Consider the following 57,671-nt stretch of genomic DNA (forward strand, 5'->3'; position numbering starts at 1 on the left):
GTGTCATCTTCGCTTTGGTTGCAATGCTTGCAACAGCTTCAAGAAGAGTTACCAGCTACAGAATTCAGTATGTGGGTACGTCCGTTACAAGCGGAGCTCAATGGTAATACTCTGACTCTATTTGCACCAAACCGATTTGTACTCGATTGGGTGCGTGATAAGTACCTAAATAGCATCAATCGTTTGCTACAAGAATATTGTGGTAATGATATTCCACATCTTCATTTTGAAATTGGCAGTAAACGAACCATTGCGCCAAAATCAGAGGCTGTTGCCCCTGCGCGTACCGCCGCAGATGTTGCAGCTGAATCATCAGCCCCTGCGCAGTTACAAGCTCGCAAGCCTGTTCATAATATCTGGCGTGATGAAGAGCCTGTCGCGGTTGACTTGAATCATCGCTCAAACGTGAACCCAAAACATAAGTTCAATAACTTTGTTGAAGGTAAGTCGAACCAACTGGGTTTGGCGGCGGCACGTCAAGTTTCAGATAACCCAGGAACCGCTTATAATCCGTTGTTCTTATACGGTGGTACGGGGTTAGGTAAAACGCACTTGTTGCATGCGGTGGGTAACGCCATTGTTGATAATAAGCCGAATGCAAAAGTGGTTTACATGCACTCAGAGCGTTTTGTTCAGGATATGGTAAAGGCGCTGCAAAATAACGCGATCGAAGAATTTAAACGCTACTACCGCAGCGTTGATGCCTTGCTTATCGATGACATTCAATTCTTTGCTAATAAAGAGCGTTCTCAAGAAGAGTTCTTCCATACTTTTAACGCGCTACTTGAAGGCAACCAACAGATCATCCTAACGTCTGACCGTTATCCAAAAGAGATCAACGGAGTCGAGGATCGTCTTAAATCTCGCTTCGGCTGGGGTTTGACGGTAGCGATTGAGCCACCAGAGCTTGAGACGCGCGTTGCGATCTTGATGAAGAAAGCAGAAGACCACCAAATTCACCTTGCCGATGAAGTCGCTTTCTTTATTGCTAAGCGTTTACGCTCTAACGTTCGTGAGCTAGAAGGCGCATTGAACCGTGTTATTGCGAATGCAAACTTCACAGGCCGTCCGATTACAATCGACTTCGTACGTGAAGCTCTGCGCGACTTGTTGGCCTTGCAAGAAAAGCTGGTCACTATTGATAACATTCAAAAGACAGTGGCTGAATACTACAAAATCAAAGTTGCTGATCTATTATCTAAACGTCGCTCTCGTTCTGTTGCTCGTCCACGTCAATTGGCGATGGCATTGGCTAAAGAGCTGACGAACCATAGCTTACCTGAGATTGGCGATGCATTTGGGGGGCGTGACCATACGACCGTGCTGCATGCATGTCGTAAGATTGCTCAGCTGCGTGAAGAGAGCCACGACATTAAAGAAGACTATTCGAACTTGATTCGTACCCTTTCTTCTTAATACACAGTATTCTTAACCTTAATAAGCCGAATATTGGCACGTACGATGACGCAGTGCCATTTAGACCGTAGAGCAAGATATGAAATTTACCATTGAACGTAGTCACCTGATTAAGCCATTACAACAAGTGTCTGGTGCACTCGGTGGCAGGCCAACGCTTCCAATTCTAGGAAACCTACTGATTAAAGTAGAAGATAACGTGTTGTCGATGACAGCGACGGATCTAGAAGTTGAACTGATCAGCCGTGTAACGCTTGAAGGTGATTTCGAAGCGGGCAGCATTACCGTACCTTCACGCAAATTCCTCGATATCTGTCGTGGATTACCAGACAGCTCGGTGATTACTGTGGTTTTAGATGGCGACCGTGTTCAGGTTCGCTCAGGTCGTAGCCGTTTCTCATTGGCAACATTACCTGCGGCAGATTTTCCCAACATTGAAGACTGGAACAGCGAAGTTGAAGTGTCTGTAACCCAAGCAGAATTGCGCGGTCTTATCGAGAAAACACAATTCTCAATGGCGAACCAAGATGTTCGTTATTACCTCAACGGTATGTTGTTTGAGATTGAAGGTTCTATCTTGCGCAGCGTGGCAACCGATGGTCACCGTATGGCGGTATCACAAGCACAACTGGGTGCGGATTTTGCTCAGAAGCAGATCATTGTTCCTCGTAAAGGGGTGCAAGAGCTCGTCAAATTATTGGATGCGCCTGAACAGCCCGTGACATTGCAGATTGGTCACTCTAATGTGCGAGCTGAAGTGAACAACTATGTCTTCACGTCTAAGCTTGTTGATGGTCGTTTTCCTGATTATCGCCGCGTAATGCCGCAAAATACCACTAAAACACTCGAAGCCGGTTGCGATGAGTTACGTTCCGCATTTTCTCGAGCTGCGATTCTTTCGAATGAAAAATTCCGTGGTGTTCGCGTAAACCTTGTGGATAGTGAGATGCGTATTACCGCGAATAACCCAGAGCAAGAAGAAGCGGAAGAAGTGCTAGATGTAAGCTTTGACGGTGATGCGTTAGAGATTGGTTTCAACGTAAGTTATGTATTGGATGTGTTGAATACACTGCGTTGTGAGCAGGTTCGTATCTCAATGTCAGATGCGAATGCGAGTGCTTTGATTGAAAATGCACAAGATGACAGCGCTATGTACGTTGTTATGCCGATTCGTTTATAAGTGTTGTGTGTTAAGAAACCATGATCTACCCCGTTTACCTATCGAGTCGTGATTGAAGATTACTATGAAAACGTTATGCCTTTATCGCGCTTAATCGTTAAGCAATTTAGAAATATTGAAGCCTGTGACATTCAACCGTCATCAGGCTTTAACTTTCTTATAGGGGCTAACGGAAGTGGCAAAACCAGTGTCCTTGAAGCGATATATCTGCTTGGACACGGTCGTTCATTCAAGAGCTCATTAACCGGTCGCATCATACAAAATGAGTGTAGCGAGCTGTTTGTACATGGCCGTTTTATGACCTCGGATCAATTTGAGCTGCCCATTGGCATTAATAAGCAGCGTGATGGCACAACAGAGGTTAAAATAAGCGGTCAAACAGGGCAAAAACTGGCTCAGTTAGCTCAAGTTTTGCCATTGCAGTTGATTCATCCTGAAGGGTTTGATTTACTGACGGATGGGCCGAAGCATCGCCGTGCATTCATTGATTGGGGAGTGTTCCACAGTGAGCCGGGCTTTTATGATGCTTGGGGAAGAGTGAAGCGGCTCAATAAACAGCGTAATGCACTATTAAAAACGGCGACAGGCTATCGAGAGCTAAGCTATTGGGATCAAGAACTGGCCCGTTTAGCAGAAAGTATCAGTCAATGGCGTGCTACTTACGTCGAACAGTTAAAAGAAGTGGCAGAGGAAATCTGTGCGACCTTCCTTCCTGAGTTTGAGATAAAGATTAACTATTATCGAGGTTGGGATAAAGACACCCCATACGCCGAGATATTAGAGAAGAATTTTGAGAGGGATCAGCTGCTTGGTTATACCTTTAGTGGGCCAAACAAAGCGGATCTAAAGATAAAAGTGAACGGCACTCCAGTGGAAGATGTCTTGTCACGAGGTCAATTGAAGTTGATGGTGTGCGCGCTACGAGTAGCACAAGGGCAGCACCTCACTCAAATGACAGGTAAGCAGTGTATCTATTTAATAGATGACTTCGCTTCCGAATTGGATAGCCAACGCCGCGCTCGTCTTGCTGAGTGTTTAAAGGCGACCGAGGCTCAAGTTTTTGTAAGCTCTATTACCGCTGATCAGATTGCAGATATGCATGATGAAAATAGCAGGATGTTTCATGTGGAACATGGCAAAATAGAGCAAGGATAATTAGTCAGAGAGTAACTATGTCAGATAATTACGATTCATCGAGTATTAAAGTACTGAAGGGTCTGGATGCGGTACGTAAGCGTCCTGGAATGTACATTGGCGACACGGATGATGGTACCGGTCTGCACCACATGGTTTTTGAGGTGGTCGATAACTCTATTGATGAAGCGCTAGCTGGTCACTGTAATGACATCATTGTTACTATCCATGAAGATAGCTCTGTATCAGTAAGCGATGATGGCCGTGGTATTCCAACGGAATTGCACCAAGAAGAAAACGTATCGGCGGCGGAAGTCATCATGACGGTTCTTCACGCTGGTGGTAAGTTCGATGATAACTCGTACAAAGTCTCTGGTGGTTTGCACGGTGTGGGTGTTTCAGTTGTGAACGCACTGTCTAAGCAAGTTACTCTTACTATCCATCGTGGCGGCAAAATCCACACTCAAACCTACAGCCACGGTGAGCCACAAGCGCCACTAGCGGTGATCGGTGATACAGACAAAACTGGTACAGAGATTCGTTTCTGGCCAAGTGAAGAAACGTTCACCAACATTGAGTTCCATTACGACATTCTAGCTAAGCGTTTACGCGAGCTATCATTCTTGAACTCTGGTGTATCCATCAAGCTCATTGATGAGCGCGAAGAAGACAAAATGGACCACTTCGAATACGAAGGCGGTATCCAAGCGTTTGTTGAACACCTTAATACCAATAAAACGCCAATCATCCAAAAAATCTTCCACTTTAACTCAGAACGTGATGATGGCATTACCGTTGAAGTTGCGATGCAGTGGAATGACGGCTACCAAGAAAACATCTACTGTTTCACGAATAACATCCCTCAACGCGATGGCGGTGCTCACTTAGCGGGTTTCCGTGCGGCATTGACACGTACATTGAACAGCTTCATGGACAAGGAAGGCTTCTCGAAGAAAGCGAAGACTTCAACATCAGGCGATGATGCTCGTGAAGGTTTGACGGCGATTGTTTCGGTAAAAGTGCCAGATCCTAAGTTCTCAAGCCAAACTAAAGACAAGCTGGTTTCTTCAGAAGTGAAGTCTGCTGTTGAGTCGACAATGGGTGAGAAACTGTCTGAGTTCCTGATTGAGAACCCAGGTGAAGCGAAAATCGTTTGTTCTAAAATCATTGATGCAGCACGTGCTCGTGATGCAGCGCGTAAAGCTCGAGAAATGACTCGTCGTAAAGGCGCATTAGATTTAGCGGGTCTTCCAGGTAAGCTTGCTGACTGTCAGGAAAAAGATCCTGCACTGTCTGAACTGTATATTGTGGAAGGAGACTCTGCTGGTGGATCCGCTAAGCAGGGGCGTAACCGTAAGAACCAAGCCATTCTACCGCTGAAAGGTAAAATCCTTAACGTAGAGAAAGCTCGCTTCGATAAAATGCTGTCTTCTCAAGAAGTAGCAACGCTAATTACAGCGCTTGGTTGTGGTATTGGCCGTGACGAATACAACCCAGATAAACTGCGTTACCACAACATCATCATCATGACCGATGCCGATGTTGATGGTTCTCACATCCGTACTCTGCTACTGACGTTCTTCTACCGTCAAATGCCAGAGCTGATTGAACGCGGTTACATTTACATTGCTCAACCGCCACTTTACAAAGTGAAGAAAGGTAAGCAAGAGCAGTACATTAAAGATGAAGATGCGATGAATCAGTATCAAGTATCTTTGGCTTTAGACAATGCAGAACTGCACGTAAACCCTGAAGCGCCAGCATTTGCCGGTGAAGGTTTAGAGAAGCTTGTTTATCAATATAATGCGGCTATTAAGCTGGTTGATCGTATGAGTCGCCGTTACCCACGCGCACTGATTCACGAACTGATTTACGTTCCTCGCCTAACGGCTGAGCAGTGTCATGATGACGCGGCAGTTGAAGCTTGGGGTAAGCAGCTTGTTGAGCAGCTAAACGCAAAAGAAGTGGGTGCGAGCCAATACAGCCTTGAAGTTGAAAAACACGAAGAGCTAGGCTTAAGCGTTCCTAAGATTGTGGTTCGTACTCATGGTGTGACTCATGAACACCTACTGAGCATTGATCTGATTAACTCGAAAGAGTTTGGTAAGCTAGCGGATCTTTCTGAAGCACTTGATGGCTTGATTGAAGAAGGCGCTTACATTAAGCGTGGTGAGCGGACTCAAGTTGTTTCTAGCTTTGTTGAAGCTCTGAACTGGTTAGTGAAAGAGTCTCGTCGTGGTCTAAGCCTTCAGCGATACAAAGGTCTGGGTGAGATGAACCCTGATCAACTTTGGGAAACGACAATGGATCCTGAAACACGCCGTATGATGCAGGTAACAATTGATGATGCCGTTGGTGCTGATTTGTTGTTTACTACGCTGATGGGCGATCAAGTAGAACCGCGTCGTAACTTCATCGAAGAGAACGCACTTAAAGTTGCTAACCTAGACGTTTAGTCTCTTTGATACTTCGCTCTTTCGCTTAATTTCTGTGTCAGAGGTGCTCACATACATTCGTATGCTCCGCGTCTCTTCCTTGAACTAAAACGAAATAGCGTCGTCTCAAAAAACTAAATATATTATTGAAAAGACTGCCCGAAATGGCGGTCTTTTTGTTTTTTAAGTATTTGAAAAATAATAATTTTGGAAAATAATTGAAAATTATCCCTTGAAACTATTTTGCTCAATCCATATATCTAGTTGTGAAGAGGATGACTGTCTTGCTCAAAGAGAAGAAACAGAACCTTCATTACCGCTAACAAAATATCGCTCAATAGAGGATAACTTTGGCAGCACACAACTTAGAAATTGATTCATTGCTATGTCCCAGCGTTGTCGCCAATAGAGGTGAAACCCGAGGAATGCGAATTGAATCTCTTAGCTGTTTACTGGGTCATACACCGGTTAGATCCAAGTAAAATTCGCAGCTAAGACTATTGCTTACTAAAAGGATAGCATTATGAGAACTGTAGATTTCACTCCACTTTACCGCAACGCAATCGGCTTCGATCGTCTATTCAACATGATGGAAGCGAACACGTCGAAAAATTCTTCTGGCGGTTACCCTCCGTATAACATCGAGCAAAAAGACGAGAACAACTACCGTATTACGATGGCTGTTGCAGGTTTTGCTGATGACCAATTAGACCTGACTCAAAAAGAGAATATGCTAATTGTGAAAGGTGAGCGTAAAGCAGAAGTAGAGAAAACCTTCGTATATCAAGGTATTGCAGAACGCGATTTCGAGCGTAAATTCCAACTGGCAGACTACGTAAAAGTGGTAGGCGCAAGCATGGAAAATGGTCTTCTTCACATCGACCTAGAACGCGAGATCCCAGAAGCGATGCAACCGCGTAAGATTGCTATCAATGGTAATAGCCTACTAGAAGGTTAATTACCGTTAGCTCCTTAGAGCTAAAAAAATATCGGGAAGTAGAAGTGAAAGAGCACCTCATGAGGTGCTCTTTTTTGTTTATCCTATTATCGTCATTCCATAGAGAGAGGAACGACCGAGTAGGGAGTCTCTATTTGCTTTCGCTGTAAGCCTTTTTCACTTCTTCAGCAATGATCGCAATGCCTTTCTGCATTGCCTCATCATCTTGTACGTAGTTCATTCGTAAGCACTGGTGAGCATGATCCCACTCGTCTTCTTGACCGATAAAGAAGTATTCACCCGGAACTATCAATACGCCGCGAGCTTTAAGGCGGTCGTACAGTTCCATTGTGGTGATTGGCAGCTCATCAAACCATAGCCATAAGAAGATAGCGCCTTCAGGTTTGTGGATTCGGAAGCGTGGGTCATCGATAGCTTGTTGCAGCAGTTCAACCGCGCGTAAAGACTTCTCTTTGTAGAAAGGTTTAATCACCTCTCCGCTTAAGCGCAGTAAATCGCCTTTTTCAATCATGTGGTTAGCGATTGCAGGGCCAACGCTGCTTGGCGCTAGGCTGATAATGCCATTCATGTTGGTTAGTGCTTGTGTTACCTCTTCGCTAGCAATCACGATTCCACAACGCACACCCGGCAAACCAAGCTTAGACAGGCTCATACACAGGATCGTGTTTTCATTCCAGAACGGTTTTACATCTTCAAAGATGATGTTTGGAAATGGTAGGCCATAAGCGTTATCGATCAGCAGTGGGATATTGTTTTCACGCGCCAGTTTATCCAGTTTATGTACTTCTTCGTCAGTGAGTACGTTACCGGTTGGGTTGGTTGGACGAGAAGCACAGATAGCCGCGACCGAGTCATCAATCTTAAGCTGTTCAAAATCGACGTGGTATTTGAATTGGCGGTTTTCTAGCAGCTCTATTTCTGGATGGTAAGAGATAAAGATATCGTCATCAATACCGGCGTCGCCATAGCCGATGTATTCTGGTGCAATCGGCAACAAAATTTTCTTGTGTGAACCGTCAGGCTGTTGACCGGCTAGCAGGTTGAATAAGTAAAAGAAGCCACTCTGACTGCCGTTCGTCAGGCTAATGTTCTTCTCGCTGATCTCCCAACCATAGGTCTCTTTCAGCATTGCCGCTAACGACTTGATGAAGCTGTCTTTGCCCTGCGGGCCATCGTAGTTGGCGAGGGCAGCGATGAGCTCTCCATTGGCGAGCATATCGGCACTGGCTTGGTTAAAGTAATCGAGCATCGCTGGGATGGCGGCTGGGTTACCCCCACCGAGCATGATTGCGCCTGGAGTGCGCAGGCCATCATTTAAATCATCCATTAAACGAGTAATTCCAGAGTATCGATTAAATTTTTCACCAAACTGAGAGAACTGCATTACTTATTTTACCTAATTCATTGTGATTGCTTGTTGTGCGTTATTAAGGCAGACCTTGTGTCTACCATCTTTGTTATCTCAAACATACCGGAATGTTTTTGCGACGCATAGCAGCAAATGCTCTCATACGAAAAAAAGTCGATAAAGGCTTAACTAATGAGTGTTGGTTTTCTTATCGAACGTGTGTTTTGTGATCAAAAAGGAGAAGTCGAAGCTTCTCCTTTTCATTTCTGCGGGTTATTTCAATCAGCGCTTACTTTGAGCCAGTATAAACGACCAAGACTTTATCATCTTGATACTGGCGTTCGAACGCATAGTAGCCCTTACTGTTACGGATGATGTGCTTACCTTGGGCTACCGCTGGGTGGCGTTGACGGAATTGGCCAAGCGCTTGCCAGTGTTCCAACAATCTTGCTCGTTCACCAGTGATTTTCTCCCAAGGCATGTCAGAGCGAGTGCCTTGCATAGGGTCAGAACCTGTTGGGCCGAAATCACGTGCGATTTCATCACCATAATAGATCTGGACGGCGCCTGGGGTCAGCATCAACGCGTTTGCAGCTTTGGTTTGCTTGGCGAAGTCACTGCCGTGTTGCGCCCAGAATAGCGAGGTGTCGTGAGACGATAGGTAACTCAACACGTTGAACTCACTGTCACTGTTGATCTTCTCTGCATAGCGAAGGTAATCAGCATCGAGATCGGAAAGGCATTTTAGCGCTTTGGGTGCGATATCACTCTGAAATTCAAAATTGATGATTGAGTCAAAGCCATTGGCGAAATAGTCTGATTTCACCACGCTGTGTGCCCATACTTCACCAGTCATCCAGAAGGGGAGGTCATCTAAGGCTTTGTCTGGGTTGTTCTGTTTCCACTCGGCAAGTGCTTGGTTGGTGCTCTCTTTAAGCTCTGCCCAGGCTTCGAGTTCTACGTGTTTAGCGGTATCGATTCTGAAACCATCGACGCCGTATTCGCGCACCCAATCCGATAACCAAGTGATTAAATGGTCACGAGGTGTTTTGAGTTCATCGGTCGCGCTGGTGGACTTATTGCGATAGAAATTAGGCAGCCCGGTTGTCTCTGTCGATTCTGTTTTGATATCGGGCAGGTGTGCCAAAGACATGGTGAGGTTGTTGTAACCCGGTGAGTCATAGGCGCCGATATCGCTGCGCAGCCAAGCTTTGCCCCACCATTTATCCCATGCTTCTTTGTCGCTGTATGAAATGTAGTTATTGAAGTAGTGCCAGTTCTGGCCTTTAGCGGGTTGCCAGTCTGTCCACTTTTCACCAAGTGTTTGTTTGGCTTGTTCATCAGTTAGATTGAGCTTACCAAAATCTAACTCTTGCATGTCGGCAAGCGTTGCATAGCCTGTGTGGTTCATTACCACATCCCAAACAACGCGAATGCCTTTGCTGTGCGCGGTATCGATGAAGGTTTTCAGTTCGTCTTCGGTACCCATGTTGTCATCAAGTTTGGTCCAGTCTTGATGGTAGTAGCCGTGGTAGCCGTAGTGTTTGAAGTCACCACGATCACCACCGCCGACCCAGCCGTGGATCTGCTCTAACGGAGAAGTAATCCAGATCGCATTAGCGCCGAGTGATGCTATGTAGTCGAGCTTTTCGGTTAAGCCTGCTAAGTCACCACCGTGGAAGGTGCCGATTTCATCTTGTCCGTCTTGGCTGCGACCGTAACTGTTGTCGTTATTAGGATTACCATTATAGAAACGGTCGGTCATGACGAAGTAAACCGTGGCATTGTCCCAACTAAAATCAGCTTTGGTTTCTGGTTCTACTTTCTCTAGTAGCAAAACACCTTGGCTGTTTTCGGCTGGCTGCATAGTGACGCTGCCGTTGATTACAGTCGCTTGGGCACCTGAAAGGGCATCTCTTATCAAGGTACCATCATCAAAGGTTTGAGCAACGTTGATGGTGGTTGGCTGATCACTGGGTACAGGACAGGCAAAGCTTTGAACTTGTTGTGGCTTCGGCTTTATCTGAACCGTGAGTTCATTGGTCTGTGGGTTGAGCGTGAATTGATAAGTGTTAGCGCGAAAGACTTTTATGGCGATCTCAGATTTCTCGGCACAGTCGTCAAGGCGAAGGGGGGTATTGAACTTGATGCGACTCTCTTCGGCCAGCGCATAGTTAGTGCCACAGGTATTTTGAGTATCGCTGATAGAGAAGGTATAGCTACCTTTGGCGAGTTCCTGTTCTGCAATCACGGTGCCTTTGCCGGATGATTCGAATACGACAGTGTCGTTATCAATTGTCAGCAGTAGGTTGTTGTCACTGGTTTGGCTGCATGCGCTGAGTGCGAGTATTGAAAGCGCGAGTACGGTTTTTTTCATTGTTCCCTTCCCCTGAATAAACAGGTCAGTTATAGCAAACAATGCCCTCTACAGTCTGAGTGCTGTTTCATTCAGTTAATCAATAACACCTCTACAAACAAATGCTTGGTTCACAAAAACAAAAAGGGAAGCTTTCGCTTCCCTTTGGGGGTTTACCGTTAATTACTCAGAGTAACTGTCTCACTTGTGCTTATTTTTGCAGAAGAGAGATGTCTGCAATCTGTAGGAACAGGTTACGTAGGTTGTTCAGTAGCGTTAGACGGTTCTTCTTAAGCGCTTCGTCATCCGCCATCACCATGACGTTATCGAAGAATGCATCAACAGGCTCACGTAGGTCAGCAAGCTTGCTTAGGGCTTCTTGGTAGTTGCCTGTTGCGAATGCTGGTTCTAGTGCTTCTGTCATAACTTCAACGTTTTCAGCCAGTGCTTTCTCTGCGTCTTCTTGAAGAAGCGTGAGATCGATTTCAGCGGGTAGCTCGCCATCGAATTTCGCAAGGATGTTACCTACACGCTTGTTCGCTGCGGCTAGTGCTTCTGCGGCTTCCAGTTCGCGGAAGTGAGAAACCGCTTTAACACGTTGGTCAAAGTCAGCAGGCTTAGTTGGACGACGTGCAAGTACCGCTTGGATGATATCAACACTGAAACCAGCATCTTGGTACCATGCGCGGAAACGACCTAGCATGAAGTCGATAACGTCAGCTTCTACATTGTCGTTGGTAAGCTTGTCGCCTAGTAGCTCTTTCGCTTTACCGATAAGGTCTGTTAGGTCTAGGTTGTAGCCGTTTTCAACGATGATACGTAGCACACCGAGTGATGCACGACGTAGCGCGAATGGGTCAGAACCTTTTGGAGCTTGGCCAATACCGAAGATACCGACGATAGTGTCTAGCTTGTCTGCCATTGCGACTGCTGAAGAGATACCAGTGCTTGGTAGATCGTCACCCGCGAAACGAGGCATGTATTGCTCGTAAAGTGCCAGTGCAACTTGCTCGTCTTCACCGTCGTGCGTCGCGTAGTGCATGCCCATCACACCTTGAGTATCGGTAAATTCGAATACCATTGATGTCATTAGGTCACACTTAGCCAGTAGGCCAGCACGCTTAGATTTCTCAACGTCAGCATCGATTTGCTCAGCAATGTAGCCTGCAAGCTCTGTGATGCGGTCTGTTTTGTCTTTGATCGTACCCAATTGCTTCTGGAAGATAGCTTGGTCTAGTTCAGCAAGACGGTCGATAAGCGGACGCTTACGGTCTGTGTTGAAGAAGAATTCAGCATCAGCAAGACGTGGGCGTACCACTTTCTCGTTACCTTCGATAACGTGACGAGGCTCTTTAGACTCGATGTTTGATACGAAAATGAAGTTCGGTAGTAGCTTCTTGTTGTCATCGCCTTCTCCGTATGAATAGACGGGGAAGTACTTTTGGTCACCTTTCATGGTGTAAACCAAAGCTTCAGAAGGGACTTTTAGGAACTCTTCTTCGAACTTCGCTGTCAGTACTACTGGCCATTCAACCAGAGACGTGACTTCTTCAACAAGATCATCTTCTAGGTCAGCTGTACCGCCAACCGCAGCAGCCGCTTTTTGCGAATCAGCAAGGATGATCGCTTTACGCGCTTCGTAATCTGCCATGACTTTACCGCGCTCTTCTAGGATCGCAGGGTATTGGTCAGCAGAGTCGATGGTGAACTCTTGTTCGCCCATGAAACGGTGGCCACGGATAGTACGAGCAGAGGCTACGCCTAGGATTTCGCCTTCAACAAGCTCATCACCGAGCAGTACTGTCAGTGTTTTCACTGGACGGATAAATTGAATGTCTGAGTTACCCCAGCGCATTGCTTTAGGAATGGGTAGGCCAGCCAGTGCTTTCGCAGCGATGTCCATCACCAATTCTTGAACGGGTTTGCCAGCGACTTCTTGTTTGAAAAGAAGCCACTCGCCTTTGTCTGTTTTCAGACGGTCAGCTTGTTCAACAGTAATACCGTTACCACGAGCCCAACCTTGTGCCGCTTTGGTCGCGTTGCCTTCCGCATCGAATGCCACAGAAACAGCTGGGCCACGCTTCTCAACCACTTTGTCTGCTTGGCCTTCAGCCAGTGCCGTGACTTTAAGTGCTAGACGACGAGGTGCTGCGTACCACTTGATGCCTTCGTGAGAAAGCTCAGCCGTTTTAAGACCTGCTTCAAAGTTAGAAGCAAATGCTTCTGCTAGAGAACGAAGTGCTGTTGGTGGAAGCTCTTCCGTACCCAGTTCAATTAGAAAATTCTTCGCCATGATTATTTACCTTCCTTCTTACACATTGGGAAGCCAAGCGCTTCACGTGACGCGTAGTACGCTTCTGCAACCGCTTTAGTTAGGTTGCGGATACGAAGGATGTAACGTTGACGCTCTGTTACAGAGATAGCTTTGCGCGCATCAAGTAGGTTGAATGCGTGACCGGCTTTAAGAATGCGCTCGTACGCTGGTAGAGGGAGTGGCTTTTCAAGCTCAAGTAGCTCTTTACACTCTTTCTCACACTGCTCAAAGAAACCGAATAGGAAATCGACGTCTGCGTGCTCGAAGTTGTACGTTGATTGCTCAACTTCGTTTTGGTGGAAGATGTCACCGTAAGTCACGTTAGAACCATCGGGTGCGACGTTCCATACTAGGTCGTAAACAGAATCTACTTCCTGGATGTACATAGCTAGACGCTCGATACCGTAAGTGATCTCGCCAGTGACAGGCTTACACTCAAGGCCGCCAACCTGTTGGAAGTAAGTAAACTGAGTGACTTCCATGCCGTTTAGCCATACTTCCCAACCAAGGCCCCATGCGCCTAGTGTTGGGTTTTCCCAGTTATCTTCAACGAAGCGAATGTCGTGAACCAGTGGGTCAACACCAAGAACCTCTAGGGAGCCTAGGTACAACTCTTGGATATTGTCTGGCGATGGTTTTAGCGCTACTTGGAATTGGTAGTAGTGCTGCAGACGGTTAGGGTTTTCACCGTAACGGCCATCAGTAGGACGACGTGAAGGTTGTACGTAAGCTGTAGACATTGGCTCTGGGCCAAGTGCTCGTAGACATGTCATTGGGTGAGAGGTGCCTGCACCTACTTCCATATCTAGAGGTTGAACAATGGTACAACCGTTTTGAGCCCAGTAATCCTGCAGCGCGAGGATCATTCCCTGGAAGGTTTTGATATCGTATTTTTGCATAGTCAGGTTCGCGCGATTCTTTTAAATGAATGATAAAAATAACCTCTGAGTATACCGAGATATTCGTAAAGCGAGTAGGGGTAATCTTGTTTAATTAGTGGTCTAAAATGTCGTTTAGTGGATTTTTTTGCCTTTAATGTTTGTTTTTTTACACAAGTGGATATTTTGATAAGTTTGACACTTGTGTTTGAAAGCGTAGGTGATTAAAATCTCGCGGTCTTTGGGGAGTAGCTTACTTATTCATATCCTATTGAATGAGTTCGTTCGTCAACATAATTGATGCAAAATCATCATGGCGTTCGAGGCAACCACCACCTTGGTGGCGCTTAGCAAGACCTTAGACAAGCATCGTGAACCGGGATGGGGCGCGAGGTTTGTCTTTGGTTAAATATAATAATCTCCATCCCAAATGAGTATGCTGTGAGTGTTTTAGTCATTTCTATGACAACTGTTGCTTTAGCCGAGATCGGTGATAAGACCCAGTTGCTATCCCTTTTATTAGCCAGTCGATATCGCAAACCGATACCTATTATCGCGGCTATTTTCTTTGCCACTATTGCCAATCATGCTCTCGCTGCATGGCTTGGGGTTGTGGTCGCCGATTATCTTTCACCTGAAGTCTTAAAGTGGGTGCTGGTGGTCAGCTTCATCGCGATGGCGGGTTGGATTCTGATTCCAGATAAGTTGGATGACGATGAGCAGATCTCGAATCGAGGCCCGTTTGTCGCGAGCTTTATCGCTTTCTTTATTGCTGAAGTTGGCGATAAGACTCAGATTGCGACCTCCATTTTAGGCGCTCAATATTCGGATGCTCTCGCGTGGGTGATCTTGGGGACTACGATCGGTATGTTGCTGGCGAATGTGCCCGTGGTGATCATCGGTAAGTTGTCTGCAGATAAGATGCCTCTTGATCTGATTCGTAAGATCACCGCCTTGTTATTCGTCGGTTTGGCTATTGCAGCGGCTTTCTATTAACAGCTAGTATTGAGTCTTATTATACTCAATCAATAGAGTAATGTGTGGTAGGTCATACTCTTGCAGTATTGTGGCGTTTATCGAGCGAATGAGCATATAACTGTCATACTTGTCATGATATTTTAATTTTGTGAGTTAAGAACACGAGGGCATGATTATGTTGACGCGTTATATGGGTATTACTCCACAAAGCCAAAGCTATCTATTTACCTTTGGTCTTGCACTGACACTATTAGGCATGGTGTTGACAGATATGTGGCTACCGATGGTCGCGGGTGCCATTATTATGACTGCGCTTGCGGTAGAGGCTTGGATTCGGGTCGCGCATATTATTCCGATGCGCAAAGAGATTCGAGCCATTCAGCATCAGCTTGAACATCTGCAAAACAAATCTAGACACGAATAAATAAAAAGCCGCTGGTACTTTGAGTTCTGTTTGAGAACATAAGGTACCAGCGGCTTTTTCTGTTTGATATTTAAGTGAGGCGTTATGCCTCCAATCCTTTTTTGATTAAATACTGGTACGGTAAATTTTCTGTCGCTTGGCCTACCAACTGGTGATCCATAAATCGACAAAAGCTTGGGATGTCTCGCGTGGTCGAGGGATCGTCCGCTTTTACCAGTAACACATCGCCATCCTGCATGTTTCGAATTGTCTTCCTGACCATCATTACTGGTTCTGGGCAACGTAGGCCTTCAGCTTCTAAAGTATGGGTTGCCAACTCAGGTTTGAATGTCATGGTTTGTATCTCTATATCTATCTAACGAGTGAATAATACGGCTGCAGAAAAAATATGCAATAAGCGCTTGGCAAACAGAATCATTTCCTATAAATTAATTAACAATCTGGTAACAATTAAAATCAAAGGCAACGAGCTAAGGAGAGGCGATGTTGACAGGACTTGATCGATTAACCATTTATTCGGTTCTCTGTTTTATTTCTTTTTGTGCGCTAGTGCTGCGCTCATCGACAGAGACCTCTCTCATGCCAATCTTTGGCATCGTCGCAACGATCCTCGGTATTTGGATAGAGATGCGTCGTTGGCAAGGTATAGCCGAGGAGCAAGAGCACTAACCCGAATACAGCAAGCGAATTCCGACACTATCCCAAAGTTTTCTTGGGCTTCCCCGCGTAATTGCGGGATTTTTTTTATCTAAAGCATGCTATAAACAACGTAGTGACTAATGGCAATTGCATTCAGTTAGGTAAGTAGCTTGGAATTAGAAGACATCTATCGTAGAGACCTTAATTTATTGGTCGCTTTAAAGGTATTAATTGAAGAAGGCAGTGTCAGCCAGGCTGCGCTTCGTCTGAACCTAAGTCAATCGGCAACCAGTCGAGTGTTAGGGCGCTTAAGGGATCTGCTCAACGATCCTCTGTTTACCCGTCAGGGTCAACATCTTATCCCTACCAAGAAAGCACTCGAAATCAGCCAGCGAATTGATCAGCCTTTAGAATCATTCCGGCAACTGCTTAGCCCGAGTCATTTCGACCCTTATTATTGCAGCGAGCGTTTTTTGATCGCGACCACTGATTACGCGATGCAAACGATATTGCCGTACGCACTCCCTAAAATTTACGAACAGGCGCCTAATATCTCTCTGGAGTTTGCGCCGCTGCAGCATGAACATTTATTTAAGCAGCTGAGTACGGAACGTGTCGATATGGCGATTTGTCGTCCGATTGGCAGCATTACACCACTTCATCAACAGGTATTAGGGCCGGTAGGTGTGTCATGCCTGTTATCCAAAAAACATCCTTTGGCGGATCGTGCGCTAAGCCTTGAAGATTATGTTGCGTTACCTCATGCGATGATTGCGATCAGTGATGGTGTTAAGGCTTTACTCGATAATGCCTTAGCTCATCAAAAACCTCGCAAAATGGTGTTGCGTGCTTATCACCTTGAAGCGGCACTGGCGATTGTCGATAGAATGCCGTTGGTGATCACAGTACCCGCTGACTTGGCATACTTGGTGGCAGAGCGCTATGACCTAGTTATTAAGCCACTACCATTCGAATTTATGCCGTTTGATTACTCACTGATCTGGCATTCACGTTGCGATTCTTCGGCTTCACAACAGTGGTTAAGAAGAGTGGTAAAAGAGGAGTGTGGTGAGCTGATTCAAAAACGGATTGCGGATGTCGGTTTGGGTTAACTAGGACAGAGTCTGGCTTCACTCGACTCAAATGACAAAAATGCAAAAGGGCTGATAAGAATCAGCCCTTTGTTGTTTTGAGTTATTCAAGCCCAAAGTTGTTGCTTAAGGTTGGATCACGGTATGTTTGAGAATCTATAGTTTAATGACTACGCGACCAGTGATTTGACCGTTAGTGATGTCTTCTGCGGCTTGAATTGCACCGTCTAAAGATACTTCTTTGGTTGCTTGAGCGTAGAAAGATTCTGGTAATAGCTCAGCCAGTTGTTCCCACGCTTTAATGCGTTTTTCACGAGGGCACATTACCGAGTCAACACCTTGTAGGCGAACGTTACGCAGAATGAATGGCATGACCGTCGTTGGTAAGTCAAAACCGCCTGCTAGACCACACATCGCAACCGCACCGTTGTAATCAATTTGCGCCAATACTTTCGCAAGCACTTTGCTGCCTACGGTATCGATAGCGCCAGCCCACAGTTGTTTCTCTAGTGGTTTGGCTGGTTCTTCCAGTTCTGCACGCTCTACAATGCGTGTCGCGCCTAGTGATTTAAGTAATTCACCGTTTGCAGAAGCACGACCCGTTACTGCTGCCACTTTGTAGCCCAGTTGGCTTAGGAGAGTGATAGATACGCTACCTACACCGCCACTTGCACCAGTGACTAGGATTTCACCGTCTTCTGGTTTGATGCCGGCATCGACGATAGCTTGCACACAAAGCATTGCTGTGAAACCTGCTGTACCGATCGCCATGACTTTCTTGGCGTCTAGACCGGCTGGCATTGGCACTAACCAATCACCGTTTAGGCTCGCTTTCTCAGCCATGCCACCCCAGTGACCTTCACCAACACCCCAACCGGTTAGAACAACTTCGTCGCCGGCTTTGTAGCGAGGGTCATCAGATTGTGAAACCACGCCAGAAAGGTCGATACCAGGAACCATAGGGAAGTTACGAACAATGCGCCCTTTACCTGTAATGGCCAAACCATCTTTGTAGTTCAAAGAAGAGTAGCTCACATCAATCTTCACGTTACCTTCTGGTAATTGAGACTCTTCAATTTGAGAAATTGACGCGATAGTTTTTTTGTCTTCTTGGTTTAGTACAAGTGCTTTAAACATGATCTGCTCCGTGGAGGAATATTAGGAAACTGAAGTAACTTTAGTTGAATCATCCGAGAAAAAATAATGAAACATCAACATTGAATCTATGCGTTTTGTGCATAGATGTCAGCATTCGTTTTTCTCTCGTTGAGTTCACCGAACGAATCGATACATTATTGGACGCCGAGCAATAAAAAGTGCAGCTATATAAATACAGCTGCACAAAAGATTACCCTTCGAGTCTTACAGTCAGTAAACGCTATGGACGTTCAAATACCGTTGCAATACCTTGGCCTAAACCAATACACATGGTCGCTAAGCCGTATTTCACGTCTTGTGCTTCCATCAGGTTGATTAGGGTTGTTGAGATACGAGCACCAGAACAGCCCAGTGGGTGACCAAGAGCAATCGCACCGCCGTTAAGGTTTACTTTCTCGTCAACCACATCCAATAGGCCTAGGTCTTTCGCACATGGAAGAGATTGAGCTGCAAACGCTTCGTTTAACTCGATGACACCCATGTCTGCAATGGTTAGACCTGCACGTTTGAGTGCTTTTTGGGTTGCTGGTACAGGGCCGTAACCCATGATTGAAGGATCGCAGCCAGCGATGGCCATAGACTTCACGCGAGCACGAATCTTAAGGCCAAGTGCGTTGGCTTTCTCTTCGCTCATGATAAGCATGGCAGAAGCGCCATCAGACAGAGCTGATGAAGTCCCTGCTGTTACCGTGCCGTTTGCTGGGTCAAATACCGGGCGCAATTGAGATAGCCCCTCAACGGTTGTTTCTGGGCGAATCACTTCGTCGTAATCCAGAGTGAACAGTGAACCGTCTGCCGCGTGAGCCTCGGTTGGTAGGATTTCGTTCTTGAAACGACCTTCAACTGTTGCTGCTTGAGCACGAGCATGTGAACGTGCTGCAAATGCATCTTGGTCTTCACGGCTAATACCGTGCATTTTACCTAGCATCTCTGCGGTTAGCCCCATCATGCCGGCCGCTTTCGCTACGTGCTTGGACATGCCGGGGTGAAAATCAACACCGTGGTTCATTGGTACGTGGCCCATGTGCTCGACACCACCAATCAGGCAGATTTCAGCATCACCAACCATGATAGAGCGGGTTGCATCATGCAGAGCTTGCATAGATGACCCACATAAACGGTTGACCGTCACCGCACCAATCTCAATCGGTAGACCAGCAAGCAAAGCAGCGTTACGGGCAACGTTGAAGCCTTGCTCGAGTGTTTGTTGTACACAACCCCAGTAAATGTCTTCAATTTCGACCGGGTTTACTTCTGGGTTGCGCTCCAAAATGCCTTTCATCAAATGTGCAGACAGATCTTCAGCACGAGTGTGACGGAAAGCTCCACCTTTGGAACGTCCCATTGGGGTACGAAGGCAATCAACAACAACTACATTTTTCATTTTGCTATTCCTTTTCCAAATGTGGGTTACAGAGAACTGGCTTGTTGGCTGTCGTAAAAGCTTTCGCCCTTCGCTGCCATATCAAGCAATAACTGAGGCACTTGGTACATTGCACCTAAGTCTTGGTAGCCTTTCGCCATTTCAACGAAGTTACCAATGCCCACACTGTCTAAGTAGCGGAATACGCCGCCTCGGAATGGAGGGAAGCCTAAACCGTAAACCAGTGCCATATCCGCTTCTTGCGGTGTCGCGATAATGCCTTCTTCTAAACAAAGCACCACTTCGTTGATCATTGGAATCATCACACGCTGGATAATGGTCTGGTCATCAAAGTCTTGTGGCTGTTGGCATACGTCAGCCAAGATAGGAAGAATGTCTTCAGAGAAGGTCTTCTTAGGACGACCGCGTTTGTCTACGCTGTATGCGTAGAAACCGCTGCCGTTCTTCTGGCCGTATTTTTCAGCGACATAAAGCGCGTCGATCGCATCACGACCTTCTTTACCCATACGCTCTGGGAAACCTTGTGCCATCACGGCTTGTGCGTGGTGTGCTGTATCTAGGCCCACAACGTCTAGCAAGTATGCTGGGCCCATCGGCCAACCGAACTTACGCTCCATCACTTTATCGATTTTAGTGAAATCAGCGCCGTCACGTAGCAACATGCTGAAACCGCCAAAGTAAGGGAAAAGTACACGGTTAACGAAGAAGCCTGGGCAGTCGTTAACAACGATAGGGGATTTGCCCATCTTCGCGGCGTAAGCGACTACGCGATTAATGGTTTCTTCTGAAGTCTGTTCGCCACGGATGATTTCAACCAAAGGCATGCGGTGTACAGGGTTAAAGAAGTGCATGCCACAGAAGTTTTCTGGGCGTTTTAGAGATTTCGCTAACAGGTTGATCGGAATCGTTGAGGTGTTTGAGGTAAGAACCGTGTCTTCACCCACGAGACCTTCAACTTCACTCAGTACCGCTGCTTTTACTTTAGGATTCTCTACAACGGCTTCCACAATCACATCTGATTGTTCAACACCGGCATAATGCAGACTTGGAGTAATAGAAGACAGAATACCTGCCATCTTGAATCCATCTAGACGACCGCGCGATAAGCGTTTATTCAACAGCTTAGAAGCTTCGTTCATACCAAGATCAAGGGATGCTCGTGCGATGTCTTTCATCATCACTGGCACGCCTTTCAATGCTGACTGATAAGCAATACCGCCACCCATGATGCCAGCACCAAGTACCGCTGCGCGTTCAGTTGCTTTGTTGGCAGACTTGCCAGCCTGTTTCGCTAGGCCTTTGATGTATTGGTCATTCAAGAATAGGCCAACCAGTGCTTTCGCTTCTTCAGATTTTGCTAGCTTAACGAAGTGTTTACGTTCGATGTCGAGTGCTGCATCGCGATCGCTACGTGCTGCTTCTTCAATCGCAATCACAGAAGTGATTGGCGCTGGGTAGTGAGGCCCTGCTTTTTGAGCAACTAAGCCCTTAGCCATGGTAAAACTCATCATCGCTTCGAGTTTGCTAAGCGATAATGCTGATGTTTTTTGTTTACGGCGTAATTGCCAATCTAGCTTTTCATTGGCAGCCAGAGAAACGGTATTGATTGCCGACTCTAGCAGTTGGTCTGTTTCAACAATCGCATCTAACAAGCCCACTTTAAGCGCTTCATCTGCACGGCATGCTTTGCCTTGTGTGATGATTTCCATTGCGCTGTCAGCACCGATAACGCGAGGTAATCGCACACAGCCACCAAAGCCAGGCATGATGCCGAGTTTGGTTTCAGGTAGGCCTATGCTGGTGGTCTTGTCACCGATACGGAAATCAGTCGCGAGTACACATTCACAGCCGCCGCCAAGGGCATGACCACGCATCATTGAAAGAGTTGGGACAGGAAGGTCTTCTAGCTTGCTGAAGATGGAATTCGCGAATCTTAACCATTCATCAAGTTCTGCTTCTGGCTTTGCAAATAGGCCCAGAAATTCAGTGATGTCGGCGCCTACAATGAACGCGTCTTTGTTTGAAGTTAAGATTAAACCACGTAATCCTGCGTGAGCATTAAGAGCATCTAACGCTTTGTCTAGCGATTCTAAAGTCGCAAGGTCGAGCTTGTTTACAGAAGCTGGTGCACAGAAGCTTAATTCTGCAATACCATCTTGTAATTCCTTTACCTGTAGGGTGTTAGCTTGGTAAATCATTGTCTATCTCCATGACATACAATCCACGATTGTTTGAGAGAATCTTGTTATCTTTCTATTATTGTAGAATACCTGGTAAGACCAGTTACCTTAGTCTGTACCGCGGTTTGATTAATTTCAATACATTTTTTAAACAATCGTTTAACATTGTGCGGTAATGCAGATCCTCTAACCCTTATTATTCACGCGTGATACACTTCGTCGCTCTTATTAATTAAGTTAACGATATGAATGAACAGCCCTATTTAATACCTTCTGCGTCAGCTCTGTTTGAAGAAGAGATCAAAAAGAGCGTCTTTATTACTCAGCTTGCTCATACACCAAGTGTAGAAGCTGCAAAACAGTTCGTAGAACAGGTGAAAAAAGAGCATTCTTCAGCACGACATAACTGTTGGGGTTTTGTGGCAGGCCGACCTGAAGACTCAATGCTTTGGGGCTTCAGTGATGATGGTGAACCCTCAGGTACGGCGGGTAAGCCTATCTTGGCGCAACTGTCGGGTTCTGGTGTTGGCGAATTAACGGCTGTGGTCACGCGATATTCTGGCGGAATCAAGCTTGGTACCGGTGGTTTGGTTAAGGCTTATGGTGGTGGAGTACAACAAGCTCTCAAGCTGCTTCAAACTATCGAGAAAAAAATAACCACAAAATTACGGCTAGAGTTAGACTATGGCTTTGTGCCGATTGCACAATCTATCATGGCTCAGCATCAGGCTGTTGAGGTCCAAGCGGATTATGGTGTTCAAGTTGAGCTTATTATTGAAATCGAGCTCCTTCAGGTAGATGCGTTTACCCAAACCATGATCAATAAAAGCGGTGCTAAGGCACTGGTAACGAAAGTCAAAGACAACTAGGAAGTGTGAAGCATTTTGCTTCGTTCAATAGCTCATGCAATTTCGCTCAATTATTCGAATCGTCGGATTATTATTAGCACTTTTTAGTGTATCAATGCTTGCTCCTGCGCTCGTCGCACTGATCTATCGAGATGGTGCGGGTGTGCCATTTGTGACGACCTTCTTTGTTCTCTTATTCTGTGGAGCAACTTGCTGGTTTCCAAACCGACGTCATAAACACGAGTTGAAAGCGCGTGATGGCTTTTTGATTGTTGTTTTATTCTGGACGGTAATCGGTAGTGCGGGTGCGCTGCCGTTTTTGATTGCTGATAACCCGAATGTTTCAGTCACGAATGCCTTTTTCGAATCCTTCTCTGCATTAACCACTACGGGTGCGACGGTGATTGTCGGTCTCGATGATCTGCCTAAGGCGATTCTGTTTTACCGCCAGTTCCTGCAATGGTTTGGTGGTATGGGTATCATCGTATTGGCAGTCGCCATTCTTCCGGTTCTGGGTATCGGTGGGATGCAGCTATATCGTGCTGAAATTCCGGGCCCAGTAAAAGACAGTAAGATGACCCCGCGTATTGCTGAAACGGCAAAAGCGCTTTGGTACATTTATCTGAGTCTAACGATTGCTTGTGCAGTCGCTTTTTGGCTCGCAGGTATGAGCTTCTTTGACGCAATTAGTCATAGCTTTTCTACTATTGCGATTGGTGGCTTCTCGACTCACGATGCAAGCATGGGCTATTTCAACAGCCCGGCGATCAATATGATTACGGTCGTATTCCTGCTTATCTCTGCGTGTAACTATTCACTTCACTTTGCTGCATTTGCTTCTGGTGGTGTGCATCCTAAGTATTACTGGAAAGATCCTGAATTCCGCGCCTTTATCTTCATTCAAGCGGTTTTGTTCTTAGTTTGTTTTTTATTGCTGCTTAATCATCACTCCTATGACTCGTATTTCGAGGCCTTTGATCAAGCCTTGTTCCAAACGGTATCTATATCTACTACAGCAGGCTTCACTACCACGGGTTTCTCTGAGTGGCCATTGTTCTTGCCTGTTCTGCTGCTGTTCTCTTCTTTTATTGGGGGATGCGCAGGGTCAACGGGTGGGGGTATGAAAGTTATTCGAATCTTACTGCTTACTCTGCAAGGTGCTCGTGAAATGAAGCGTCTTGTTCACCCACGCGCTGTCTATACCATCAAGGTTGGCGGCTCTGCGCTACCACAACGAGTCGTCGATGCGGTTTGGGGGTTCTTTTCGGCATACGCTTTGGTGTTTGTGGTTTGTATGTTGGCTCTGATAGCTACGGGAATGGATGAGCTCAGTGCTTTCTCTGCTGTAGCGGCAACCTTGAACAACCTTGGTCCAGGTCTTGGTGAGGTTGCAGTGCACTTTGGCGATGTGAATGACAAAGCAAAATGGGTATTGATTGTGTCTATGTTGTTTGGTCGTTTAGAAATATTCACCTTATTAATTTTATTGACCCCTACGTTTTGGCGTAGCTAAGGACATGTTGTGGCAAAAGCTCTATTTTTGTATTCAAGCCGTGAAGGGCAGACCAAGAAAATCCTGAACTATATAAAAGAAGAAATGAATGAGTTCGAATGTGAAATTCAAGATCTCCACACTGTTGGTAATGTCGATTTTGCTCAGTACGACAGAGTGTTGATTGGTGCCTCTATTCGTTATGGCCACCTTAATAAGAAGCTATATCAGTTCATTGATGCCAATTTGGCTCAACTGCAATCAAACAAGGTCGCTTTCTTTTGCGTGAACTTAACAGCTCGTAAAGAAGATCAAGGTAAAGATACCCCTGAAGGTAGCGCTTATATCAAGAAGTTTCTTATCAAGTCCCCGTGGCAGCCAACTTTGATCGGTGTATTTGCTGGTGCTCTCTATTACCCACGCTATAACTGGTTCGATAAAACCATGATCCGCTTTATTATGAACATGACAGGCGGTGAAACGGATACGACTAAGGAAGTTGAGTACACAAACTGGGAAAAAGTCTCTTTGTTCACTGAAAAACTAAAGAATATATAAGAGAAAAGCCTACTTTTGAGGCGTTTTGTGTTCTTTTTAATCGAACGAGTTAAAAAAACAGAAAAACTTCAAAAATGGCTTGCCAATGTGACGTCGATCTCTATAATGCGACCTCGTTGAGACGGAAAGGCTTCGTTAAGAGCCAGAACGAATCAACCGGTCAAGTTAGCCAAGCAAAGTGCTTGAAAGAAGTTTTGAAAATAGTGGTTGACACTAAAACTTAAATCGCTAGAATGGCCGCCTCTTCCATAGTGATGTGAGTCACAATGAAGAGAAGCTCTTTAACAATTTAAACCTATCAATCTGTGTGGGTACTCGTTGATGAATATCAAAACGTTTTATCGTTAGATAAAACAGATTCTTCGGAATCAAAATTGATTTCAATGAACTGAGTGACCAATACGTTTAACTACTTGTAGTTATTCGGCACAGTCAATTCATTACCATTCTGTTGGAATGGTAATAGCTTTAAAATTACATAGTAGTTTTGAAGTCAGTATTCGTTGAGTCGACAAAATCTTAAATTGAAGAGTTTGATCATGGCTCAGATTGAACGCTGGCGGCAGGCCTAACACATGCAAGTCGAGCGGAAACGACACTAACAATCCTTCGGGTGCGTTAATGGGCGTCGAGCGGCGGACGGGTGAGTAATGCCTAGGAAATTGCCTTGATGTGGGGGATAACCATTGGAAACGATGGCTAATACCGCATAATGCCTACGGGCCAAAGAGGGGGACCTTCGGGCCTCTCGCGTCAAGATATGCCTAGGTGGGATTAGCTAGTTGGTGAGGTAATGGCTCACCAAGGCGACGATCCCTAGCTGGTCTGAGAGGATGATCAGCCACACTGGAACTGAGACACGGTCCAGACTCCTACGGGAGGCAGCAGTGGGGAATATTGCACAATGGGCGCAAGCCTGATGCAGCCATGCCGCGTGTATGAAGAAGGCCTTCGGGTTGTAAAGTACTTTCAGTTGTGAGGAAGGGGGTAGTGTTAATAGCGCTATCTCTTGACGTTAGCAACAGAAGAAGCACCGGCTAACTCCGTGCCAGCAGCCGCGGTAATACGGAGGGTGCGAGCGTTAATCGGAATTACTGGGCGTAAAGCGCATGCAGGTGGTTCATTAAGTCAGATGTGAAAGCCCGGGGCTCAACCTCGGAACTGCATTTGAAACTGGTGAACTAGAGTACTGTAGAGGGGGGTAGAATTTCAGGTGTAGCGGTGAAATGCGTAGAGATCTGAAGGAATACCAGTGGCGAAGGCGGCCCCCTGGACAGATACTGACACTCAGATGCGAAAGCGTGGGGAGCAAACAGGATTAGATACCCTGGTAGTCCACGCCGTAAACGATGTCTACTTGGAGGTTGTGGCCTTGAGCCGTGGCTTTCGGAGCTAACGCGTTAAGTAGACCGCCTGGGGAGTACGGTCGCAAGATTAAAACTCAAATGAATTGACGGGGGCCCGCACAAGCGGTGGAGCATGTGGTTTAATTCGATGCAACGCGAAGAACCTTACCTACTCTTGACATCCAGAGAAGCCAGCGGAGACGCAGGCGTGCCTTCGGGAGCTCTGAGACAGGTGCTGCATGGCTGTCGTCAGCTCGTGTTGTGAAATGTTGGGTTAAGTCCCGCAACGAGCGCAACCCTTATCCTTGTTTGCCAGCGAGTAATGTCGGGAACTCCAGGGAGACTGCCGGTGATAAACCGGAGGAAGGTGGGGACGACGTCAAGTCATCATGGCCCTTACGAGTAGGGCTACACACGTGCTACAATGGCGCATACAGAGGGCAGCAAGCTAGCGATAGTGAGCGAATCCCAAAAAGTGCGTCGTAGTCCGGATTGGAGTCTGCAACTCGACTCCATGAAGTCGGAATCGCTAGTAATCGTGAATCAGAATGTCACGGTGAATACGTTCCCGGGCCTTGTACACACCGCCCGTCACACCATGGGAGTGGGCTGCAAAAGAAGTGGGTAGTTTAACCTTTCGGGGAGGACGCTCACCACTTTGTGGTTCATGACTGGGGTGAAGTCGTAACAAGGTAGCCCTAGGGGAACCTGGGGCTGGATCACCTCCTTATACGAAGATACTTACGATGAGTGTCCACACAGATTGATGGTTTAGATTTAGTTAAAGCCAGAGCTTTAATTAATAACGTAAGTTATTGATTAAAGCTTTTTGCTTTATGCTCTTTAACAATTTGGAAAGCTGACTGATTGATTACTTACGAGTAATTCAATCAAATTTAAAAGTTCTCAATGTTTATCTTTCATTAGATAAACACAACAAACACATTCAAGTGTCTTGTATTTGATTCAAACTTGTTTGAATCACAATTGAGTCCGGCAAACAGTTATTAAGAATTAACCCTTCTTAATGACAACCAAAAACCTTGGTTGCTTTTTGTCTTCACTTTTTGAAAGTGAAAGCAAATTTGTATCATACACAAGACCCTTTCGGGTTGTATGGTTAAGTGACTAAGCGTACACGGTGGATGCCTTGGCAGTCAGAGGCGATGAAAGGCGTAATAACTTGCGATAAGCCCAGATTAGGTAGTAATAACCTTTTGAGTCTGGGATTCCTGAATGGGGAAACCCACTTACATAAGTAAGTATCCTGTTGTGAATACATAGCAACAGGAGGCAAACCGGGGGAACTGAAACATCTAAGTACCCCGAGGAAGAGAAATCAACCGAGATTCCGAAAGTAGCGGCGAGCGAAATTGGATTAGCCCTTAAGCTTTTAATGATGCAGGTGAAGAGTCTGGAAAGTCTCGCAGTAAAGGGTGATAGCCCCGTAACCGACACATCATAATCAGTGAAAACGAGTAGGGCGGGACACGTGATATCCTGTCTGAATATGGGGGGACCATCCTCCAAGGCTAAATACTACTGACTGACCGATAGTGAACCAGTACCGTGAGGGAAAGGCGAAAAGAACCCCTGTGAGGGGAGTGAAATAGAACCTGAAACCGTGTACGTACAAGCAGTAGGAGCACCTTCGTGGTGTGACTGCGTACCTTTTGTATAATGGGTCAGCGACTTAATTTTAGTAGCAAGGTTAACCGTTTAGGGGAGCCGTAGGGAAACCGAGTCTTAACTGGGCGTACAGTTGCTAGGATTAGACCCGAAACCAGGTGATCTAGCCATGGGCAGGTTGAAGGTTGAGTAACATCAACTGGAGGACCGAACCGACTAATGTTGAAAAATTAGCGGATGACTTGTGGCTAGGGGTGAAAGGCCAATCAAACCTGGAGATAGCTGGTTCTCCCCGAAAGCTATTTAGGTAGCGCCTCGGACGAATACTACTGGGGGTAGAGCACTGTTAAGGCTAGGGGGTCATCCCGACTTACCAACCCTTTGCAAACTCCGAATACCAGTAAGTACTATCCGGGAGACACACGGCGGGTGCTAACGTCCGTCGTGGAGAGGGAAACAACCCAGACCGCCAGCTAAGGTCCCAAAGTATAGCTAAGTGGGAAACGATGTGGGAAGGCTCAGACAGCCAGGATGTTGGCTTAGAAGCAGCCATCATTTAAAGAAAGCGTAATAGCTCACTGGTCGAGTCGGCCTGCGCGGAAGATGTAACGGGGCTAAGCTATACACCGAAGCTGCGGCTACGTACCTTAGGGTGCGTGGGGTAGGGGAGCGTTCTGTAAGCCGTTGAAGGTGGTCTGTAAGGGCTGCTGGAGGTATCAGAAGTGCGAATGCTGACATGAGTAACGATAAAGGGAGTGAAAAACTCCCTCGCCGGAAGACCAAGGGTTCCTGTCCAACGTTAATCGGGGCAGGGTAAGTCGACTCCTAAGGCGAGGCCGAAAGGCGTAGTCGATGGGAAACGGGTTAATATTCCCGTACTTCTTACAATTGCGATGGGGGGACGGAGAAGGCTAGGTGGGCCTGGCGACGGTTGTCCAGGTTCAAGTACGTAGGCGGGTGGTTTAGGTAAATCCGGACCGCTACTAACGCTGAGATACGATGTCGAGCTACTACGGTAGTGAAGTCATTGATGCCATGCTTCCAGGAAAAGCCTCTAAGCTTCAGATTGTAAGGAATCGTACCCCAAACCGACACAGGTGGTCGGGTAGAGAATACCAAGGCGCTTGAGAGAACTCGGGTGAAGGAACTAGGCAAAATGGTACCGTAACTTCGGGAGAAGGTACGCTCTTATCAGTGAAGTCCCTTGCGGATGGAGCAGACGAGAGTCGCAGATACCAGGTGGCTGCAACTGTTTATTAAAAACACAGCACTGTGCAAAATCGTAAGATGACGTATACGGTGTGACGCCTGCCCGGTGCCGGAAGGTTAATTGATGGGGTTAGACTTCGGTCGAAGCTCTTGATCGAAGCCCCGGTAAACGGCGGCCGTAACTATAACGGTCCTAAGGTAGCGAAATTCCTTGTCGGGTAAGTTCCGACCTGCACGAATGGCGTAATGATGGCCACGCTGTCTCCACCCGAGACTCAGTGAAATTGAAATCGCTGTGAAGATGCAGTGTACCCGCGGCTAGACGGAAAGACCCCGTGAACCTTTACTACAGCTTGGCACTGAACATTGAACCTACATGTGTAGGATAGGTGGGAGACTTTGAAACCGCGTCGCTAGATGTGGTGGAGTCGTCCTTGAAATACCACCCTTGTAGTTTTGATGTTCTAACGTTGGCCCCTGAATCGGGGTTACGGACAGTGCCTGGTGGGTAGTTTGACTGGGGCGGTCTCCTCCCAAAGAGTAACGGAGGAGCACGAAGGTGGGCTAAACACGGTTGGACATCGTGTGGTTAGTGCAATGGCATAAGCCCGCTTGACTGCGAGAATGACAATTCGAGCAGGTGCGAAAGCAGGTCATAGTGATCCGGTGGTTCTGAATGGAAGGGCCATCGCTCAACGGATAAAAGGTACTCCGGGGATAACAGGCTGATACCGCCCAAGAGTTCATATCGACGGCGGTGTTTGGCACCTCGATGTCGGCTCATCACATCCTGGGGCTGAAGTCGGTCCCAAGGGTATGGCTGTTCGCCATTTAAAGTGGTACGCGAGCTGGGTTTAGAACGTCGTGAGACAGTTCGGTCCCTATCTGCCGTGGGCGTTGGAAAATTGAAAGGGGCTGCTCCTAGTACGAGAGGACCGGAGTGGACGAACCTCTGGTGTTCGGGTTGTCATGCCAATGGCATTGCCCGGTAGCTAAGTTCGGAATCGATAACCGCTGAAAGCATCTAAGCGGGAAGCGAGCCTTGAGATGAGTTTTCCCTGGCACTATAAGTGTCCTAAAGGGTTGTCGTAGACTACGACGTTGATAGGCAGGGTGTGTAAGTGCTGCGAGGCATTGAGCTAACCTGTACTAATTGCCCGTGAGGCTTAACCATACAACACCCAAGGGGTTTTGTGGACTCAAAGAAAGACCAGACCTTGAATGCGTTTGAAGAGATAGACTTTTAAATCAGTTTTCCAGATTATTTTGCCTTCAGTTTTTAAAAAACTGAAAGTAAAAGCAAAATTTGCTTGGCGACCATAGCATTGTGGACCCACCTGATTCCATGCCGAACTCAGAAGTGAAACACAATAGCGCCGATGGTAGTGTGGGGCTTCCCCATGTGAGAGTAGGACATCGCCAGGCTTTAATTTCGACTTATCTCGAAAGAGATGAGTCAACATAGTTTTCTGAGTAAAAACTTAGAATATTATGTTGACTTTCAAAGTGGAAAGCGTATTATACGCGTCCTGCTTAAGTGCTAAGGCACTGAAAGCGTTCTCTTTTTAGAGAACAAGCTCTTTAACAATTTAAACCTATCAATCTGTGTGGGCACTCGTTGATGAATATCAAAACGTTTTATCATTAGATAAAACAGATTCTTCGGAATCAAAATTGATTTCAATGAACTGAGTGACCAATCGAGATTAAGTTTACTTAGTCTTGGCACAGTCAATTCATTATCATTCTGTTGGAATGATAATAGCTTTAGAATTACTTTTTGTAGTTTTGAAGTCAGTATTCGTTGAGTCGACAAAATCTTAAATTGAAGAGTTTGATCATGGCTCAGATTGAACGCTGGCGGCAGGCCTAACACATGCAAGTCGAGCGGAAACGACACTAACAATCCTTCGGGTGCGTTAATGGGCGTCGAGCGGCGGACGGGTGAGTAATGCCTAGGAAATTGCCTTGATGTGGGGGATAACCATTGGAAACGATGGCTAATACCGCATAATGCCTACGGGCCAAAGAGGGGGACCTTCGGGCCTCTCGCGTCAAGATATGCCTAGGTGGGATTAGCTAGTTGGTGAGGTAATGGCTCACCAAGGCGACGATCCCTAGCTGGTCTGAGAGGATGATCAGCCACACTGGAACTGAGACACGGTCCAGACTCCTACGGGAGGCAGCAGTGGGGAATATTGCACAATGGGCGCAAGCCTGATGCAGCCATGCCGCGTGTATGAAGAAGGCCTTCGGGTTGTAAAGTACTTTCAGTTGTGAGGAAGGGGGTAGTGTTAATAGCGCTATCTCTTGACGTTAGCAACAGAAGAAGCACCGGCTAACTCCGTGCCAGCAGCCGCGGTAATACGGAGGGTGCGAGCGTTAATCGGAATTACTGGGCGTAAAGCGCATGCAGGTGGTTCATTAAGTCAGATGTGAAAGCCCGGGGCTCAACCTCGGAACTGCATTTGAAACTGGTGAACTAGAGTACTGTAGAGGGGGGTAGAATTTCAGGTGTAGCGGTGAAATGCGTAGAGATCTGAAGGAATACCAGTGGCGAAGGCGGCCCCCTGGACAGATACTGACACTCAGATGCGAAAGCGTGGGGAGCAAACAGGATTAGATACCCTGGTAGTCCACGCCGTAAACGATGTCTACTTGGAGGTTGTGGCCTTGAGCCGTGGCTTTCGGAGCTAACGCGTTAAGTAGACCGCCTGGGGAGTACGGTCGCAAGATTAAAACTCAAATGAATTGACGGGGGCCCGCACAAGCGGTGGAGCATGTGGTTTAATTCGATGCAACGCGAAGAACCTTACCTACTCTTGACATCCAGAGAAGCCAGTGGAGACACAGGTGTGCCTTCGGGAGCTCTGAGACAGGTGCTGCATGGCTGTCGTCAGCTCGTGTTGTGAAATGTTGGGTTAAGTCCCGCAACGAGCGCAACCCTTATCCTTGTTTGCCAGCGAGTAATGTCGGGAACTCCAGGGAGACTGCCGGTGATAAACCGGAGGAAGGTGGGGACGACGTCAAGTCATCATGGCCCTTACGAGTAGGGCTACACACGTGCTACAATGGCGCATACAGAGGGCAGCAAGCTAGCGATAGTGAGCGAATCCCAAAAAGTGCGTCGTAGTCCGGATTGGAGTCTGCAACTCGACTCCATGAAGTCGGAATCGCTAGTAATCGTGAATCAGAATGTCACGGTGAATACGTTCCCGGGCCTTGTACACACCGCCCGTCACACCATGGGAGTGGGCTGCAAAAGAAGTGGGTAGTTTAACCTTTCGGGGAGGACGCTCACCACTTTGTGGTTCATGACTGGGGTGAAGTCGTAACAAGGTAGCCCTAGGGGAACCTGGGGCTGGATCACCTCCTTATACGAAGATACCACGATGAGTGTCCACACAGATTGATTAGGTTTAGAAAAGCAAAGAGATGAAGAACTCCCAAGTTCTTCGAAGTTTGTTTCTGCTTTTAAAGTGGAGATAAATTAGCAGTGTCCCGTTCGTCTAGAGGCCTAGGACACCGCCCTTTCACGGCGGTAACAGGGGTTCGACTCCCCTACGGGATACCATTGGGTCGTTAGCTCAGTTGGTAGAGCAGTTGACTTTTAATCAATTGGTCGCAGGTTCGAATCCTGCACGACCCACCATTTCCTCCCAAGGAAATAAAATTTGGGGCGATTAGCTCAGTTGGGAGAGCACCTGCCTTACAAGCAGGGGGTCACTGGTTCGAGCCCGGTATCGCCCACCATTCTCTAAATATTCTTGGTTATCATCATATCCAAACCACTTCTTTTGTTGTTGGTTGGTGTCTTTGACGGTGAGAATCTTTAGAAAATGTGAATTTTAGAACACTGATTCTTAAAATCTCATGCTCTTTAACAATTTGGAAAGCTGACTGATTAACTGACTTACGAGTTATGTTAATCAAATTTAAAAGTTCTCAATGTTTATCTTTCATTAGATAGACACAACAAACACATTCAAGTGTCTTGTATTCGATTCAAACTTGTTTGAATCACAATTGAGTCCGGCAAACAGTCATTGAGAATTAACCCTTCTTAATGACAACCAAAAACCTTGGTTGCTTTTTGTCTTCACTTTTTAAAAGTGAAAGCAAATTTGTATCATACACAAGACCCTTTCGGGTTGTATGGTTAAGTGACTAAGCGTACACGGTGGATGCCTTGGCAGTCAGAGGCGATGAAAGGCGTAATAACTTGCGATAAGCCCAGATTAGGTAGTAATAACCTTTTGAGTCTGGGATTCCTGAATGGGGAAACCCACGTGCATAAGTACGTATCCTGTTGTGAATACATAGCAACAGGAGGCAAACCGGGGGAACTGAAACATCTAAGTACCCCGAGGAAGAGAAATCAACCGAGATTCCGAAAGTAGCGGCGAGCGAAATTGGATTAGCCCTTAAGCTTTTAATGATGCAGGTGAAGAGTCTGGAAAGTCTCGCAGTAAAGGGTGATAGCCCCGTAACCGACACATCATAATCAGTGAAAACGAGTAGGGCGGGACACGTGATATCCTGTCTGAATATGGGGGGACCATCCTCCAAGGCTAAATACTACTGACTGACCGATAGTGAACCAGTACCGTGAGGGAAAGGCGAAAAGAACCCCTGTGAGGGGAGTGAAATAGAACCTGAAACCGTGTACGTACAAGCAGTAGGAGCACCTTCGTGGTGTGACTGCGTACCTTTTGTATAATGGGTCAGCGACTTAATTTTAGTAGCAAGGTTAACCGTTTAGGGGAGCCGTAGGGAAACCGAGTCTTAACTGGGCGTACAGTTGCTAGGATTAGACCCGAAACCAGGTGATCTAGCCATGGGCAGGTTGAAGGTTGAGTAACATCAACTGGAGGACCGAACCGACTAATGTTGAAAAATTAGCGGATGACTTGTGGCTAGGGGTGAAAGGCCAATCAAACCTGGAGATAGCTGGTTCTCCCCGAAAGCTATTTAGGTAGCGCCTCGGACGAATACTACTGGGGGTAGAGCACTGTTAAGGCTAGGGGGTCATCCCGACTTACCAACCCTTTGCAAACTCCGAATACCAGTAAGTACTATCCGGGAGACACACGGCGGGTGCTAACGTCCGTCGTGGAGAGGGAAACAACCCAGACCGCCAGCTAAGGTCCCAAAGTATAGCTAAGTGGGAAACGATGTGGGAAGGCTCAGACAGCCAGGATGTTGGCTTAGAAGCAGCCATCATTTAAAGAAAGCGTAATAGCTCACTGGTCGAGTCGGCCTGCGCGGAAGATGTAACGGGGCTAAGCTATACACCGAAGCTGCGGCTATGTACCTTAGGGTATGTGGGGTAGGGGAGCGTTCTGTAAGCCGTTGAAGGTGGTCTGTAAGGGCTGCTGGAGGTATCAGAAGTGCGAATGCTGACATGAGTAACGATAAAGGGAGTGAAAAACTCCCTCGCCGGAAGACCAAGGGTTCCTGTCCAACGTTAATCGGGGCAGGGTAAGTCGACTCCTAAGGCGAGGCCGAAAGGCGTAGTCGATGGGAAACGGGTTAATATTCCCGTACTTCTTACAATTGCGATGGGGGGACGGAGAAGGCTAGGTGGGCCTGGCGACGGTTGTCCAGGTTCAAGTACGTAGGCGGGTGGTTTAGGTAAATCCGGACCGCTACTAACGCTGAGATACGATGTCGAGCTACTACGGTAGTGAAGTCATTGATGCCATGCTTCCAGGAAAAGCCTCTAAGCTTCAGATTGTAAGGAATCGTACCCCAAACCGACACAGGTGGTCGGGTAGAGAATACCAAGGCGCTTGAGAGAACTCGGGTGAAGGAACTAGGCAAAATGGTACCGTAACTTCGGGAGAAGGTACGCTCTTATCAGTGAAGTCCCTTGCGGATGGAGCAGACGAGAGTCGCAGATACCAGGTGGCTGCAACTGTTTATTAAAAACACAGCACTGTGCAAAATCGTAAGATGACGTATACGGTGTGACGCCTGCCCGGTGCCGGAAGGTTAATTGATGGGGTTAGACTTCGGTCGAAGCTCTTGATCGAAGCCCCGGTAAACGGCGGCCGTAACTATAACGGTCCTAAGGTAGCGAAATTCCTTGTCGGGTAAGTTCCGACCTGCACGAATGGCGTAATGATGGCCACGCTGTCTCCACCCGAGACTCAGTGAAATTGAAATCGCTGTGAAGATGCAGTGTACCCGCGGCTAGACGGAAAGACCCCGTGAACCTTTACTACAGCTTGGCACTGAACATTGAACCTACATGTGTAGGATAGGTGGGAGACTATGAAACCGCGTCGCTAGATGTGGTGGAGTCGTCCTTGAAATACCACCCTTGTAGTTTTGATGTTCTAACGTTGGCCCCTGAATCGGGGTTACGGACAGTGCCTGGTGGGTAGTTTGACTGGGGCGGTCTCCTCCCAAAGAGTAACGGAGGAGCACGAAGGTGGGCTAAACACGGTTGGACATCGTGTGGTTAGTGCAATGGCATAAGCCCGCTTGACTGCGAGAATGACAATTCGAGCAGGTGCGAAAGCAGGTCATAGTGATCCGGTGGTTCTGAATGGAAGGGCCATCGCTCAACGGATAAAAGGTACTCCGGGGATAACAGGCTGATACCGCCCAAGAGTTCATATCGACGGCGGTGTTTGGCACCTCGATGTCGGCTCATCACATCCTGGGGCTGAAGTCGGTCCCAAGGGTATGGCTGTTCGCCATTTAAAGTGGTACGCGAGCTGGGTTTAGAACGTCGTGAGACAGTTCGGTCCCTATCTGCCGTGGGCGTTGGAAAATTGAAAGGGGCTGCTCCTAGTACGAGAGGACCGGAGTGGACGAACCTCTGGTGTTCGGGTTGTCATGCCAATGGCATTGCCCGGTAGCTAAGTTCGGAATCGATAACCGCTGAAAGCATCTAAGCGGGAAGCGAGCCTTGAGATGAGTTTTCCCTGGCACTATAAGTGTCCTAAAGGGTTGTCGTAGACTACGACGTTGATAGGCAGGGTGTGTAAGTGCTGCGAGGCATTGAGCTAACCTGTACTAATTGCCCGTGAGGCTTAACCATACAACACCCAAGGGGTTTTGTGGGCTCAATAGAAAGACAGACCTTGAATGCGTTTGAAGAGATAGACTTTTAAATCAGTTTTCCAGATTATTTTGCCTTCAGTTTTTAAAAAACTGAAAGTAAAAGCAAAATTTGCTTGGCGACCATAGCATTGTGGACCCACCTGATTCCATGCCGAACTCAGAAGTGAAACACAATAGCGCCGATGGTAGTGTGGGGCTTCCCCATGTGAGAGTAGGACATCGCCAGGCTTTAAATTAAATCTTTAGGTTGACCGACCTGGAGATATGGACGCTCACTTAGTGAGTTGACCACTGCGGAGTGGTAGTTCAGTTGGTTAGAATACCGGCCTGTCACGCCGGGGGTCGCGGGTTCGAGTCCCGTCCACTCCGCCACTTATTCGATAACCTCGCCTAGTGCGAGGTTTTTTCGAATCTGAAGTAATAAAAAGTTTTAGGGGTGTAGCTCCAATTGGCAGAGCAGCGGATTCCAAATCCGCGTGTTGGGAGTTCGAATCTCTCCACCCCTGCCATATTTAAGGCTCTAGCAGAAATGCTAGAGCCTTTTTGCTTTAATTGGTATTAGTCCGGAAGGTATTTACCTTTAGCGACCTGCCAAAATGCTCGAATTAACGGATTTTCTAATTGCGATCGCTTACAGCACACCCCCAATTCAAACGGCTTGATTGGCTCTATTTTTAAGCGATCGACTTTGTCTCTCACAGGACTATTGTTGATGACGACATCTGGCGCGATACCAACCCCACAACCAAGAGCAACCATACTTACGATCGCCTCATGGCCTGCAACTTGCGTATATATATTGGGCTTTATCTTCATTTTTTTAAACCATGCATTGGCACGTTCACGTGCAGTACCGGCTTCAGGAATAATAAAAGGCACTTCATTCCAGTTTGGTTTATCAGATTGCAGTTGTTGGCTAAAGCTACTCACACCAGATGGGATGATGACTGACAGTGGAATATCGCTGATGGTCTCGAATTCTAACCTTGAAGGAAGGATGTCTGGTTTTGCAGAGATAGCGATATCCGCTTCATCGTTTAATATCTTGTCGATGGATTGAGCTGGATCGCCAGTAGAGAGTTTAAATTCAATATATGGATGTATGACCCTGAATTCTGTTATGAGTTCAGGTAGGTGGCTGTAGCTCGCTGTGACAGAACAAAATATACGGATATCACCTTTAAGTTCTTGCTCTCCCCCCTTCAGATGAAGATTGTATTGCTGCCACTCGCCGACGATGCTCAATGCAACAGGCAATAAATGTTTACCTGCTGGAGTAAGATCAACACTGCGGTTATCTCTGATAAGCAATTCTTGCCCTGTTTCCTCTTCAAGCTTTTGTATTTGGCGACTCAGCGCTGAAGGACTGACGTGCATAGCGGCAGCGGTTTTACTGAAACTTTTGCTATCACATAAATGTATAAATAATTGTAGAGATTTTATGTTCATATCCTGTTACCGCTCCCACGTTGCATTTATTGCAATAACTAATTGTGAATATATCACTTTCAGCAACAGAATGTCTGTTTTAGTATGAAGTCATTCGATAGAGAGATATCGACCTTACGGACTTATTTTTAAAGGAGCGCCCTGATGGCTAACTATTTCAATACATTAAACCTACGCGAGCAGCTCGACCAACTAGGTCGTTGTCGTTTCATGGACCGCAGCGAGTTCGCAACAGAAGCGGATTACCTAAAAGGTAAGAAAGTCGTTATCGTTGGTTGTGGTGCTCAGGGCCTAAACCAAGGTCTAAACATGCGTGACTCTGGCCTAAACGTAGCGTACGCACTACGTCAGGCTGCGATTGACGAGCAGCGTCAGTCTTACAAGAACGCAAAGGAAAACGGTTTTGAAGTAGCAAGCTACGAAACGCTAATTCCAGAAGCAGATCTAGTCATCAACCTGACTCCAGACAAGCAGCACACTAACGTTGTAGAAACGGTTATGCCGCTAATGAAGCAAGGCGCTGCACTAGGTTACTCTCACGGTTTCAATGTAGTTGAAGAAGGCATGCAAATCCGTAAAGACCTAACGGTTGTAATGGTTGCGCCTAAATGTCCAGGTACAGAAGTACGAGAAGAGTACAAGCGTGGTTTCGGTGTACCTACACTTATCGCAGTTCACCCAGAAAATGACCCTAAAGGCGAAGGTTGGGATATCGCTAAAGCTTGGGCTGCAGGTACTGGTGGTCACCGTGCTGGTTGCCTAGAGTCTTCTTTTGTCGCGGAAGTTAAATCTGACCTTATGGGTGAGCAAACTATCCTTTGTGGCATGCTACAAGCAGGTTCTATCGTATCTTACGAAAAGATGATTGCTGACGGTATCGAACCTGGCTACGCAGGCAAGCTTCTACAATACGGTTGGGAAACGATCACTGAAGCACTTAAGTTTGGTGGCGTAACTCACATGATGGATCGTCTATCTAACCCAGCTAAAGTTAAAGCGTTTGAGCTTTCTGAAGAGCTTAAAGACCTAATGCGTCCGCTTTACAACAAGCACATGGACGACATTATCTCTGGTCACTTCTCTAGCACTATGATGGCTGACTGGGCTAACGATGATGTGAACCTACTAGGCTGGCGTGAAGAGACAGGCGAAACGGCATTCGAAAATTACCCGGCTTCTGATGTGGAAATTTCAGAGCAAGAGTACTTCGACAACGGCATTCTACTCGTTGCTATGGTTCGTGCTGGTGTTGAGTTAGCGTTCGAAGCTATGACGGCATCAGGCATCATCGATGAGTCTGCTTACTACGAGTCACTGCACGAGCTACCACTAATCGCAAACACAGTAGCACGTAAGCGTCTGTACGAAATGAACGTAGTCATCTCAGATACAGCAGAGTACGGTAACTACCTATTTGCTAACGTAGCTACGCCACTACTGCGTGAGAAGTTCATGCCTTCAGTAAATACTGACGTTATCGGCCGCGGTTTAGGTGAAACATCTAACCAAGTAGATAATGCGACACTAATCGCAGTGAATGAAGCTATCCGTAACCACCCAGTTGAGTACATTGGTGAAGAGCTACGTGGTTACATGACAGACATGAAAAATATCGCGGTAGGCGGCTAATTACTTGCCTTAAGGTTCCATTTCGGTGTCGAAGGTGCTCATTTACTATCGTAAACTCCGTGCCTTCTCCTAGAAATGCAACCTTAATTCTGCGTAATTGCATTAAAGCAAAGCAGTAAGAACTCCAGGTAGACTGGGGTCAATAAATACAAAATAAAACACAACATCTAATTAAAAGGCTTGGTCGCCGTTGACCAAGCCTTTTTGTTTTTGGGTAGAGTTTTATGCCCTTCGAGAGGTAAACCGTCATTCCCTAGACTGACGAAGGAAGGAGTAGGGAATCTCTAACGGTTCTTCGCTCATTGTATAAGATCCCCAACTCTCTCGTTCCTCGCTCTTGAGGGTGACAGTAATAAAAACAAAGAGTTGTCACTGTCTACACCCCTCTATCTTCCTCCCAAAGTATTCGCATATAAAAAGGGCCGACGTTTTCACGTCAGCCCCCAGGGTTATCTCGCTTTTCAGCTTACTTATCAGCAAGCTTAGCTTCTAGTTCAACGAGCTTTTGTTCCATCTCTGTTAGCTTCTGACGTGTGCGCAACAGTACTTGAGTTTGAACATCAAACTCTTCACGGCTGACAACGTCTAACTTGTTTAGCTGCCCTTGGATTACTTGGCGAACTTTTTGGTCTACGTCTGAACCCAGTTCTTTAACTGGCTGAGGCATAGAGTCGTGGATCTGCTTAGCAATTTGCTCTAGTTTTTTTGGATCAAACATATCGATTAAAACTCCTGACTATTTATCACTATTCTATTTAATCAGATTAGAGATGTCGCCTATCGTGTATCAAAAAGGCCACCGACGTGACCTTTTTGATGGTTTTACGATTTAGCGATTACTTATTATCAGCTAATTCTCTGTGTGCTGCTTTTGCTTCATCGATGCGAGCTAGTTTTTCTAGGTCTTTGTCTTCAACAAATACAGGTAGAGGTTTGTGTTTTTCAGCCAAGTAGCTGTAAATTACTGGCAGTACAAATAGCGTGAAGAGAGTACCAATCGCGAGACCAGCAACGATTACGATACCAATACTAAAGCGCTGAGCTGCACCCGCACCGCTTGCGTACATCAGTGGAATTAGACCCGCGATCATCGCCGCTGTTGTCATCAGGATTGGACGAAGACGAACCTTCGCGGCTTCCATTACTGCTTCGATACGAGTTTTGTGATGATGCAACTGTTCCTCTTTTGCAACTTCACAGATCAAGATACCGTGCTTGGTAATCAGGCCGACCAAAGTGATCAAGCCTACTTGTGAGTAGATGTTCATCGTTGCCGCCCCCCAAGCTAGAGCGATTAAGGCACCACAAATCGCCAGTGGTACAGATACCATGATAACCAATGGATCTTTCAGAGATTCGAATTGAATCGCTAGAACCAAGAAGATGATAGCCAGTGCTAGGCCAAAGGTCGCGTAAAGTGCGCTACCTTCAGTTACGTATTGACGTGCTTCACCCATGTAATCGTGATTGTAGCCACTTGGTAACTTGCTTGCCGCCGTGTTTTCAAACCATGTAATCGCATCTCCCATTGCAACGCCTGGTGCTGGTACAGCTCCAATGGTAGCTGAATTCAATTGGTTGAAGTGAGGAAGAGAACGAGGCTCTGCTACAACATCAATGGTAATCAAACTGCCGAGTGGAACGGCTTTACCATCAGCAGCGCGTACGTAGTAGTTATTCATCGACTCTGGGTTTAAACGGAATTTACGTTCAACCTGAGGGATTACCTCATAAGAGCGACCATTCAAGTCGATACGGTTTACGTAGCCATCTGACATCATGGTACCCAAGGTGATACCGATATCTTGCATGGTCACGCCGTATGCGCCCGCTTTATCTTTGTCGATGTGTACTTTCATCGTTGCTGAGTCGTAGTTCAAATCGAGGTTTGAGTATACGAACAGTGGGTTTGTCGCTACGTCCGTTAAAATGTCAGTCGTGATTTGGAATAAACTCTCAAAACTGTTTGGTGTTGTAATAACAAACTGAATTGGAAGACCCGAGCCCGCACCTGGTAACTCTGGCATTTGGAATGCAGTTACCGCCATTCCGGGAATATCTTTCACCAAAGTACCGACTCGGTTTGCTGCCTCTGATTGACTTGTTTCACGTTCACTCCAAGGCACCATCGATGCGATACCAAATGCTTGGTTTGCACTAGGTACACCAGTGAATACCTGCGCGTAAGCAACTTCTGGTTGATCAGAGAGAATTTTGTTTACGTCATTCATGGTATTTTGCATGAAGTCTAAGTTCGCATTCGATGGCGCAGTACCCATCAGCATGATCACACCTTTATCTTCTGAAGGCGCTAATTCACTTGGGATGAACTTGAACAACAACGGCAAACTTGCAAATACGATGATAGCAAAACCAATAAATACAGGACGATGTTGCATTACTGCACCAAGCATACGTTCGTAACGGTTAGTCATGCCATTCAGCACGCTATGAACTTTCTGCTCAAACTTGCTTGGCTCAGCGTGAGCTTTCAGCATTTTTGAGCACATCATTGGCGATAGTGTCAGTGCAACGATGCCCGATACGAAAACCGAACCGGCTAGGGTTAACGCAAACTCTTTAAATAGTGAACCTGTAATCCCTCCCATCATCGCAATCGGAGCGTATACCGCACCGAGTGTGAGTGTCATGGCGATAACCGGCACTGCAATTTCTCGGGTACCGATAATCGCGGCACGGAAAGGGGATTCCCCGAGCTTGATATGCCGGTCGACGTTCTCAAGTACAACGATCGCATCATCAACTACCAGGCCAATGGCGAGTACCATTGCCAGTAATGTCATCAGGTTCCAAGAGAAGCCCATTGCTTGCATTACCATAGCCACACCAATCAAAGATAGAGGGATAGTAACGATAGGGATCAGTACCGCTCGGAATGAACCTAAGAACAAGGTAATTACGATCAGTACGATCAAAGCAGCTTCAAGGATGGTTTTGATAACCTCATGAATAGACTCATTAATCGCTATGGTCGAATCGTACATTACGTTCATTGAGATGTTACTTGGGAGGTTCTTCTCTAATTGAGGAAGAAGTTCAAGGACATCGGCTGCAATGTTAATTGGATTCGCACTTGGTGCCGCATTGATAGCAGCAACCACCGCTTCCTTGCCGTTGGCACTCGCTCGGTAAACATCATGACTTTTCTCTAAAGAGACTTTAGCGATGTCAGAAAGGCGAATAATCTCACCTTCACCACTTCTAACGACGAGGTTCTCTAGCTCTTCAGTATTAGATACTTGCGTATCGGCACTGCCGTTATAAAGAACAAACTCACCTGTCGCTTGACCTGTTGCAGATTGGTAGTTATTGGCGTTCAATACCGACATCACATCGGTAGCTGTCAGGTTAACCGCCGCCATTTTTGACGGATCTAACCACACGCGTAATGCGTATTTCATACCGCCATAAAGGTCAACTTTAGATACACCATTTACCGTAAAGAGTTGTGGGTTGATAACACGCTCTAGATAATCGGTAATTTGGCTCGAAACTAGCTCATCACTAGTGAAACCGATATAAAGAACCGCCGTCGTTGAACCGGTAGACATGGTTACGGTTGGATCTTCAGCTTCTTTAGGTAGCTGAGAACGTACCGAGTTTGTCTTGGCCAGTATGTCAGACAGCGCCGCATTTGGGTCGGTGTTCAACTTCATGTTTACGGTAATCGTAGATTTACCTAATACAGAAGAAGACGTCATATAGTCGATGTTATCCGCTTGAGCGACAGCCTGTTCGAGGGGCTGCGTGATAAAACCTTGGATAAGATCGGCACTTGCACCGTAATAACCAGTTGAGACTGTCACCACGGTATTCGTCATTTCAGGGTATTCACGCACCTGCATTTTGAAGATTGCTTGTAAGCCAAGCAGCGCAATCAAAAAGCTGATGGATACCGCTAGAACTGGACGTTTAATAAAAACATCAGTAAAGCGCATTGTGCCTCCAGTTACAGCTTAGGTGTTTTAGACGGTGGAGTGATTGCATCACTTTCAACAATCTTAACTTTGGCACCGTTACTTAGGCGTACTTGGCCAGAAGTTACCACCATATCGCCAGCTTTCACGCCTTCAAGGATATGTGCAATATCAGCGGTACGTTCACCGACTTTGACAACATGTTGAGTCACTCGTTGAACGCCGTCTTCTTCAGTCAGGATATAAACATTGTCACCGTATAGAGTGAAAGTAATTGCTGTTTGAGGCAGAGTTACTTGGTTCTCTAGTTTCGGCAAAATGATGTTAGCACGAGCGAACATGCCGCTACGAAGTTTTCCATCACTGTTCGGAATGTCTGCTTGAACTTGAATAAGACCACTTTGGATGCTGACAGCGGGTTCAATGGCACTGATAGAGCCTTCAAACGGAGTTTCTGGGTAAGCATCAACAAAAATGTCGATAGCTTGCCCAACATTAATACGAGATATGTCATTTTGAGAAACGGTGAAGCGCAGGCGCATGACGCTGGTATCTTCTAAACGAACGATATCGGTACCTGATTGTAGATATTGACCTAGGTATACATTTCGGATACCAACAGTACCATCAAATGGCGCGCGAATTTCGCGACGCTCAATCGACGCTTTTAGGCTCTCAATATCAGCAGAGAGAGAGAAGTAGTTCGCTTCAGCTTCATCATACGCTTCTTTAGAGATTGAGCCTTTCTTGAACAAGCCTTGGTAACGTTGATATTTCGCTTTCGCAGCCGGTAGTCGGGCTTGAGTACTCTTTATGTTCGCTTTTTCTACGTCAGAATCAAGACGTACTAATTGTTGTCCACTCTTAACGTCGGTACCAGATTCAAAAGAGATTTGGTCAATCACGCCACTCGTTTCGTTTGCCAGAGTGACACCTTGGTTGGGTTCGATGAAGCCGATTACTTCAATCACCGGTACCCAATCGATAGGCTGAACTTCCGTTACCGTGACTGGAAATTCTGGTTCAGGGCGGTTGGCCATATACTCAGCAATTTTTTGTTGTTTGAACATGTTAAACCCAATAACGCTGCCGAAAAGCAGTACTGCGATGAGTAACATGAAGAAAGTCCACTTTTTCATTATGGTCAAAACCCCATTCTAGTGTTTAATTATTGCATCCCAACTGGCTTCGATTGCAGCTTCTAGTGCTGCCTCATCAAGTTGGTAATATCCTAAAGAATGCTTTCGCGCTAGAGAAACACTAGCCACTAAGCTCAAGCCACCTAATACTTCATTATCAAGTGGTTTAAACAACCCTTGTTCTTTACCCTCATCAAATAACCGCTCAACTTGGGCAAACATTTTACGTTCTAGTTCCCTGAAGTTCGTGCCATTTCTAATGGGTAAAGAGTCATACTGAATCCTATTTTTTATCGCAGCTAAGTTTGTTCCCGCTAAGTTCCATATGTTTAACCACATAGTACGGTAGCGCTGCTTGATTGGATCTGAATTATTAACCCCCTCTTGAACGGCGTCGGCTACTTGTTGAGTGACCAACACTCGAACATCTTCGATCAAGTGATCCTTATCATCGAAGTAGCGGTAGATCGTGCCTGCTGCTACTCCTGCTTCTTTCGCTAATTTCTGCATTGAAAGACCTTGGAAGCCGACCTCTGCAATGAGCTTTTCAGCGGCAGAAAGTATTTGTTGGCGTTTATCCTGAGGTATATGAGTTGTCATTTTTCAATTGCCAGTGAATGAACGTTCATTCATTATAGACCAATAACAGTACATATGTGCAATTAAATCTTGCACAAACCGTGTAAAAATCTTGTATAAGAGAACGTAGCATTCGTGCTAGTGCAGCATTATTATAGGCGCGCAATTGAATTCGCTCCTCTAGACCAAATTGAGACTCAAATGAAACTGAACCCAAGACAAGATGAAGCCGTGAAGTATGTTTCTGGCCCTTGCTTAGTATTAGCCGGCGCTGGATCAGGAAAAACACGTGTTATTACCAATAAAATCGCGTATTTGGTTCAAGAGTGTGGCTACAAGGCGCGTAATATTGCAGCAGTAACCTTTACCAATAAAGCGGCACGTGAGATGAAAGAGCGCGTTGGGCAAACCTTAGGTAAAAGTGAATCGAAAGGGTTAATTGTCTCGACCTTCCATACTATGGGCTTGACGATTATTCGCCGTGAATACAAAGCGCTGGGTTTGAAAGCGGGTTTCTCTCTGTTTGATGACCAAGACCAACTAGCTTTGTTAAAAGAGCTAACAGAGAGGCAGATCGATGGTGATAAGGATTTGCTGCGCGCTTTAATGAGCACCATTTCGAATTGGAAGAATGACATGCTGACGCCAGATCAGGCGAAAGCTCGAGCTCAAGGCGAACAAGATCAGTTGTTTGCATTCTGTTTTGAGATGTACCAGAAACAGATGAAGGCATACAACGCGCTTGATTTTGATGATCTGATCGCGATGCCGGTATTGTTACTGAAAACCAATCAAGAAGTGCGTGAGCGCTGGCAGTCGCGTATCCGCTATCTATTAGTGGATGAATACCAAGATACCAACACCAGCCAATATGAGTTGGTTCGTTTACTAGTAGGAGAGCGTGGTCGTTTGACGGTAGTAGGCGACGATGACCAATCTATCTATTCATGGCGTGGTGCAAAACCGCAAAACTTGGTGTTGCTGGGTGAGGACTATCCGAATCTTCGTTTGATCAAACTCGAGCAAAACTATCGTTCAACCAGTCGAATCTTACGTGCGGCGAACATCTTGATCGCCAACAACCCACACGTTTATGAAAAGTCACTGTTCTCAGAGATCCCAGACGGTGAAAAGCTCAAGGTACTGAATGCTAAGAATGAAGAGCATGAAGCAGAGCGTATTACCGGCGAGATCATCGCCCACAAGTTTTTGAATCGCACAGAATACAAAGATTACGCAGTACTTTACCGTGGTAACCACCAATCTCGCTTGATTGAAAAAGCCTTGATGCAAAACCGTGTGCCTTACAAGATCTCTGGCGGTACGTCTTTCTTCGCGAGAGCTGAAATTAAAGACATCATGGCTTACCTGCGTGTGTTAGTGAACCCCGATGATGACAACGCCTTTTTACGTATCGTAAACACGCCGCGTCGTGAGATTGGTCCGGTAACGCTCGAAAAATTAGGTAGCTACGCCAATATGCGTGGCAAGAGCCTGTTTGAAGCCAGTTTTGAGATGGGCTTGGAGCAAACATTGACGGGACGCGGTTTAGAAAACCTGCGTCGTTTTGGCGATTGGATTGTTCGAATTTCAGATAATGCTGAGCGTGGTAATACGGTTGAGGCCGTGCGCTCTTTGGTGCGCGACATTAACTATGAAGATTGGTTGTACGAAACATCGGCAAGCCCGAAAGCGGCTGAAATGCGAATGAAGAACGTCTCTGATCTGTATAGTTGGATTGTGGCCGATCTTGAGGGTGACAACTACGACAAAGAAGAGAAAACCCTACGTGAGGTGGTTCAACGTTTAACGCTGCGCGACATGATGGAACGTGGTGAAGATGATGACGATGCAGACCAAGTCCAATTAATGACATTGCATGCATCGAAAGGCCTAGAGTTCCCGTATGTATTCCTGATGGGTGCAGAAGAGGGCATTTTGCCGCACCAAACCAGTGTTGATGAAGGTAACGTAGAAGAAGAGCGTCGTCTTATGTACGTCGGGATTACGCGAGCGCAGAAAGAACTCACTTTTACTAAGTGTCGTGAACGCCGTCAGTATGGTGAGTTGATAAAGCCAACACAAAGTCGCTTCCTTGACGAACTGCCGCATGATGATGTGGAGTGGGAAAGCGCTAAGAAGCCTCAATCTGCTGAAGAAAGAATGGAAAAAGGGCAGGCGCATATTGCCAATATTCGCGCGATGTTCAACAAGAAGTAATGATCTACTTTAATCGTACGATATAGACGCTAATAAAAAAGGTGACCATGCAGTCACCTTTTTTTGAATCTGGCATTTTTAATTACAGATCGATAAATTACAGACCAGCAATCATGTGTTCGATAGCATCTTTGATTTCGTCGTCTGAACAGTCCATACATGAGCCTTTCGCTGGCATGGCATTAAAGCCGTTGATGGCATGGTCCGCTAGGATGTCGCGACCTTTCGCAATACGAGGAGCCCAGTCACCAGCATCACCCGTTTTAGGTGCGCCACTTACACCAGATGCGTGACAAGCGATACAAAAGGTACCGTAAACTGTTGCGCCATCACGAGGGCCTGTTGGTTCTGCGGCTGCTGGTTCACTGCCGACAAGGTACACTTGTCCAACGGGTTTGATGCGTTCAGCAATTGCATCGTGCTCTGCTTCGCTTAGGCCTGCAGCCATAGTACCCGTTGAAAAGGTTAAAGCTGCGATGGCCACGCTTAAAATTCGATGAGAAATATCCATTAAACTCACTTTACATTCCCAAGGTAAGTGCGTGCTTACCGATTTATAGTGTTGGAAGGGTATTTTGATTTGGACAGCAAAGAGCAACTGTTAAATCAATGTAAATAATGGGTAATTATATCCTTATAAGTTGTTGCAATAAACAACAACTTATAAGCTGCGGCCAGTTGTTGTACTCAAATAAGGGGTTTATCACATATTAACTGTCGAAAAAGAGACCAAACAGAAAAAAAAGTTAAAAAAGTACTAGACGACCTTAAGTGATCTACGTATTATTCCACTCCGCCGACAGGGCATGCGCCTGTAGCTCAGCTGGATAGAGCGTTGGCCTCCGGAGCCAAAGGCCGAAGGTTCGAATCCTTTCAGGCGCGCCATCCGGTCTTGCTTAGGTGAGTAGCATTGGCAAAAAGAAACAATGGTGGCTATAGCTCAGTTGGTAGAGCCCTGGATTGTGATTCCGGTGGTCGCGAGTTCGAATCTCGTTAGCCACCCCATTCTTTCTTTAAAAATATCGGTAGCTTCGGCTTCCAGTATTGATTCATTATTCCCAAGAGTCGATACAAAACTAGTCGGTGAATAGCGCAGCTTGGTAGCGCATCTGGTTTGGGACCAGAGGGTCGGGGGTTCGAATCCCTCTTCACCGACCACTATTTCAATAATCGCATCATAGCGGTTATATAAAAAGTTAGTGGTGGCTATAGCTCAGTTGGTAGAGCCCTGGATTGTGATTCCGGTGGTCGCGAGTTCGAATCTCGTTAGCCACCCCATTAATTTTGGTGCTTCTTTGAAGCTTCCGGTTTGAGTCATCAAACAAAATATCTCGGTGAATAGCGCAGCTTGGTAGCGCATCTGGTTTGGGACCAGAGGGTCGGGGGTTCGAATCCCTCTTCACCGACCACACAAGAAAGCCCCGTCAGAAATGACGGGGCTTTTTTACATCTGTCATTTGAACCTTATCCCATAGACTTGAAACGTTAAACCTACCCATTCAACAACCTATCTGTTATTACATCGACGATCTCCCTTCATATAAGATAAGCACACCATGACTCTGACAATGGTTGGTTTATAACAGTGCCTATTCTATAAAATAAGTAAGACTAAATTCTAGAAAGCTCCTCCGGCAAGATAATAGGCTTTGTCGGAGGATGACTTCGAAAAATAAAATCTATTTTCAATGTGATTGTTACGGTTTGTGCTTAACATTGCTGTTACATAAGCAACTAAAGAGTGCTTATGACCCAATGAACGGATTGTTTGTATTTTCTGTGTTTATATCATTAGCATAAAGAATTGAAAGTGGTTTTTTTTATTGGCATGATTAACTGGTTGAGTTGTCTGGTGGTGAATTCTTCTTCTTATTGGGGGAGAAACACTGCAGTCTAGTTTTGTTGGGGTTTTCGGGGGAAAGTCTAATAACAAAATAGTATGCTTTCTTTCTATTATATATTGTCATTATGAATTGTTATGTGCTTGTTTTGCTTGTTAAACGTTTGATGTCGATTTTTTATCCTGATTTTGTTGCTTTTTTGTGAATTATTTGCCAAATTGGCAACCGTATAAAATATCAGAATAATATTTTGGTAAGAATGGATTCAATTTTACAGACAGGGCAGAAAGCTGCCAAAGCAGTAGAGGTCTGATAATGTCACTTTTAGAAGTAAAAAACCTGCGCATCGAATACCCATCTCGTCATGGTGTACACGCTGCTGTAAAGTCGCTGTCGTTCAACATTGAACGTGGTGAGATTGTTGGTGTCGTCGGCGAGTCTGGTGCCGGAAAATCAACAGTAGGTAATGCTGTGATCGATTTACTGAGCCCTCCTGGCCGCATCGCTAGCGGCGAGGTATTTCTGGACGGCGAAAAAGTCTCCGGTTTATCTCCTGAACAGATGCGTTCTGTTCGCGGCTCAAAGATTGGTTTTATCTTCCAAGATCCAATGACTTCTCTTAACCCTCTATTCACCGTAGAGCATCAGTTAAAAGAGACAATTCATGCCAACATGAAGGTTTCGGATCAAGAAGCCTACCAGCGCTCATTAGACTTGATGAACCAAGTTGGTATCCCGCAACCAGAAAACCGTTTAAAGCAGTACCCACATCAATTCTCTGGCGGTATGCGTCAGCGTGTGGTTATCGCGATCGCATTGGCGGGTGAACCTGACTTAATCATCGCAGATGAACCAACAACCGCCTTGGATGTGTCTATCCAAGACCAAATTTTGGGGTTAATTCGCGACCTCTGTATCCAGAAAAACGTCGGCTGTATGTTGGTCACGCACGATATGGGTGTGGTCTCTAATGTGACTGATCGCGTTGCGGTGATGTATCGTGGTGATTTGGTTGAGTTTGGTCCGACGGCGAAAGTTCTTGGTACCCCAGAACACCCCTATACGCACAGTCTTATCTCCGCAGTTCCGCGTTCAGATCGTAAGCTCGATCGTTTCCCTTTGGTGAGTTACATCGAAGAAGCGCACGAGATGGAACCTCTGGATGTGAAAAATCACTGGTTAGGTCAAAGCCAAGATCACCGCGATTACACTGGCCCATTATTGAATGTTGAAAACGTGCACTTACGCTTTACCACCAAGGACTCTTTCTTTGAGAGCCGCCGTGAATACGTTCAGGCGTCAAACAACGTGAGCTTTGAGGTACATGAAGGTGAAACTTTTGGGCTGGTTGGTGAATCGGGTTCGGGCAAGTCAACGATTGCTCGTGTGATTGCAGGCTTGTACGCCCCCAACTCAGGCAAGGTAACGTTTGAAGGTATTGACCTTACTGCACTTAAGTCAGAGAAAGAGCGTCGCCCTATGCGTCGCCAAATGCAGATGGTGTTCCAAAATCCATACACATCAATGAACCCTCGAATGAAGATCTTTGACATCATTGCTGAACCGATTCGATTCCATAAGCTTACGCGCAACGAGAATGAAACTCGGCAGATCGTTCACGATCTGCTTGAGCATGTTGGTTTAGGCAAGCTGGCTGGAGTTAAATACCCACACGAATTCTCAGGTGGTCAACGTCAGCGTATTTCTATCGCTCGCGCCTTGGCAACTCGTCCACGTCTTCTGATTTGTGATGAACCTACCTCGGCGCTGGATGTGTCGGTACAGGCTCAGATCCTTAACCTATTAAAAGACCTACAAGACGAACTCAACCTGACCATGCTGTTCATCAGTCACGATTTACCGGTTATTCGCCAAATGTGTGATCGTGTCGGCGTGATGCAAATGGGTCAACTATTGGAAGTGGCGCCAACTGAGCAGCTATTCCAATCGCCTCAGCACGAATACAGCAAACATCTCATTTCTTTAATGCCTGAATTTACGGGTTTAAGAGAAGAAAAAGCAGTGGCAAAAGCCGCGGTATAAAAATCAGCAAGTTGGACTTGGCTTGCTAACAACAATAAACAGACGCAAATACAACAATTAGGGATCTGGATTCCCGCATGAAGGAGTTATGCAATGAAAACCATGAAAAGCAAATTAGTAGTCGCTTTGATGGCAGCTGGCCTAAGCTTTAGTGCAGCAGCAGCAGATATTACCGTTGGCTACGCCGCTGACCCTGTATCACTTGACCCGCATGAGCAACTGTCTGGTGGCACATTGCAAATGTCTCACATGGTGTTTGACCCTCTAGTACGTTTCACTCAAGAGATGGATTTTGAAGGTCGCCTAGCAACTAGCTGGGAGCGTGTTGATGAAACGACTTTCCGCTTTAACTTACGTAAAGGTGTGAAATTCCACTCTGGGAATGAGTTCACCGCTGATGATGTTGTGTGGACTTTTGAGCGTCTACAAGCTTCTCCAGACTTTAAGTCTATCTTCACGCCATACGAAAAAATGGTAAAAGTGGATGACTACACCGTTGAGCTTATTTCAAAAGCGGCTTACCCACTTGTGCTGCAAACTGCAACTTATATCTTCCCGATGGACAGTAAATTCTATTCTGGCAAAACCGCGGAAGGCAAAGATAAATCTGAGCTAGTTAAGCACGGAAACTCGTTTGCTTCGACTCACGTTTCAGGTACTGGGCCATTCATCGTAACGCAGCGTGAGCAAGGCGTTAAAGTGACGTTTGAGCGGTTCAACGATTACTGGGACAAAGAATCGAAAGGTAACGTAGACAAGCTAACATTGGTTCCAATCAAAGAAGACGCAACACGTGTCGCGGCACTTCTTTCTGGTGATGTAGACATGATTCACCCCGTCGCACCTAACGATCACAAGCGTGTTAAAAACGCGAAGAACATTGATTTAGTGACGCTGCCGGGTACTCGTATCATTACGTTCCAAATGAATCAAAACAGCAACGAAGCACTGAAAGACGTACGTGTTCGTCAAGCCATCGTTCATGCGATTAACAATGAAGGTATTGTTAAGAAAATCATGAAAGGTTTTGCTACGGCTGCTGGTCAGCTAAGCCCAACAGGCTACGCGGGTCACGATGATGCACTTGTGCCTCGTTACGACCTGAAAAAAGCCAAAATGCTCATGAAAGAAGCGGGTTACGAAGATGGCTTTACACTCACGATGATGGCACCAAACAACCGTTATGTGAACGATGCAAAAGTGGCTCAAGCATCGGCGGCAATGCTGTCTAAGATTGGTATCAAAGTTGATCTTAAAACCATGCCTAAAGCGCAGTATTGGCCTGAGTTTGACCGATGTTCAGCAGACATGATGATGATCGGTTGGCACTCAGACACCGAAGATTCAGCGAACTTCAACGAGTTCCTAACCATGACTCGTAACGAAGAGACCGGTCGTGGTCAATACAACTGTTCTGGCTACTCAAACCCAGAAATGGATGCGATTGTAGAAGCTTCTAACACAGAAACGGACCCAGTTAAGCGCTCTAAAATGCTGAAAGGCGTTGAAGCGACACTGTACAACGATGCGGTATTTGTTCCGCTACATTGGCAGAGTGAAGCGTGGGGCGCGAAATCGAATGTCGGTGCCGCCGATATCGTTAACCCAATGGTGATGCCTTACTTCGGCGACCTCGTTGTAAAATAATCTCGTTTGTTAGAATCGAGAGCCTGAAGTGTTCAGGCTCTCTATATGATTAAGATATAGATTTAAGTTTCGGTATTTGGTCTTTCTTCAGTCTGGCTAAATACCTTTTTCAAGGCTGAATTATTTGTTGTTTAGTCGCGGATGTCGATTAGGCAGTCATGGATAGATAAGGGGCAAGGAATGGTTACGTTTCTGGTCAAGCGCCTGTTTCAGGCACTGATAGTGATGTTTGTGATCAGTTTGGTGGCGTTTGCCATTCAGGATAACCTGGGCGACCCGTTGCGTGAGTTAGTTGGTCAATCTGTTTCAGAGTCGGAGCGTCAAGCGCTGCGTGATGAGCTCGGATTAAATGATCCCTTCGTTACAAAATACACTCGTTTTATAGGCGCAGCTCTACAAGGCGATCTTGGTACTTCATATTTCTTTAAACGTCCAGCGGTGGATGTAATTTTAGATAAGCTGGTCGCGACGCTAGAACTGGTGTTTGGCGCGTCTCTGATCATCGTTTGTCTGTCGATCCCACTTGGCGTTTATTCTGCAATACACCCCAAAAGCTTCTTCACTAAACTGGTGATGGCGGGCAGTAGTATCGGTATCTCTGTGCCTGTTTTCTTAACCGCAATCATGCTGATGTATGTGTTCTCTATTGAGCTTGGTTGGTTGCCGTCGTTTGGACGTGGTGATACGGCGAACTGGTTTGGCTGGGAGTCTGGCTTTTTAACGCTCGACGGTCTTGCACACTTAGTACTGCCGAGCATCGCTTTGGCATCTATCATGCTGCCTCTGTTTATTCGTCTAGTACGCTCTGAAATGCTGGAGGTTTTAAGTTCTGAATACATTAAGTTTGGTAAAGCGAAAGGCTTAGCGCTGAACAAGATTTACTACCAACACGCTTTGAAAAACACCATGCTCCCAGTACTCACGGTAGGGGGGGTTCAAATTGGTACTATGGTGGCTTACACCATTCTTACTGAAACGGTATTCCAGTGGCCGGGTACCGGTTTCCTATTCCTTGAAGCGATTAACCGAGTGGATACACCACTGATTACCGCATACGTTATCTTTGTTGGCCTGATTTTCGTGGTCACCAACACGATTGTTGATCTGCTGTACGGCATCATCAACCCAACAGTGAATATTACAGGGAAAGGAGCATAACCATGGAACAAACAATAACCGCGCCATCCCGTTGGGAGCGATTCAAGCAGTCAGACATTCTGTACTATTTTTTACGCGATAAAGTGGCAATGGTCAGCTTTGCTATTTTTGCTGCCTTTTTAGTGATGGCACTGGCGGCGCCGATTTTAGCGCCAACAGACCCGTACGACGTGACGTCTATCGATATCATGGACTCAGAGTTGCCACCATCTTGGATGGAAGACGGCGAAGAGCGCTTCTTACTGGGCACTGATGAGCAAGGTCGTGACATTCTATCTACGATGCTTTACGGCTCTCGCCTTTCTTTGACGATTGGTTTCTTAGCCGTGGGTCTTCAGCTAACTTTAGGTATTATTATTGGTCTGTCTGCGGGTTATTTTGGTGGTCGTATTGATAACTTTCTGATGCGTTTTGCCGATGTCCAGCTTTCATTTTCAACCATGATGGTTGCGATCATTGTCTCTGCTATATTTAAGGCAAGTTTCGGCAGTGACTTCTATGCGCAATATGCCGTTGTGATGTTGGTCGTGATCATCGGGGTGGCAGAATGGCCGCAGTATGCGCGAACTATCCGCGCATCCGTCTTGGCAGAAAAAAAGAAAGAATACGTCGAAGCGGCGCGTGTAATGGGCTTTAGAGCTCCTCGTATTATGTTCCGTCACATTTTACCGAACTGTCTATCGCCAATATTGGTTATCTCTACGGTACAGGTGGCTAACGCAATCATGTCAGAAGCGGCCCTTTCTTTCCTCGGCTTAGGTCTTCCGGTCGATCAGCCGTCATTGGGAGCGCTAATTAGCACGGGCTTTAACTATATTTTCTCTGGTGCATGGTGGATCACAGCGTTCCCTGGTGTGCTTTTAGTAACATTGGTTTTGGTGATTAACTTATTAGGCGACTGGTTACGTGACGTATTCAATCCTAAAATTTATAAAGGATGATAGCGTAGATCGATTTTTAACAAAAAAAGTCGCTAAACTAAAAGCCGTAAGTTATTACGGCTCTTTTTGGGCTTAAGAGATCTAGAACTGAATATCATTGATTGATACTGTTAATAATCGTTTAAATAGAATCTGCGTTCTATCGATACTCACTCGATAACAGTTTGCCTGTCAGGGTTTAAGTGGTGGTTATGAAATTGATAATGAATGTTATAGGTGGTGCTGTGATTAGCAATTATCGTATGGGGTTGATTGCGGTGTCTCTTTTGGTTTCTAGCCAAGTACATGCGGAATCATTTTTATGTGATGCCACTCAGGCAAGTACCAATCAATTACCACAGCTAGAACAGTCATGTCCTATCGGTAAGGGTGTGTGGGGCAGTAAAGCGCCGAAACGTCATTCAGACAACGACCTGTTTTGGGTCCAATGTGGTCTGCTGAATAAGCCTCTGTCATTGAACCGAGCAAAGCCTCTGTATGAGAAGATATCGACCAATGTATGGATGAAGCCGGAAGGCGGAAGTTATCGCTGCTTAATCGGTCCTTACTCGACATTCTCTGAAGCGAGAAAAGATCTTGCTCAAGTGCGTAAGGTTTCAGGTTACGCTGAGTCTTTTATTCGTGTAGCTGATAAATCCCAGGCTTCGTCACCGTCGACCGTGACGAAACCTGCTGAACCTAAAGCCCCTAAAACAGCAAAAGTCCCAACTCAGCCAATATCAAAAGTAAGTGTTGCCAGTGCTGGTGTTCAAGCACTTCCCGTCGATGTCGCGAGCTCAGACAATGAGCTTGATATCGAAATTCGTGTGACGGCAAATGTTGCGGGCAGTCAATATGCCATCCCTTATCTTCTGGATCATCAACAGCCGTTTTACATGGAGCAAGGGAAACCTTGGAACCGTCTCGATTACGGCAGTGCTGAGTTAGTGTGTAACCAGGTTAACATGAAACTGATGACCGAAAAGCAGTGGCAGAACATCCTGAGCTCAAAGATCATGGAAAAGCAGAACTGGCCAATGCATCTACCGTATTGGGGAGCCGACAAAAAAGGTCTGTTTACTAACGGTAACGTAAACCAACTCAAAGGTTCTTCACTACTAAACGTAATGTGCGTTAAGTAACGACCATCACTTCAATAGTCACCTACCTAGCCTCAGCCATTGCTGGGGCTTTGTGGTTTAGACACCTTCCTTTTTCAATATCGGTTCGACCTATAGACACACACTCTTCAATACGAATTTGATTAAAAATCACTAAAAATTGTTCAAATAGAGCCGTTGGTGCGTAGAAAACCATAACTCAGCACGATTGATTTAACACCACTTCAAATCAATCTCCAACGGTTGAGTGTGACCACAGTGTTCCCCACACATTTCATCATAAGCACTGTTATGAATGAGGATTGCTGATGCCACACCTTGATTACTAAAGTGGTCATGTGCTTGGTTGACACTCAGAAACTTCATTGGGTGCTGGTGGTTGTCTTTAATCAATTGCTTCTGCTCGCCAACGATTTGGTAAGCCAAGTAAATCCCGCCTTCAAATGATTCAATGAGTAGATTCATCACAAACTCCATTACTTTTTTCAATTAGTCAGTACCTAAGTTACGTAGCGTTGGCGAGTAAGGTTCAGAGTAGACATAAAAGCTTAAGGTTTGCTTTTTGAAAGCGATCAACAACAGGGTGAGGGGCGCTTGATTGAAGGGAAAAAGCCATAGCACTCAATCATTGTTCGGTTTATCTGAATAATAATTTCATATTTCATGCAATTATCAAATTTATACTTATGAATATAATAGTGATCATTAATAGGAAAGGTGGAAACACCTAATTATTGTGATCGAGAACTCAGTTTCGAGCAACAATAGGTACATGAGAGGCTCAATCATCATGTTGATGGCGGTGCTTTAGTTAAAGAATCAATATAAACAAACCGTTGAGTTTACTTTAATCAGCAGTCAACGCCCTAGGATAAAAAATGAAAAAAGAATCGATGCCATTTCAGGTTTGGATATTAACTCTCGCAGCGTTTGCTATTGGTACCGCTGAATTTGTTATCGCAGGTATTTTGCCTCAAGTCGCAACATCCCTATCAATTACAGAAGGCCAAGCTGGTTACTTAATCAGTGCTTATGCATTAGCTATTGTAATTGGCGGTCCTATTCTTACTATTTATTTATCACGTTTTAACAAGAAAAACGTTTTATCTGGTTTGATGTTGCTATTTATCATCGGTAATGTGCTTTCTGCTTATGCGCCGGATTATAATATTCTATTTGTGAGCCGCATTATCAGCGGTCTTGTTCAAGGCCCGTTCTATGGAATCGGTGCTGTTGTAGCAACTAACCTTGTATCTGAAAAAATGGCAGGTCGTGCTGTTGGTCAGATGTTCGCCGGCTTAACCTTAGCGAACGTACTTGGTGTGCCTGCAGGTACTTGGATTGGGCTGAATTACAGCTGGCACGCAACGTTCATTGTTGTTGCTGTGCTAGGTGCTGTAGCGATGCTATCTATCGGGGCATTTATCAAATCAGTGGGTCATAGTGAAGCTAAAGATGTTAAATCTCAACTACGCGCATTTAAAAACCCAGCTCTACTGATTAGTTTAGCTATCACAGTTTTTGCTTGGTCTGGATTCATGACGCTTTACGGTTACTTAGCGCCTATCGCGATGCATATAACCGGTTATGGTGAAAATGCTGTTACTTGGATCCTTGTTATCGTTGGTGCAGGTCTCATTATTGGTAACACGCTTGGTGGACGTTCTTCAGATAAAGATCTAAATAAAGCGTCTATGTTCTGGGCTATTGCGATGATCGTATCACTTATCGCTGTTGGTCTGGTTGTTGATAATAAGATCTTATTTGTAATCGCTGCATTCATCTTTGGTATTGCATCATTTGCTAATGTGCCTTCAATGCAACTTCGTGTTATGAATCATGGTGGTGATGGTCAAGAACTTGCTGCTACCGCTAACATTTCAGCGTTTAACTTGGCAAACGCGTTTGGTGGGGTTCTTGGTGGGGTTGTACTTGATAGTAACCTTGGTGCTGGAATG

Annotated in this window: 35 protein-coding genes, 10 tRNA genes, 6 rRNA genes and 1 riboswitch (1 of these 52 running past the window's edge); of the genes, 36 read left to right on the top strand and 15 right to left on the bottom strand. The window is 46.1% G+C overall.

Going from position 1 to position 57,671, the window contains the following annotated elements; genetic code table 11:
• From dnaA to OCU36_RS00025, 5 genes are all read left to right on the top strand, one after another.
• The gene (gene dnaA, locus OCU36_RS00005) at positions 1-1,416 is read left to right on the top strand and encodes a chromosomal replication initiator protein DnaA (protein ID WP_261838494.1); all 1,416 of its coding nucleotides are present in this window, start codon (positions 1-3) and stop codon (positions 1,414-1,416) included.
• A 79-nt stretch (positions 1,417-1,495) separates the two neighbouring features.
• The gene (dnaN, locus tag OCU36_RS00010) at positions 1,496-2,596 is read left to right on the top strand and encodes a DNA polymerase III subunit beta (protein WP_261838495.1); all 1,101 of its coding nucleotides are present in this window, start codon (positions 1,496-1,498) and stop codon (positions 2,594-2,596) included.
• A 75-nt stretch (positions 2,597-2,671) separates the two neighbouring features.
• A complete protein-coding gene (gene recF / locus OCU36_RS00015; RefSeq protein ID WP_261838496.1) occupies positions 2,672-3,751 on the top strand; it encodes a DNA replication/repair protein RecF in 1,080 nt (359 codons plus the stop codon).
• Positions 3,752-3,768: 17 nt separating this feature from the next.
• Positions 3,769-6,186: a DNA topoisomerase (ATP-hydrolyzing) subunit B gene (gene gyrB / locus OCU36_RS00020; protein ID WP_261838497.1), complete on the top strand. Its 2,418-nt coding sequence runs from the start codon at positions 3,769-3,771 to the stop codon at positions 6,184-6,186.
• Positions 6,187-6,688: 502 nt separating this feature from the next.
• Positions 6,689-7,123, top strand: coding sequence for an Hsp20 family protein (locus OCU36_RS00025; protein WP_017632665.1), 435 nt, complete (start codon positions 6,689-6,691; stop codon positions 7,121-7,123).
• A 130-nt stretch (positions 7,124-7,253) separates the two neighbouring features.
• On the opposite strand, the gene OCU36_RS00030 is transcribed toward OCU36_RS00025, so the two are convergent.
• The 4 genes from OCU36_RS00030 to glyQ form a co-directional block, all read right to left on the bottom strand.
• A complete protein-coding gene (locus OCU36_RS00030) occupies positions 7,254-8,507 on the bottom strand; it encodes a valine--pyruvate transaminase (RefSeq protein WP_261838498.1) in 1,254 nt (417 codons plus the stop codon).
• Between the two features lie 253 nt (positions 8,508-8,760).
• Positions 8,761-10,848: an alpha-amylase gene (locus tag OCU36_RS00035; protein WP_261838499.1), complete on the bottom strand. Its 2,088-nt coding sequence runs from the start codon at positions 10,846-10,848 to the stop codon at positions 8,761-8,763.
• Between the two features lie 190 nt (positions 10,849-11,038).
• Positions 11,039-13,120, bottom strand: a complete 2,082-nt coding sequence (gene glyS, locus OCU36_RS00040; RefSeq protein WP_261838500.1) for a glycine--tRNA ligase subunit beta — start codon at positions 13,118-13,120, stop codon at positions 11,039-11,041.
• 2 nt (positions 13,121-13,122) lie between these two features.
• Positions 13,123-14,040 (bottom strand): glycine--tRNA ligase subunit alpha, encoded by a 918-nt coding sequence (gene glyQ / locus OCU36_RS00045; RefSeq protein ID WP_261838501.1) that lies wholly within the window; start codon positions 14,038-14,040, stop codon positions 13,123-13,125.
• 210 nt (positions 14,041-14,250) lie between these two features.
• Positions 14,251-14,426: riboswitch (yybP-ykoY riboswitch) on the top strand.
• Between the two features lie 34 nt (positions 14,427-14,460).
• Between glyQ and OCU36_RS00050 the strand changes: the two genes are divergently transcribed.
• Both OCU36_RS00050 and OCU36_RS00055 read left to right on the top strand, forming a co-directional pair.
• Positions 14,461-15,015 (top strand): TMEM165/GDT1 family protein, encoded by a 555-nt coding sequence (locus OCU36_RS00050; RefSeq protein ID WP_261838502.1) that lies wholly within the window; start codon positions 14,461-14,463, stop codon positions 15,013-15,015.
• 151 nt (positions 15,016-15,166) lie between these two features.
• Complete coding sequence (locus OCU36_RS00055; RefSeq protein ID WP_261838503.1) at positions 15,167-15,421, top strand: hypothetical protein; 255 nt, start codon at positions 15,167-15,169, stop codon at positions 15,419-15,421.
• An 82-nt stretch (positions 15,422-15,503) separates the two neighbouring features.
• On the opposite strand, the gene tusA is transcribed toward OCU36_RS00055, so the two are convergent.
• A complete protein-coding gene (gene tusA, locus OCU36_RS00060; protein WP_261838504.1) occupies positions 15,504-15,755 on the bottom strand; it encodes a sulfurtransferase TusA in 252 nt (83 codons plus the stop codon).
• Positions 15,756-15,904: 149 nt separating this feature from the next.
• Here tusA and OCU36_RS00065 point away from each other — a divergent pair, with 149 nt between their 5' ends.
• Together OCU36_RS00065 and OCU36_RS00070 are read left to right on the top strand one after the other, a co-directional pair.
• The gene (locus OCU36_RS00065; protein ID WP_261838505.1) at positions 15,905-16,090 is read left to right on the top strand and encodes a hypothetical protein; all 186 of its coding nucleotides are present in this window, start codon (positions 15,905-15,907) and stop codon (positions 16,088-16,090) included.
• A gap of 140 nt (positions 16,091-16,230) precedes the next feature.
• The gene (locus OCU36_RS00070; protein WP_261838506.1) at positions 16,231-17,172 is read left to right on the top strand and encodes a LysR family transcriptional regulator; all 942 of its coding nucleotides are present in this window, start codon (positions 16,231-16,233) and stop codon (positions 17,170-17,172) included.
• A gap of 135 nt (positions 17,173-17,307) precedes the next feature.
• Here the strand turns inward: OCU36_RS00070 and acuI are convergent, their stop codons facing one another.
• The 3 genes from acuI to fadB all read right to left on the bottom strand — a co-directional run bounded on the left by acuI (position 17,308) and on the right by fadB (position 21,891).
• Entirely contained in the window at positions 17,308-18,288 is a 981-nt protein-coding gene (gene acuI / locus OCU36_RS00075; RefSeq protein WP_261838507.1) for an acrylyl-CoA reductase (NADPH), read from the bottom strand.
• A 241-nt stretch (positions 18,289-18,529) separates the two neighbouring features.
• Positions 18,530-19,693, bottom strand: a complete 1,164-nt coding sequence (fadA, locus tag OCU36_RS00080) for an acetyl-CoA C-acyltransferase FadA (RefSeq protein ID WP_261838508.1) — start codon at positions 19,691-19,693, stop codon at positions 18,530-18,532.
• A 26-nt stretch (positions 19,694-19,719) separates the two neighbouring features.
• Positions 19,720-21,891 carry a fatty acid oxidation complex subunit alpha FadB gene (gene fadB / locus OCU36_RS00085; RefSeq protein WP_261838509.1) on the bottom strand — a complete coding sequence of 724 codons (2,172 nt, stop codon included), beginning with the start codon at positions 21,889-21,891 and terminating at the stop codon, positions 19,720-19,722.
• A 227-nt stretch (positions 21,892-22,118) separates the two neighbouring features.
• Here fadB and OCU36_RS00090 point away from each other — a divergent pair, with 227 nt between their 5' ends.
• The 14 genes from OCU36_RS00090 (at position 22,119) to OCU36_RS00155 (ending at position 36,538) form a co-directional block, all read left to right on the top strand.
• Positions 22,119-22,742, top strand: a complete 624-nt coding sequence (locus OCU36_RS00090; RefSeq protein ID WP_261838510.1) for a YigZ family protein — start codon at positions 22,119-22,121, stop codon at positions 22,740-22,742.
• 34 nt (positions 22,743-22,776) lie between these two features.
• Positions 22,777-24,234: a TrkH family potassium uptake protein gene (locus OCU36_RS00095; RefSeq protein ID WP_261838511.1), complete on the top strand. Its 1,458-nt coding sequence runs from the start codon at positions 22,777-22,779 to the stop codon at positions 24,232-24,234.
• 9 nt (positions 24,235-24,243) lie between these two features.
• Entirely contained in the window at positions 24,244-24,771 is a 528-nt protein-coding gene (gene hemG / locus OCU36_RS00100; protein ID WP_261838512.1) for a menaquinone-dependent protoporphyrinogen IX dehydrogenase, read from the top strand.
• 521 nt (positions 24,772-25,292) lie between these two features.
• Positions 25,293-26,847, top strand: a 16S ribosomal RNA gene (locus tag OCU36_RS00105).
• Between the two features lie 388 nt (positions 26,848-27,235).
• Positions 27,236-30,129: ribosomal RNA gene (locus tag OCU36_RS00110) — 23S ribosomal RNA — on the top strand.
• Between the two features lie 135 nt (positions 30,130-30,264).
• A 5S ribosomal RNA gene (gene rrf, locus OCU36_RS00115) occupies positions 30,265-30,380 on the top strand.
• Between the two features lie 397 nt (positions 30,381-30,777).
• Positions 30,778-32,332 (top strand): 16S ribosomal RNA (locus tag OCU36_RS00120).
• Between the two features lie 121 nt (positions 32,333-32,453).
• A tRNA-Glu gene (locus OCU36_RS00125) sits at positions 32,454-32,529 on the top strand.
• Between the two features lie 2 nt (positions 32,530-32,531).
• Positions 32,532-32,607: transfer RNA gene (locus OCU36_RS00130), tRNA-Lys, on the top strand.
• 25 nt (positions 32,608-32,632) lie between these two features.
• A tRNA-Val gene (locus OCU36_RS00135) sits at positions 32,633-32,708 on the top strand.
• Positions 32,709-33,112: 404 nt separating this feature from the next.
• Positions 33,113-36,006: ribosomal RNA gene (locus OCU36_RS00140) — 23S ribosomal RNA — on the top strand.
• Between the two features lie 135 nt (positions 36,007-36,141).
• Positions 36,142-36,257, top strand: a 5S ribosomal RNA gene (rrf, locus tag OCU36_RS00145).
• Together the 16S, 23S and 5S rRNA genes with 5 tRNA genes alongside form the textbook arrangement of a ribosomal RNA operon.
• Positions 36,258-36,324: 67 nt before the next feature.
• Positions 36,325-36,401 (top strand) — tRNA-Asp (locus tag OCU36_RS00150).
• 60 nt (positions 36,402-36,461) lie between these two features.
• A tRNA-Trp gene (locus OCU36_RS00155) sits at positions 36,462-36,538 on the top strand.
• Between the two features lie 49 nt (positions 36,539-36,587).
• On the opposite strand, the gene ilvY is transcribed toward OCU36_RS00155, so the two are convergent.
• On the bottom strand, positions 36,588-37,478 hold the full coding sequence (gene ilvY / locus OCU36_RS00160; RefSeq protein WP_261838513.1) for an HTH-type transcriptional activator IlvY: 891 nt from the start codon (positions 37,476-37,478) through the stop codon (positions 36,588-36,590).
• A gap of 144 nt (positions 37,479-37,622) precedes the next feature.
• Between ilvY and ilvC the strand changes: the two genes are divergently transcribed.
• Positions 37,623-39,107, top strand: a complete 1,485-nt coding sequence (ilvC, locus tag OCU36_RS00165; RefSeq protein WP_261838514.1) for a ketol-acid reductoisomerase — start codon at positions 37,623-37,625, stop codon at positions 39,105-39,107.
• Positions 39,108-39,573: 466 nt separating this feature from the next.
• On the opposite strand, the gene ubiK is transcribed toward ilvC, so the two are convergent.
• The 4 genes from ubiK to OCU36_RS00185 form a co-directional block, all read right to left on the bottom strand.
• Entirely contained in the window at positions 39,574-39,825 is a 252-nt protein-coding gene (gene ubiK, locus OCU36_RS00170; RefSeq protein WP_261838515.1) for a ubiquinone biosynthesis accessory factor UbiK, read from the bottom strand.
• Positions 39,826-39,943: 118 nt separating this feature from the next.
• Positions 39,944-43,066 (bottom strand): multidrug efflux RND transporter permease subunit, encoded by a 3,123-nt coding sequence (locus OCU36_RS00175; protein ID WP_261838516.1) that lies wholly within the window; start codon positions 43,064-43,066, stop codon positions 39,944-39,946.
• 11 nt (positions 43,067-43,077) lie between these two features.
• Complete coding sequence (locus OCU36_RS00180) at positions 43,078-44,184, bottom strand: efflux RND transporter periplasmic adaptor subunit (protein WP_261838517.1); 1,107 nt, start codon at positions 44,182-44,184, stop codon at positions 43,078-43,080.
• Positions 44,185-44,202: 18 nt separating this feature from the next.
• Positions 44,203-44,784, bottom strand: coding sequence for a TetR/AcrR family transcriptional regulator (locus OCU36_RS00185; protein WP_261838518.1), 582 nt, complete (start codon positions 44,782-44,784; stop codon positions 44,203-44,205).
• 180 nt (positions 44,785-44,964) lie between these two features.
• Between OCU36_RS00185 and rep the strand changes: the two genes are divergently transcribed.
• Positions 44,965-46,983, top strand: a complete 2,019-nt coding sequence (gene rep, locus OCU36_RS00190; RefSeq protein ID WP_261838519.1) for a DNA helicase Rep — start codon at positions 44,965-44,967, stop codon at positions 46,981-46,983.
• 97 nt (positions 46,984-47,080) lie between these two features.
• On the opposite strand, the gene OCU36_RS00195 is transcribed toward rep, so the two are convergent.
• Complete coding sequence (locus OCU36_RS00195; protein WP_261838520.1) at positions 47,081-47,494, bottom strand: c-type cytochrome; 414 nt, start codon at positions 47,492-47,494, stop codon at positions 47,081-47,083.
• Between the two features lie 297 nt (positions 47,495-47,791).
• Between OCU36_RS00195 and OCU36_RS00200 the strand changes: the two genes are divergently transcribed.
• From OCU36_RS00200 to OCU36_RS00245, 10 genes are all read left to right on the top strand, one after another.
• Positions 47,792-47,868 (top strand) — tRNA-Arg (locus OCU36_RS00200).
• A gap of 44 nt (positions 47,869-47,912) precedes the next feature.
• A tRNA-His gene (locus tag OCU36_RS00205) sits at positions 47,913-47,988 on the top strand.
• A 76-nt stretch (positions 47,989-48,064) separates the two neighbouring features.
• Positions 48,065-48,141, top strand: a tRNA-Pro gene (locus tag OCU36_RS00210).
• 44 nt (positions 48,142-48,185) lie between these two features.
• Positions 48,186-48,261: transfer RNA gene (locus OCU36_RS00215), tRNA-His, on the top strand.
• 54 nt (positions 48,262-48,315) lie between these two features.
• A tRNA-Pro gene (locus tag OCU36_RS00220) sits at positions 48,316-48,392 on the top strand.
• Between the two features lie 747 nt (positions 48,393-49,139).
• Positions 49,140-50,867 carry a dipeptide ABC transporter ATP-binding protein gene (locus tag OCU36_RS00225; protein WP_261838521.1) on the top strand — a complete coding sequence of 576 codons (1,728 nt, stop codon included), beginning with the start codon at positions 49,140-49,142 and terminating at the stop codon, positions 50,865-50,867.
• A 93-nt stretch (positions 50,868-50,960) separates the two neighbouring features.
• A complete protein-coding gene (locus OCU36_RS00230) occupies positions 50,961-52,514 on the top strand; it encodes an ABC transporter substrate-binding protein (RefSeq protein WP_261838522.1) in 1,554 nt (517 codons plus the stop codon).
• Between the two features lie 180 nt (positions 52,515-52,694).
• Positions 52,695-53,672: an ABC transporter permease gene (locus OCU36_RS00235; RefSeq protein ID WP_261838523.1), complete on the top strand. Its 978-nt coding sequence runs from the start codon at positions 52,695-52,697 to the stop codon at positions 53,670-53,672.
• Positions 53,673-53,674: 2 nt separating this feature from the next.
• A complete protein-coding gene (locus OCU36_RS00240; RefSeq protein ID WP_261838524.1) occupies positions 53,675-54,613 on the top strand; it encodes an ABC transporter permease in 939 nt (312 codons plus the stop codon).
• Positions 54,614-54,804: 191 nt separating this feature from the next.
• Entirely contained in the window at positions 54,805-55,734 is a 930-nt protein-coding gene (locus tag OCU36_RS00245) for an SPOR domain-containing protein (protein ID WP_261838525.1), read from the top strand.
• Positions 55,735-55,926: 192 nt separating this feature from the next.
• Here OCU36_RS00245 and OCU36_RS00250 read toward each other — a convergent pair whose 3' ends face one another.
• Complete coding sequence (locus tag OCU36_RS00250) at positions 55,927-56,178, bottom strand: DUF6482 family protein (RefSeq protein WP_261838526.1); 252 nt, start codon at positions 56,176-56,178, stop codon at positions 55,927-55,929.
• 413 nt (positions 56,179-56,591) lie between these two features.
• Here OCU36_RS00250 and OCU36_RS00255 point away from each other — a divergent pair, with 413 nt between their 5' ends.
• On the top strand, positions 56,592-57,671 hold the 5' portion of the coding sequence (locus OCU36_RS00255; RefSeq protein ID WP_261838527.1) for an MFS transporter. The gene runs 108 nt beyond the window's last position; only the first 1,080 of its 1,188 coding nucleotides appear in the window; it begins with the start codon at positions 56,592-56,594; its stop codon lies beyond the right edge, outside the window.

Origin of the sequence: Vibrio artabrorum (genome assembly GCF_024347295.1) — a bacterium.
GTDB classification, from domain to species: Bacteria; Pseudomonadota; Gammaproteobacteria; order Enterobacterales; family Vibrionaceae; genus Vibrio; species Vibrio artabrorum.

Excerpts from the sequence above, each read along its gene's own strand:
- recF (WP_261838496.1), top strand. The coding sequence starts at position 2,672 with ATGCCTTTATCGCGCTTAATCGTTAAGCAATTTAGAAATATTGAAGCC.
- OCU36_RS00035 (WP_261838499.1), bottom strand. The coding sequence starts at position 10,848 with ATGAAAAAAACCGTACTCGCGCTTTCAATACTCGCACTCAGCGCATGC.
- OCU36_RS00090 (WP_261838510.1), top strand. The coding sequence starts at position 22,119 with ATGAATGAACAGCCCTATTTAATACCTTCTGCGTCAGCTCTGTTTGAA.
- OCU36_RS00030 (WP_261838498.1), bottom strand. The coding sequence starts at position 8,507 with ATGCAGTTCTCTCAGTTTGGTGAAAAATTTAATCGATACTCTGGAATT.
- OCU36_RS00225 (WP_261838521.1), top strand. The coding sequence starts at position 49,140 with ATGTCACTTTTAGAAGTAAAAAACCTGCGCATCGAATACCCATCTCGT.
- gyrB (WP_261838497.1), top strand. The coding sequence starts at position 3,769 with ATGTCAGATAATTACGATTCATCGAGTATTAAAGTACTGAAGGGTCTG.
- OCU36_RS00235 (WP_261838523.1), top strand. The coding sequence starts at position 52,695 with ATGGTTACGTTTCTGGTCAAGCGCCTGTTTCAGGCACTGATAGTGATG.
- tusA (WP_261838504.1), bottom strand. The coding sequence starts at position 15,755 with ATGACATTCAAACCTGAGTTGGCAACCCATACTTTAGAAGCTGAAGGC.
- fadA (WP_261838508.1), bottom strand. The coding sequence starts at position 19,693 with ATGAAAAATGTAGTTGTTGTTGATTGCCTTCGTACCCCAATGGGACGT.
- glyQ (WP_261838501.1), bottom strand. The coding sequence starts at position 14,040 with ATGCAAAAATACGATATCAAAACCTTCCAGGGAATGATCCTCGCGCTG.
- OCU36_RS00245 (WP_261838525.1), top strand. The coding sequence starts at position 54,805 with ATGAAATTGATAATGAATGTTATAGGTGGTGCTGTGATTAGCAATTAT.
- OCU36_RS00055 (WP_261838503.1), top strand. The coding sequence starts at position 15,167 with ATGATTATGTTGACGCGTTATATGGGTATTACTCCACAAAGCCAAAGC.
- acuI (WP_261838507.1), bottom strand. The coding sequence starts at position 18,288 with ATGTTTAAAGCACTTGTACTAAACCAAGAAGACAAAAAAACTATCGCG.
- OCU36_RS00240 (WP_261838524.1), top strand. The coding sequence starts at position 53,675 with ATGGAACAAACAATAACCGCGCCATCCCGTTGGGAGCGATTCAAGCAG.
- OCU36_RS00025 (WP_017632665.1), top strand. The coding sequence starts at position 6,689 with ATGAGAACTGTAGATTTCACTCCACTTTACCGCAACGCAATCGGCTTC.
- OCU36_RS00250 (WP_261838526.1), bottom strand. The coding sequence starts at position 56,178 with ATGAATCTACTCATTGAATCATTTGAAGGCGGGATTTACTTGGCTTAC.
- OCU36_RS00230 (WP_261838522.1), top strand. The coding sequence starts at position 50,961 with ATGAAAACCATGAAAAGCAAATTAGTAGTCGCTTTGATGGCAGCTGGC.
- ubiK (WP_261838515.1), bottom strand. The coding sequence starts at position 39,825 with ATGTTTGATCCAAAAAAACTAGAGCAAATTGCTAAGCAGATCCACGAC.
- dnaN (WP_261838495.1), top strand. The coding sequence starts at position 1,496 with ATGAAATTTACCATTGAACGTAGTCACCTGATTAAGCCATTACAACAA.
- OCU36_RS00180 (WP_261838517.1), bottom strand. The coding sequence starts at position 44,184 with ATGAAAAAGTGGACTTTCTTCATGTTACTCATCGCAGTACTGCTTTTC.
- OCU36_RS00175 (WP_261838516.1), bottom strand. The coding sequence starts at position 43,066 with ATGCGCTTTACTGATGTTTTTATTAAACGTCCAGTTCTAGCGGTATCC.
- glyS (WP_261838500.1), bottom strand. The coding sequence starts at position 13,120 with ATGGCGAAGAATTTTCTAATTGAACTGGGTACGGAAGAGCTTCCACCA.
- ilvY (WP_261838513.1), bottom strand. The coding sequence starts at position 37,478 with ATGAACATAAAATCTCTACAATTATTTATACATTTATGTGATAGCAAA.
- fadB (WP_261838509.1), bottom strand. The coding sequence starts at position 21,891 with ATGATTTACCAAGCTAACACCCTACAGGTAAAGGAATTACAAGATGGT.
- ilvC (WP_261838514.1), top strand. The coding sequence starts at position 37,623 with ATGGCTAACTATTTCAATACATTAAACCTACGCGAGCAGCTCGACCAA.
- OCU36_RS00065 (WP_261838505.1), top strand. The coding sequence starts at position 15,905 with ATGTTGACAGGACTTGATCGATTAACCATTTATTCGGTTCTCTGTTTT.
- OCU36_RS00195 (WP_261838520.1), bottom strand. The coding sequence starts at position 47,494 with ATGGATATTTCTCATCGAATTTTAAGCGTGGCCATCGCAGCTTTAACC.
- rep (WP_261838519.1), top strand. The coding sequence starts at position 44,965 with ATGAAACTGAACCCAAGACAAGATGAAGCCGTGAAGTATGTTTCTGGC.
- OCU36_RS00095 (WP_261838511.1), top strand. The coding sequence starts at position 22,777 with ATGCAATTTCGCTCAATTATTCGAATCGTCGGATTATTATTAGCACTT.
- OCU36_RS00185 (WP_261838518.1), bottom strand. The coding sequence starts at position 44,784 with ATGACAACTCATATACCTCAGGATAAACGCCAACAAATACTTTCTGCC.